This is a genomic window from Reyranella sp. GW821-FHT14A01 (genome assembly GCF_058803965.1).
Map to the genome: position 1 here is coordinate 1 of NZ_JBXAPM010000003.1, position 53,281 is coordinate 53,281.

Genomic DNA, 53,281 nt, shown 5'->3' on the forward strand with positions numbered 1-53,281 from the left:
AAACTCTCAGCGCCAATGGTACTGTGTCTCAAGGCACGGGAGAGTAGGTCGCTGCCGGATCTTCCGAACGCAAGGCACTACAGTCCGATACGACGATTACTGCACGCGCTGGATTTGACGCGGGGTGGAGCAGCCCGGTAGCTCGTCAGGCTCATAACCTGAAGGTCGTAGGTTCAAATCCTGCCCCCGCAACCAAGCTTACAAAAGCCGTTCTCGAAAGAGGACGGCTTTTGTGCGTTCAGGTTAAAGGACTTCCGACGAATCGCCACCAGATACGACAAACTCGCTGGAAACCTTCTCTCCAGCGTCTTCGTCGCCGCTACCTACGCTTACTGGCTCACCTACGCTTACTGGCTCAATTGAGTCCGGATCTCAGGTCGAGTAGTCGCCGGCGGCGAACTTTGACCTGGCGTGCGTGCGGCTGAGCTTGCCGGAGGAGGTACGGGGCAGGCCGGGCTGGCGCTTGATCAGCACCACCTGGCTGTCGACGCCGACGGCCTCCTTCACGGCCTGCTTGATGTCGCCGAGCAGCGCCTCGCGTTCCGCGGGCTCGCTGGGATAGGCCTCGACGATGACGACGATTGCCTCGGCCGCGTCGCCCTCGATCGAGAAGGCGCAGACGTCGCCGCGGCCGACCTGCGGCAGCGCCTCGACGGCCCATTCGATGTCCTGCGGCCAGATGTTGCGGCCGTTCACGATGATCAGGTCCTTGGCGCGGCCGGTGATCACCAGCTCGCCCTTGTGCCAGTAGCCGAGATCGCCGGTGTCGAGCCAGCCGTCGCGGAGCACGCGCGCGCTCTCGTCGTCCTTCTGGAAGTAGCCCGGCATGACGCTGGGGCCCTGCACGAACAGGCGGCCGACGTGGCGCTCGCCCAGCGGCGTGCCATGCTCGTCGCGGATCTCGACACTGTGCCCGCCCATCACCTTGCCGCACACGACGAAGTCGCGCGGCCGGCCCGACTGCGGATCGATGAAGCTGTCGACTTTGACGCCGCCGAACGGCGTGCCGAAGCTCAGGCCGACGCAAACCTCGGCCATGCCGTAACTCGGCATGAACGCGCGCTCGTCGAAGCCCGTCGCCTTGAACGCCTCGGCGAAGCGCTGCAGCACCGGCACCTGGATCATGTCGGCGCCGACGCCGGCCAGGCGCACGCTCGACAGGTCGAGCTCGCCGATTGGCACAGTTTGCGCGCGCCGCGCGAGGAGATCGTAGCCGAAGCTCGGACTGAAGGTGATGGTTGCGCGGCGGCGCGAGATCAGCGACAGCCACTGCATGGGCCGGCGGGCAAAGTCACGCGGCGCCAGCAGGTCGACGCTGCGTTGCGCGCACATCGGCGCCAGGATGAACCCGATCAGGCCCATATCGTGATAGAGCGGCAGCCAGCTCACGCCGGAATCGTCCGCGTCGAGCCGCTGTGCGGCGATCGACCCGTCGATGTTCGCCATCAGCTGGTCCTGGCGGATGTCGACGCCCAGAGGCGCGCGCGTGCTGCCGGAGGAGAACTGGACGTAACAGGCCATGCCGGCGCCGAGCGGCCGCAGTTCGACCTCGGATTCAGGGAGCGCCGTGAAGATCGACATTCCGCCGGCAAAGCGCGCAGTCGTGCCTTCGGCGGCACTCCGGGCGAATTCGGCCAGTTCGTCGGGGGCCAGGACGCCCACGGCCTGCGAGGCGGTGATCTGCTTGCGGAGTTGGAAGATGTAATGCGCCTTGGCGCCGAGGCCGACCGGCACGGGGACGGGCACCGGCACGATGCCGGCATATTGGGCGCCGAAGAAGGCGACGCAGAAGCCCGGCCAGGTGTCTGCGATCAGGACCAGCCGTTCGCCGGGCTCGATGCCGGCGCCGATCAGGCGGCGGGCGAAAGCCTGCGCCTCGAGGCGTAGCTGCCGGTAGGGCAGGCTGGCCAGGAGCTGGCCCCGCGCATCGAAGAAGTTGAAGCCGGTCTCGCCGCGCGCCGCATAGTCCAGCGCTTCGCTCAGGCTGGCGAAGCCGCCGCGGCGGAAGGGCAGGGAGACGTTGTGGGTTGGCGTCGGAACGGCAACCCAGCGATCCGGACTGGATTGCAAGGTCGACGCATAGCGTTGCATCCGGCCGGCTGTACCACTGGCCGGCGTCGCATTCGAAAGAAGCGCAGGCAGGATTCCACGGATCGACGTCATCGGACGATCTCCCAAACGGTTCGCACTAAGCGCGTCACCGCTCGGTTGACCGTCCCGTTGGATCATCCCGTCCATCGGAAGAGCGACGCTATCGCCGGCAGGTCTTCTGGCTCGCGGGTCTCGGCTCCTGCCCGTCTTCCCGGACCGAAATCCAGTGACATATGGGCTCTCGCTCACCGCTTACAGCTGCGGGTACAGCTGCCGATTGGCTCCTAATGAGGGAGCGGCACGGCATTCCCTGTTAGCCCCCGGTTAAGGAGGACCGTCGATATGCACTCGTTAAGCTTGCGCTGGTCGCCGGTCAATTGCTTTGATGGACCAAAGTTTGGGAGGAAGACTGCAAAATGTCGGTAATGCGTGTAGCCGCCGCGGCGGCGCTTGGTGTTGTGTTGGCTTGGCCTGCCGGTGCGCAGGGAATTCCAAAGGTGCAATCCCCAGAGGAGGTAGGGTTTCTATCGACCAGGCTGAAGCGTCTCAGCGATCGCCTCAACGAGGCGTGAAGAACAACGAGCTACCCGGCGCGGTCGTGCTGATCGCCCGTAACGGCAAGATCGTGATGTTCGAGTCCTACGGCTTCCGCGACAAGGACGCCAAGGTCGCGATGACCAACGACACGATCTTCCGCATCGCCTCGATGACCAAGCCGATCGTGACCCTGGCCGCGATGATGCTGATGGAGGAAGGCAAGCTCACGCTCGCCGATCGTGTGTCGACCTATATTCCGGCTTTCGCCGATACCAAGGTCGCCGTTCAGAAGAAGAAAGATGACGGCACTGTCGAGGTGGTGCTGGAACCGCAATACCGGCCGATGACCGTGCACGACCTGATGCGCCATACGTCGGGTCTGACCTACGGCGCGATCGGCGCCAACCCGGTGAAGCAGTCGTATCTCGACATGAAGGTCGCGGATCGCAACCAGACCAATGCCGAGATGGCCGACAAGCTGGGCAAGCTCGCGCTGCTCTACCAGCCGGGCACGACCTGGGAATATTCGATGTCGACCGACGTGCTGGGCCGAGTCGTCGAGGTCGCCTCCGGCATGCCGCTCGACAAGTTCATCGAGGAGCGCATCACCAAGCCGCTCAAGATGGGTGACACCGCCTTCGAGGCCAGCGCCGACAAGAAAGAGCGTGGCGCCCGACCGATGAAGGAGGGGCCGAAGAACGAGATGCCCTCGATCCCCGACATCACCCAGAAGTTCACCTGGCGCTCCGGCGGCGGCGGCATGGTGTCTACCGCGGCCGACTATGCCCGTTTCCTGCAGATGTTCGCCAATGGCGGCCAGCTCGACGGTGTGCGCCTGGTGTCGCGCAAAACCATCGACCTGATGACGGCCGACGCGCTGCCGCCCGACATCAAGATGGGCGCCGACATGTTCCGCTTCGAGGCGCTGGAGCCCAGCGCCAGCATGGGGCTGGGCTTCGGTCTGGGCTTCGCGGTGCGCAACGTGCAGGGCGTCAATCCGCTGCCGGGATCGCCCAACGACTATTTCTGGGGCGGCGCCTACGGCACCTATTTCTGGCACGATCCGCGTGAGCGCCTGTATGTCGTTTTCATGATGCAGTCGCCGCAGGCCCGCCTGCGTTACCGGTTCCTGATGCGTGACCTTGTTTACCAGGCGATGGTGAACTAGCCGCCCTTGACGCTCCGCCGACGGACAACCACGTTGGCGGAGCGCCAACATGAACGGGCGGGAGGCTTGTCATGCAACAGCAGGAACGCGATCTGATCTCGGGTCTGTTCGACCGGCTGAAGCCGTTCGAGGCCCAGCCGCGCGACGGTGAGGCCGAACAGTTCATCTGGGACCGGGCGTCGAAGCAACCCGCTTCAGCCTATCTGCTTGTGCAGACCGTGTTGGTGCAGGAGCAGGCGCTGAAGGCCGCGCAGGAGCGCATCGCCGAACTGGAGGCGAAGGCCGCCGCCGCGCCGCCGCCGGAGGCCGATTTCCTCGGCAGCGCGCCGAAGATCGGCCCGTGGGGTGCGCCGCGCACATCGGTGCCTCAAACATCTGCGGCTCCGGCGCCGGGAGCCTCGATGGTTCCGTCCACGCGCTCGCCCTTGCAGGCCGCCGTCGCGCCGCCGCCGCAGCAGCAGCAGGCGGGAGGTGGCGGCAGCTTCCTGCGGACCGCGATGATGACGGCCGCCGGTGTGGCCGGTGGTGCGCTGCTGTTCGAAGGCATTCGCGGCCTGATGGGCAGCAATCCGGGCCCGTTCGGCCAGAGCCAAGCTGCGTTTGGCGGGACGACGGACTCGACGCCGCCCGAGCTGCTGCCGCCCGATTCGACAGTGCAACAGCAGCAGGCCTTTGCCGACGATCAGGCGGGTGCCGACGATTACGACACCGCGTCGCTCGACGATGACAGCGGCGGGGGAGACGACGACAGCTGGACCTGAGTGCCCGGCTGGCATTCTGTGATTTCGATGAACGGGGGAACGAAGAGATGATCGAGCTTCATACGTGGGGCACGCCGAACGGCCGCAAGATTTCCATCATGCTCGAGGAATGCGGGCTGCCCTACAGCGTGCACAAGATCGACATTTCCAAGGGCGAGCAGCACAAGCCCGAGTTCCTGCGTCTCAGCCCCAACAATCGTATCCCGGCGATCCTCGATCCGGACGGTCCGGGCGGCAAGCCCTACAGCCTCTTCGAGTCGGGCGCGATCCTGATCTACCTGGCCGACAAGACGAAGAAGTTCCTGCCGGCCGACGGCGCCAAGCGTTACGATTCGATCCAGTGGCTGATGTGGCAGATGGGCGGCTTTGGCCCCATGCTCGGCCAGGCCCACCACTTCCTGCGCGCCGCGCCGTCGAAGATCGAGTACGGCATCAAGCGCTATGTCGACGAGGCCAAGCGCCTCTACGGCGTGCTCGACAAGCAACTCGCCGGCAATGCCTTCGTGGCGGGCGAGGACTACACGATCGCCGACATGTCGATCTTCCCGTGGGCGGCGCGTCACGAGTGGCACACCGTGAACCTCGCCGACTTCCCCAACGTGAAGCGCTGGTACGACATCGTGAACGCCCGTCCCGCCGTCACCAAGGGCATGGCCGTTCCGTACCTGAACTAGGATGCCGCGTCGGTTCTGGCTTCGGGCGCTGGGGATGGCATTGCTCTCCCCGGCGCTTTTCGCCTGCGCGCAGCCCGCACCGCCGCAAACGGCTGCGCCTGCTTGTGCAGCGCCGCTCAAGCCGGCTGTCGAAGTGAACCTCTATTTCGGCCGCGGCAAGCCTGCGGGCGGCGAGGTCAGTGACGCGGAGTGGGCGGCCTTCCTGGCCGGGACGGTGACGCCGCAATTTCCCGCAGGCCTCACGGTGATCGACGCGCGCGGCCAGCATCGCGATCCGGCCGGTGTCGTCGGCAGCGAACGCACGAAGCTCGTGGTTATCGTGGTGTTCGATGCACCGGCGCATCAACCGAAAGTCGCCTCGATCGTCGACGCCTATACGAAGCGTTTTGGTCAGCACGAAGTCTTCCGGGTCGAACAGCCGGTCTGCGCCGGCCCCTAGTTCACGATCCGTCGGAAGCACGGTAGATTTGCAGCGGAAACCATTTCCAGGAGCCAGCCCATGAGCAAAGACGTGAAGGCGCGCAAGACGGCCGCGCTTGCCACCCCGACGGATCTCGGCGAGAACGCCACCCGGGACCTGACCGGCGGACTCAATATCCTGCTGGCCGACGTGGCCGCCCTCTACTGGAAGACCAAGAACTTCCACTGGCACATGTCGGGCCCGAACTTCCGCGACTATCACCTGATGCTGGACGAGCAGGCGACCGAGATCGACGGCATGACCGACGTGATCGCGGAGCGCGTGCGCAAGCTCGGCGGCACGACCCTGCGCTCGATCGGCCATATTTCCCGCCTGCAGCGCGTGCTCGACAACGATGCCGACTACGTGACGCCGCTCGACATGCTCGCGGAGCTGCGCGAGGACAACAAGCAGCTCTGCGTCCACATGCGCACGCTCCATGAGCTCTGCGACGAGCACAACGACATCGCCACGGCCAGCCTCATCGAGAACTGGATCGACGAGACCGAGAAGCGCGTCTGGTTCCTGTTCGAGACGACGCGCCGCACGGAAGGCTGAGCAGGAGCTACTGCCGCTCGGCCCAGCCGATCATCTTGCCGATGAAAGCGTCGCAGGCATCCATCTGCGACTTCGCGACGAACTCGTTGGGCTGGTGGGCCTGCGAGATATCGCCCGGGCCGCAGATGACGGTCGGGATGCCGTGGCTGCGGAAGATGCCGGCCTCGGTGCCGTAGGGCACGGCATAGGTGCGGTTGCCGCCGGTCCATTGCAAAGCAAGCTTGGCGGCTTCCTCGTTCTCCTGGGGCATCAGCCCGGGCACGAAGGAACGGCGCTTCAGCTTGATGTCGGCGTCGGGATGCTTGGCCTTCATCTTCGGCAGCAGCAACTCGGCGACATAGGCCTCGGCGCGGCGCTGAACCTCCCAGGGATCATCCCCGGGCAGGGTACGATAGCCCCAGTTCAGCGTGCATTCGCGAGCGAGGATGTTGCCCGCCGTGCCGCCGGTCACGATGCCGACGTTGATCGTGGTGTGGCCGGGCACGGTGTCGATGTCGGTGCGCTTGCGCCCCGAGAGCTCGACCTGCAGCTCGTTCAGCCAGTGGATGAAGTCGCCGGCGAAATGGATCGCACTGACGCCGAGATGCGTCATGGAGGAGTGGGCCTCGACGCCGGTGAAGGTGGCGACGATGCCGCCGCCGGCATTCTGCGCGTTGACCACGCCCATCATGGTGGGCTCGCCCACGATCACGGCCTGCGGGCGGGGCACGTTGCCGACCAGCTTCTCGGCCAGGGAGTGGGCGCCCAGGCAGCCGATCTCCTCGTCGTAGCTGAAGGCGAAGTGCATCGGCACCTTGAGCTTCGCCTTCTGGAGCGCCGGCACATGGGCGAGGCAGGCGGCGATGAAGCCCTTCATGTCGCAGGTACCGCGGCCGTAGAGATTGCCGTCGGCCTTCTCGGTCAGGGTCCAGGGATCGGTGTCCCAGGGCTGGCCGTCGACCGGGACGACGTCGGTATGGCCCGACAGGACGATGCCGCCCTCGGCCTCGGGGCCGATCGAGGCGAACAGGTTGGCCTTGGTGCCTTCCTCGTTGGGGACCAGCGTGCTCCGGACGCCGAACTCGTCCAGGTAGCCCTGGATGTACTTGATCAGGTCGAGGTTGGAGTTGCGCGAGGTGGTGTCGAACGCCACCAGGCGCTGGAGCATGTCGATCGAGGCAGAGGTCATGGCCGTACCGTCGCACGCTTCAGGCCGGGACGCCAAGAGACTGTAAATATTCAAGAAATTGCGGCCTCGTTTGACACTGCCGGGGCCGGCCGCTAGAACCGCCCGGCATCCGTCGTGGTTATGGTCGCCGGGGTCTTAAACGGGCTGCGGAGGGGTGGCCGAGTGGCCGAAGGCGGCGGTTTGCTAAACCGTTAATGGGGGTAAACCCCATTCGTGGGTTCGAATCCCATCCCCTCCGCCATTATCTAATAGCCCAATAAAATGGGCATTTTAGCCGGGTGTTCCACACAGGCTTTCCACACAGGCCATTCGGTATCTATCCACAGGCAGTTAGGTCATCCTGCCAAGATAATGGCTCAGCGCCCCGTATCGACTGCCTCTCCTGAACTATCAATGGACGACTTGAAGCGGGGAATTGCTCGCTTACAGCGCCGTATCATGGAGGTGGAAGCTTTCGATCCAGCTGCGGTCGCGGGCGACAACTTAACGCCGGCCGTGGCCTCGTTAAGTGCCGTTGTGGCTGCATTGCAAGCGTCGATCGAGGACGGCTTGGGGCAAACTTTCGGGCACCATTCAGTGGAATACAAACGCTACGTGCCCGCCGCTCGCTTCGGCCGCGCGTTGCTATACCTCCGTCACAAGCCTTTTTCACTCGTGGTGGGAGAGCTGCGCCAGCAGCGGGAGAAAGCTCTCGCAAACCAGGGCCGCACGATCATTGAGAAGTTTGAGGAGCACTCAGCGGTTGGCTTCGCCGTCGTGCTGCTAACTCCGGATGACATGGGCGGAATAGCAGGGGGGCCTATGCAGCCTCGCGCCAGGCAGAATGTGATCCTTGAGCTGGGCTACTTCATTGGTCGCCTGGGGCGCGGCAAGGTATGTGCGCTCAAGAGCGGGGATATTGAGTTGCCTTCAGACATCTTCGGTGTGGTGTGGACATCGCTAGATGCTGGAGGAGGGTGGAAGATGAGCCTCGCGAGAGAGCTTCAGGCGGCCGGGTTTGAGGTAGATTGGAATAGAGTAATGGGGGGGGGGGAAATTGATGCATTCTTGGAAATGCCCTTATTGCCAGCACCACGCCGTCTTGTCCGATCGAGTTTATCAACGGAATGAAAACACTCTGTTGTCCTCCGGTCTGGGGCGTACCGAGTTTCAAATTCATCATTGGTCGTGCCCAAATCCAGATTGCAGGCAGCTCTGTTTGCGAGGGGAACTATGGCAAGCGAGCTACAACCCCATATCACGCTCAACCGAATACGGAGAGAAGCTTACTGAATGGTCTTTGCTGCCAGCCTCCCGTGCACGGCCGCAGCCAGACTACATTCCCACGCCAATTTATCAGGATTACGAAGAAGCATCGAAGATTTGTAGCTTAAGCCCCAAGGCATCCGCAACGCTAGCGAGGCGCTGTCTTCAGGGCATGATACGGGACTTCTGGGGCATCAAGAAGAACCGGCTTATCGATGAGATTGATGCCCTTAGAGATAAAGTCGACGCGGATACTTGGTCGTCCATCGATGCGGTACGCGCCTTGGGCAATATCGGGGCGCATATGGAGAAGGATATCAATCTAATTGTTGATGTTGACCCAGAAGAAGCGTCGACGTTGCTTGAGCTAATCGAGCAACTGTTTGATGACTGGTATGGAGTAAGGGCGGCGCGCGCAGCTCGTACCAGCAAGATTAAGCGCATCACAGACGAAAAAGCTCAAGCCCGCCAAGGTGGTATTCCGATGCCGGACAAGACTGGATTGTAATCGGATCACCGTTGTTTGGCGCGATCCTGTGGGGGCTGTGCCAGCTTGCGACTTGCCTTGGCGGCCAGGGAGGTTCCGAATGGATAGAGAAATCGAAGGCTTATACAAAGCGCTTGCGCATGCCTACGCCAAGATCGGGGCACTTGAGGCGATAGTTCATGTGCTCGCCGGAATGGAAGCCCAACGAAATCCGCTAATGTTGGCGCTTCTCAAGAAAACGGCGGCGGGCGATGTGCCCAACTTTGTTCCAGATGGTCCAGTAGCGCCGCCCAACGCAACCCCCGACGAGAAAGCCGCCATTGAGGCTCAGCTTGCCGATCTCCGAAAGGCGACCCGACAGGCGACCATGGAACTCGCCAACCAGCTCTCCGGGTTCATCGAGCGGGCGAACCGGAAACCAGGTTGAAGCAAGCGTGCTGGCCCCACAGGAGCAATCCGCCGGGGCCAGCACGGCTCAACTAAGCTGCTCTGAAACGCAGCGAGGCGTCAAACAAACCGCCGATTTCCCCCGCGCTTCGGCAACGTCTGGCGGGGCACGTCGGCCCATCCTGTAACGTCGTCGAACACCACCGTTGATCCTGCGGGAGCTGGGTCGCCTCTCTCGCGCTGCCTCGCCATGATCTTGGCGGCCATACGCAAGGCTAGCACTTGGATAGCCTTACGCGGACCTAGCGGCTTCTTCGGTCTCGCCTTCGCCGCCTTCGGCTTCCTAGTCATCGTCTCGCCGTTTGCGGATCAGCTCGCCTGAGGCGTACCGCGCTTCGTCCTGCAGCCGCTTTAGGTCGGCCGGGCTGATGCCCTTCGGGATCGGCGCGAGCTTCACGGTGAGGCGCATTGCCGAGGATGCATAGAGCGGGGTCACGATCACGCCTAGGGTGCCCGTGGGCAGCTCAAACACGGTCGACGCCTTGACCATGTACGTCCCTAGCCTATGGCGCCTGCCGTGGCACTCAATGTCCAGCATGCTCGGCTCCGGGTCGCCGGAAGGGTCGAACCACTGGCCGGCGATGGCGATGAACTGGCGTCGGCCAGGATCGGCGGGGAGGCGAAGGCGGCGGCTTGTGGCGTCTATGGTGGCGTGCTGCGTCGCTGGGGCGTCTGTTGGGACGACCTGGGGAGCGGCGCTGTTCATCGCGTCGCCCACTGTCCGGCCTCGTCGCCGCCTCGCTTGCCGCCAAACTCTTCGGCCGCACGTTCGGCGCGGTCGCGCTGCATCGAGCGGAGGTAGTCGATTACATCGCGGGCGCCGTACTCGCGCTGCGTGACGTGGTAGGGCGTGTCTACGGTGAAGTTTCGGAGCGGGAATGCCTTGTCCAGTTCGTCGATCAGATCGTCGGCCTTCTCAGGTAGCTTTTGCATTGATCCTCCAAATGGAAAGCGCCCCCAAGCCGGGGAGCCTGAGGGCGCTGTAGGGTGACGTTAGGGGGTGACTAGCGGTCGCCGGGCTTCTTGTTCCGAAGCGAGTATTTGCCGTATGCGTCGACGGCAGCGCCGCCGATGCCGAGACCAAGGTCGATCATGCTGGGGCCACGGACGGTGGGCATATTGGACCGGGACCGGAACTGAGCGTCGGCCTGCTTACGCTCCTCGCGGAGCTGCTGTACCGACATGTCAAGGTTCTTCACCGTCGCACTGTCAATGCGCCCCTGCTCCGTGTAGTAGCCTCGGGCGACGCTCTCCACGCTGTTGCCCTGTACGCCAGCCTCGGCCGCGCCAGTGTCAGCCGTAGCGCGCGCCTTAACGGCACGCACTGAGTTGTCGAAGAGGGCTTGCGAGGCCGCATCCGTCTCCTGCTGTTCGCGGAGCTGGAGCTGATTGAAGGTGTTGTTGCGGGCTACTTCGGCGTTGTAGCGCTCTTGTGCCTGATACTGGGCGGCAGCATTGGCGTCGGCCACCTTACCCGCGTAGCTCGATACGGACTGAGCGGCGCCGATGGTGAAGCTACCGATCGCCAGCGCGGTTGCAGGGTCTACGCACATCCTAGGCGACCACCGTAGCCTCAGGAGCGGCCGGGGAGTTGGCCGGGTCGCTCTTGTGGGTGATCAGGAGCGCTCCGTTGGAGGTGCGGCGCGCGGCGGAGATTTCACCTGCGGCGACACGGGCGAGGGCCGCCTCCAAGTCCGGGTCATTGCCGGGGCTAGGGGTCGGCGAGGGGGAGGAAATGACGCGCTCGGCGCGGCTCTCGTCCAGCTTTGCGGCGAGCCTGTCTTTCAGATTGTTCATTGGGTGTTCTCAGAGTGAAGGGGAGAGGAGGAAGGCGCGCTAGGCGCCTCCCTGAAATAGGTTGTGAAGGGGATGCCACTCGCGGTCGGCGCGTCGCCCATCTCGACGAAGCCCAAGAACTTCAGCCAGTCGGCATAGATCGTGTTTCGCGGATCGTTCATGGCAACCAGCTCTGCGTATTGCCGCTGCCAATGGTCGACCAATCGCACCGAAAGGCGCAGCAAGTCGGCAATGGTGGCCTCACTGTGGAAGGCATCGGCGGATGCGGCCCACCACGGGAAGGCCCGCTCGGGCCTAAGTGGCAACGTAGTGAGGCCGAAGAGCGCAACCGGCTTATCGTCGAGGCACGCGAGGTGACACTCCCCGCGATCCTTAGCGAGCTTGAGGGCATCCGCAGTGGCGACGGTAGGGAAGGCTGCGGACAGGGCATCTAGGTCCGGCTGGCGAAGCCTTCCCGCAAGGTCGGCGACGTCATCGTCAGTCGCCGGCCGGGTTGTGATTGAGGACATCAGGCGCCCTTTAGACGGCCGGGAGAGTGTCGGCAGCGACGACCGAAATCACTTCGGTTCCCATCGTGACGTTGCGGATCGTGCGCTTGACGTTGCCGTCCCCGACCGGGCGGCGCGTCTCGCACCACTGATAGCCGCCTTCGGAGTAGAGGATTTGGATACCCGCCGGTTCAATGACGTTGTTCTGCGCGTCCGTGAGCGGGGCGAGGTTTGTAACTTGCATATTGGTTCTTCCTTCCGGGGATGGGTTAGGCGTCACCGCCGCGCTTGGTGGCGGCGTACTTCAGGGCAAGGGCCTTCAGCGGGCGGGCGTCGGATGCCAGGACCAGGGCGCGCACGGCGTTGCGGGCATCGGCCGGATGGTGCTGGCTCGCCCAAGCGTAAAGCGCATCCGCCTCGTGGGCCGGGACACCCTGCGTACTGACCGCAAGGTCTGCCTGACGCCTGTAGCCCTCATAGGCGTTCATAGAGAGCCCTTCGGCTGCCTCTGCGTCGATACCGATGGCGCGGGCAGCGCCGTGGACCTGCTTGAGGCTGATGCTGCCTGACTGGAGGTAGTCGTCCAGAAAGTCGTTCGTGATCTTCGCGGGCACGATGGCGTTCAGGCGGTCGACGGTGGCTTGATGTCCCTGATCCGGCTCATCGCCCGTCTTCCGCTTCTCTTCGATCTCGGCTGAAGCCTGCTGCTGTTCCTGTTGCAACTCCTCGCGCTGGGCTTTCTCGGCCATCTGCCGTTCCACCGTCGAGATTGCTTCGTACCCGCCCCCGGCAGCCGGCCGGATCAGGCCCATAGCGACGGCTTGGGATGCCTCGATCTCCAGGACCTTGGCGCCGCTCTTGTAGATCAGTAGGTCGTTGTCGGTGGCAGCGGCGGCGGCCTTTGCTGAGCCGAACTTGGTACGGAACTCGGGAGCGGCCGGCGGGGAGAACTCAGCCTGTGCCGGCTTGTCGAATGTGGCCCCGCCTTGCTCGGCGCGGGCGACCATCTGGTCGACGTAGTCCGGGCTTGCTCCAGGCGGGAGCGCAGAGGAGGGAATGCCGTGATTGTTGCTCATGGGGTGGTGTTGCCTTTCTTGGGTTGATTAGGGGATGGTCGGAGGGATGCGGAGCGGCGCTTGCATGTCGGCCGCCCGCTTCCTTGCGTCGTCTTCGGCGGCCTTGAGTGCCACTACAGTGGCGACCACCATGTCCCCGTAGTTCTCCAACATCTGCCTGCCGGTCGCGTGCAGGACGCGGGCACCTGGGGTGCCAGTGTTGGGAGCCAGCCCGAAGACGGCGCGGGCTATGGCGAACTCGAATGCTCGCTGGTCCGGGAAGAGGCGGGGGTTGTTCCGCTCGATGACGACCACGGCGACAACTCGGGCCAGGATCATCAAGGGCGTGACGTTGTGGGCTGCCAATCGTGCCCACTCGGAGCGAGCCCCCCCGGAGAGGGTATGGCCGTTGGCCGCCCGCTGGGCAGCGTCGTCTAAGTGGTGCTGTAGTTCTAGCGTGGCGCGGGACAGTCCCGGATGGTCCGCGTTGGCGGCCAGTAGGGCCTCTATCCTGCGTGACCACCCGGCTACGTCCTCTCCCGAGCGGGACAAGGGGCGAGCGGTGGGGTGCCCGTACTGGGCGAGACGGCGTCTGTGCTTGTGACAGAACCGACCGAAGCGGGTGCGATTGGCATGGCAGTCCCGCACATCACAGGGTTTGTGCTGGTTCATGTGGTCTTTGGGGGTACTGGAGGGGATGCGCTGGCGCGCACGGTCGACCACCCCCGGTAAGGAGCCTGTAGGTGTCCTACGGAGGGGTCGGGTAAGTGGTAAGGAAGGGCAACTCTACAGTCACTCCTTCGACCACCCCCGGCGGCCTGAGGTGTCCGCGAGGTTGACCCCTCGGGGTCGCGCTGTTGGGCTCAGGTGCCGGGGGCGGCGTTATGCACGGTGTCCCTATAGTAGTAGGGAGTACGTGCCTAAGTTTGGGGCTCGTCCGGGAACGCTCTATGGAAGGAGCGACTGGACAGGAACCAAGGAACATGGTCTGAGACGGCGCCCAGAGCGTCCGTAAATGTCTGCTTGTGGATGTCTCGGAGCCCTGCGTCGGCCTTGAGTTGGCGTGTCGAAACCCGGTCGACGGACTGGGGGAGACCCTTCAGGTACTCGACGATCCGGGCAGTCGTGGAGGCGGTAACTCCAGGCTGTCGGCCTTCAGGGTCGACTAGGTGCCTTGCTTCCCACTGTGCCCAGCGGACGCCGGGCATTACGGAGCTGAGTAGGGGCTGGATGCCGTTGTCGCGATGGATGATCCATCCTTTCATCGGCTTGGCCTGCCCGTCGTGCATTACCCTACAGCTACCACGGCTGAGAGCCTGATAGATCCCATGGGCAACCTCACTCCGCGCCAGCTCCTTAACGGTGGTGGTCGAGACTTCCTCCCGGAGGTTGTCCGATTGACCGATATAAGAGGCTGCAAGGTCGAGTGAGGAGCGCTGTAGGACGCCACAGAGGATCACGTTGCTACAGTGAGCCCAGCGGTTGAGGCTGGTCTCCTGTCCCCACGTCGCAACGTTGATCCTCGGGAGCCGCACGGGCTTACCGTCGACCACGGCGGGGACCGTGGCGCCTGTGTCTATCCCGGCCGCAGTCAGGCCGCGAAGCATGGCGGACTTGTAGTTGATCCCTTCCCCATGGCGATCCTTGAAGACGAAGATTAGGGCAGCCTCCTCAGGTGGAAGCACCTTCACGACGTCGACAACTTCCCGCACGGCCTTCCGCTCGGTCATCGCTGAGAAGTCGCGTTGCATCGTCTCCCTGCCACCTCCTGAAAAGAGCTGGTGCAAGGTGACATCGTTGTAGCTCTTGAGCTGCGACAGTCGTTTCCCAATCCGCTTGATCGGGTCGAGATACTTCTCCGCGTCGTGAATGGTGGTGTCGGCCTGCACGAGGCGGCGGATAGGATAGCTGGCGTCGAGAATGATGATGTTCTGTATCTCTCGCGGCACGGCCACCTGATACCAGACGGCACCATGCTCTCCGGTCGGTAACGCCCGCAGCTCTTCCCTAGAGAACTCCAGGAGATCGGCCACGGGTGTCATTACCGTTTGCCTGGGAAGCTTGGCGCGGAGCGCGGTTAGGGCCGTATCGTCCAGCTCTGGTAACGTGAGCGTGACGGGTTTGTGGTCGTTGCTCCGGGAGAGGGCGCCTTCGATTTGATCGCGAGCGCTCTTGAGCCAATCAACAAGCCGCGTACCGTCGTCTTCGGTGCCGCGCCAGATGCCTTCTAGGTATCCGATGGCGCCATTGAGTTCCCGGACGCTGACGCCATGGGCATCGCTCGCCAGCAAGCTTTCATCCCAAATCATTAGGTCCCGGCGTTTCCGCCGGTAGCTCATGAACAGGTCGTGCCCTTCGGCCATCCGCACTCGGTTGTGGGCCACAAGCATTATCTGCCGGTCGTCATTGGCTGCGGTCGGTGGGAGCGCGTAGGAGTTCCCGTTGGGGACATAGAGGAGCCCGATACGATCCTCGCTGACGCCTCGCGCCATCATCGCAAGCTTCAGTTCTACCAGGGCCTCAATCTTGCTGGCGGAAGCCGCGACCGATATGTGATCGAGCCCGAGCCGCACCAGGGAGGAACACCACGCCACAACGGCCGATGTCTTCCCCATGCCGGTGGGCAGTGAGAAGGCCCAGCGTCCAGGGCGCTTACCTTGGGCGCTCTCAGTGAAGAGACCACAGAGGGCGTATAGAGCTGCCTTGTGGTCGTCGCTGAGTACGTTGCCGTTGTCCGCCAAGGTCTGACACAGACTATCGAAGGCTTCCTTCGTGAGCGCTTGATGGGAGACGCCGTTGACCGGCACGGCATAGCCCGCGCGTTCAAGATCATGCTTGAGCCGGCGCCGCTGCTGGCGGTTCTGAGTGAGCATGGGGTCTCCGTGGTGTGAGGATGTTTAGTCGGCTGTCCCAGCTTCAGTGTGGGTTGCCGTCTTCATCAAAGGGAAGGCCCCGCAGCGCTTCCAGGCCCCGCTTCAAATCCGGCCTCGATACAGCGTTGATGCCGTTGTCGGCCAAGAACTTCCTCGCTACCTCCAACATGCTGGCACGGGCCGGCTTGTCACCCTGTAGGGTCTCCAGCAGGCGTAGCGCTATGGCGTCCCAAAGTTTCTTCAGGGCCGCTTGCTGTTCCTCAGGCGCGAGAGGGACGTAGACGTCGGTGTTGTCGGCCATTACTCCGCGCTCCTACTGGGGATGGTCAATCCGAGGTCGATGCTTCGCGAGATCGCTTCCTGCCAGTTCAGCAGCCGGCCGGACTGGTCCACCAGGGCGCCCGGAGGAGCGGCGTCGACAAGGCGGGCGTGTTCCGCGAGAGCTTGCCTCTCCGCACTCACGTCAGAGGGATACGGCTCGGAGCGGTCATCCATCCGGGCAGCGTCGATGATGCCGGACATATGCTCTGTGTAGAGGTCGACCGCCCGGCGAACGAGTTGGGAGTAGGACGGTGCGCGGGACGGATCGCCAACGAAGATGGTCGCGGTGCGCTGGAGCCAAGCGAGTTGGCTATCAGCCCTCCGGTCGAACGCCACACGGCGCGACTGGAACGGGGTCTTAGTCATAGGTTGTTCCTGTTAGGAAGGTTGGGAAAAAGAGGGCAGCGACCGTATCGGCAGTGGCGCCGAACGGGGCCGGAGGGGTCTGCCCAAACGCAAGAACGTGACGCGAGAGAAAAAATCAGGCGCGCAAGGCGGGCCAGGAGCCACCAGCCGACGAAAGGCAACCAGCGGCGCTCTACCGGCCACACCTCGCGCGCCAGCACGTCCCGGCGTGAGCCGAGCCGGGGCATACGAACGAATTTGAAAAGCTTTATGGGGTACGCGTGATAGCACTCTGGTGAGTGTTTTTCCTACGGCCTTGAAAACACGAGAGTTTTCCCGGTATTTCGAAGCACTACGCGACCGCTTTGGGGCGCTGATACCGGCCAGGGACGGGCCGCGCTATGCGTCTCTCCCGCCACCGCGACGGCGGGCGCTTGAGCTTTGAGCCGCTCAGCCGCTGTTCCACTACGACCGACACTTCAACTGACTTGTCGAGAAGACGGATACGCACTTGGTCAGTGCGGATCGGCAGGACCGGCTCGCCATCACAAGTCACGTCCCACCGCCGTAGAGCGTAGTTCTTCCCAAGGGCACGAACCTCAAGGATTGGCCTTTTGCGTCGGATGCGGGCCGGTAGCGCTGGGCATCCGCTAACTACAATTCGGAAGCGCACGCCACTTACTGTATCGAAGCACGCGATGGGGTTGTTCTTGTTGAGCAAGACGGGGGCGGCACGTGCGAGGGTCTTTCCGTAAACTAGGTAGCTGCGTTCGGCTGTCGCCTCGCTATCCGCGCTAGCTGACGGTCGTTCTTGCCCGGTACGAGAGGCGGGCATTATCAGCGGCGCCCCCGCCTTGGATGAGCGGCCCGCGTCGAAGCCTTTTCGGATGTCTTTGAGCGTTGCCATAGCGGCCCCCTAGCTAGGAACTGACCGATACGCTTACAAGCCGTGTCCTAACCCGCGCCACCGTCACCGGATGCCATGCGCCTCCGCGTGGGGCCTCAATCTCCCTGCGGTTCAACTCCTCAGCCAGGGCGCGGAGCGACAGGCGGCCGGTAGGATCGATATCCTCGAATGCGTCTCGGAATGCCGCAGCTCGCCCGTTGGCGTTCGCTGTGAGCCGGGCTACAGCCGCAGAATTGCCCTTGGCGGCCCTTCGGAGCGCTGCGGCCCCGTTAGGGTTGCCCAGTCGCCGGCCTTCCTTGGCGAGGCGCTTACGGGCCACGGCAAGGGCCTCTCGCGTGCGCTGGCCGATTAATTCCCTTTCGCGCTGGGCGATGACCGCCATGATCCCGACCACCGTCTCGTCGGCCGTGGGTAGATCGGCAGCGACGAATCGGACGCCGCTGTCGCGGAGCTGGAGGAGAAAAGCGGCGTTACGGGAGAGGCGGTCTAGCTTGGCGATCAGGAGCCGGGCGCCGCTTGCCTTAGCCCGCCGGATCGCGCGCTGCAGCTCCGGCCTGTCGTTCCGCTTGCCGCTCTCCACCTCCACGAACTCAGCCAAGAGCCGGCCCCCTGTACTCGCTAGGTAACTCCGCAGGGCCTCACGCTGGGCATCGAGACCCAAGCCAGAACGGCCCTGCCGCGCTGTACTTACCCTCACGTAGCCTATGAACTTGTCTGCTCGCATCCTCGCCTCCCGCTTCGTTACAAATCGCCTTATCCACGTCAGGCAAGATGTAACGGGGCGGCTAGATGGGCGGGAGTGAGTCAGATTGACTCAGGTCGCCATGCGGCCGACAGGCTGTGTAATCATGTGCCGCCACAACTAGGGAGAGGGCACATGCGTAAGGCATTGATCATCGCTTTGGGGATCGCTGGATGCGCCCCGCACGACGCCATCATCAAGACGACGGACGGCCTAAAGGGCCAGCCCATCCAGGCTGCGGTAGCCAAGTTCGGCCGCCCAACAAGTCAGCGCGTGATCGTGGATGAAACCGCGTACATCTGGACCACGGGCTATGAGCCGGGAACGGCGCCATGCACCCTTCGCATCTTCACGAAGGACGGCAAGATCACGGGCAGCGACATTGAGGGTAGCCCTCGCGCCTGCCGGCAGTATGCGGACTGACAAACGAGAAGAGCCCCGGAGATCGCTCCAGGGCTCTTCAATCCTCTTACTCTCGACGCCGCTCCTAGAGCCGGCTGACGACAAGCTCATAGTTCTTGATCCAGAGCCAGAGGTTGGACGCGTCCGACTGGTACTCAAAGAGCGGCTTCCCTTTCCCGGACGGTGCTTCCCGGTAGAAGTGAAACTCGTACTTGCCGATCTTTCCCGCTGCAATCGTCATGATGGTCGCTCCCCGTGGGCTGATCCCACTCGCCCCGCGCGAGTGATGGACGGGAAGATGAGTCGTGCATGCCGGGAGCGCAACGAAGGTTGCTGCATAGCGCAGATTCAAAATGACATTGTTGTTTGGGAGAGGCTCCGCAACAGGAGAGGTTCGCAAGCGTGACCTATCGGCGGGCAGCGACGTGACACTGTGGCACCACCTCGGGCCATCGCTGGCAGCACGCAAGGCGCGGTGGGCGTGGCAAAGCCGACCGAGACGCCCCTAGGGGTGGCACGGGGGGAACGCGGCGGCGGCTATGGGCGCTTACCACTTTGGAATTTCCTAAGAAATATTCGACGCCCACGTTGGGCCGCAGCAATGAGCTAACAAGGGCTTACCTGTTACAGCGCGCCCGCGCCGGCCTTCCGGAAGCTGCTAACAAGTTTATTGTTCGCGCTTAGGCTGACACGCTCCGCCAGTAAGCTGCGCAACGCCGCCGCGTCAGAACTCGAACCGGACAGGGCACGTAGCCGATGGAATACCAAGGGCAACAAGTAAGATTTGCCTGAGAGGTAGCGCCGCGATTCGAGGCCCATTTTACCGATCCGTTGTTGAATTAGGATCACCTGTTGGCGAAGAGCCCGCTTGCCAATCGCTCCTTCGAGCTTCCTCGAAAAGTCCTTGACGCGCGCGGCGGTCTTGACGGGACATAGCTCGGCAGACTTACGAATCTGCTTACAGAGCTTTTCTACGGGAAATCCACTCGTCTGGAGCCCGATGCGATTGTCTTCGGCAACCGCGTACAGGATGAACAATGGAAGTAGCTCCGCGATAATATGCGTCATCCAATTATGAATATCGAGACGTTGCTCCACATCCGAGGCAGACAAAGAATCATTCAAGTCCTGGGCAACCGACTTCACCGCAGCCAAGTCGACCAGAAGGTTTTCGACACAATAGGCATCTAGACGATGCAGTCCCCGGAGTCGCGGAGCTGGCTTGCCAAGCAATAAATCGAAATCTCCATCGATAATAAAGAGCTGTCTCTTCCCTTTGGGCCACTCCGCTTTGCCGCAGGCATCCAGTACGGCCGCCCGGCCACCAAGAGGAATTACCATCCTGACTTTGGCTCGGTCACCAAGTGCTCTCGCCGCTAGGACCGTGTAGACGCCGAGGTAGCGGCGGTCTTCTACATAAACGTCGACATCGTTGAAGCGCTTCATCAGCAACGATACGGCCGCAACGGCGCGGCGAGGATATTCTAGCATTTCTAAAGTTCCACGCAGTCGGTCACGCGATCCAAGATGATCGTTGGAGAATGAGTGGCGAGGACTACTTGTAGGTTTGGGTCGGTCTTAAGAATGGCGCCAGCAAATTTCTGCTGCCACGACAGATGGAGCGATAGTTCTGGCTCGTCGATGATCAACACCCCAGCCGCTTTTGCTGCGGGATTTAGAGCCAAGTGTGTCAGCAGCACTACGATTTGCTGCTCGCCGGAAGATAGGGCGCTAACTGGCCTTTCGTCGTTGTTCTCAAGCTTGACGCGGAGCCCTTGGGAATCGACGAGAATTCCTTTGGCAGTCTCTTCCAGAAAGTCGTTTACAGCAGTGCGATAGGCGTCGATCGAAGCATACGCCTCTCGGCGCTGAGAGATGAATTTGTCGATGGCTGCGATCGTAGTGAGAATCCTATCGTACTGCCATTTGTTGAACATCCATTCATTAACCGCTTTTCGTTGGGAGAGTTTTAGATCAGACCTTTTCATCACCGTCTGGACTGAGCCGACAGTCGGCAAATGCTCAAAGATATCGTTAAGCCGCTTGAAGTATGAGTCGACGGCTTTGGTGATCTCGGCGCCTCCGCTCTTCAACGCCGAAAGCGTTGTGTGAATTCCCTCACGCCGCGCAGCGATTGCCTTTCTCTGCTTTTTAGAAGGGAACTTGGAGGCCCAATTCCCCGGACTGGAATCGATAAACTGGAAGGCGGCACCTATGAATTTCTGTCGTAGTTCGTCTGCCGCTTGGTTTTCCGCCTGCAGAGCGTTTTGGAGCTGCCAGATGGCGAGAGCTTCCGCTTGACTAAGGCTCTCCATCATTGAGGCGCTAAACACCCTTCGCGGGGATCGATTTGGTCCTCTGAACGAGCGCTGATATGGTGTCCATGTATCGGAGAGACGATCAAGATCAGCTCGACGTTCTAGCCCTAGATACATCGGCGTTGCTAACGCGGCGAGCCGTTGGACCACGGGGTGGCTAGCATGCTTGACACTCAGCTCCTCGAAATATTTGGCCTCAAACTCGCCAGAGCGAAAAGAGGGCTCACCGGCGGGAAGAACGAATGGGAGGATGGTTAAGGGTTCGGAAACATCGGAGACAGTTAACGTCGTCGCCTTATCCTTAACGTTCGATGAAATGGTAATCCGATCGGAATTAACCTGAACGGTCAACATCATCGATTCGTGAGCTGTCGATGCGAGGATCGCCAGCCGAGGGTCGATCAAGGCGTGGACGGACCTAACAACTGTTGTTTTTCCCGAGCCATTGAGTCCGACAAGAAAGGTCAGCCGCTTGTTAAAGCTTACATTGAAATCTAGATACCCGTTTACCTTGCGGCCTTGGAAAGAGATAAGCTGCATTTTTTCTTGCGATGCCGTTTAGAGCATCGCCTTCCCCCGGAACTTAACAATCCAGACATAAGAGACCAAGGGGATGGCATTATCAACTCCCGGTAGGGCCGGCATCTTGGATTACTGAGATTGCGGGTATCGCAAGTTCGCCAACGCCGTCCGCTTCACTTCAAGCGATGCACCCCCGCTATAGAGGCCGTAGGTAATGTTCGGCTTCTCATGCCCGATGATGTCTGCGGTGATCCCCTCGGGAACCAAGGCATTCTCAAGCTGCGTCGATACGCACTTACGGATGGAGTGGAAGACATGGGCAGGCCCAAAGCCGGCTGCCGTCTTCAAGCGCCCAAAGCGCTTCCCGACAGCGTTGGAGCGGTCGCCGTACTTGTTGGGGGTGAGGTCGGCCAACACGTAGCCGGTGGTTCGCTTGGCTATCAGACGGCGGAGCGTCGGCAACAGCTTCTCATGGATGGGCACCTCACGGACGCCGGCCTCGGTCTTGGAGTCCACTACGTTGAACGACTTCCCCTTGAGGTCGACGTGTTCCACCTTGAGGCTGCACATTTCCTCAATGCGCGCCCCGGTCCACATATCGAGAGTGATTAGGTCGGCCAGTTCGGGGTCGGACGCCGCGTTCGCTCGCTTCACTAGGTCGACCACCTGGGCAGGGGTGAAGGGCTTCCAGCTTGTACCGCGCTTCGCGGTGGGGGGCATCGTGAGGCCAGAGAAGGGGGTGCCGGTGACGAGCGACAGGGATTGCAGATGTTTCCAGTAGCCCCGAATAGACGAGAGGATGCGGCCGACAGTCTTGGCGGACAGCCCGTCCTTTTTGACGATGCCCGTTACCCACCCCTGGGCGGCCTTGGCGTCGATTTCCTGGGCGTAGGGCAGGGCCTTGGCTAGGTCGAGGATCGTCGACCGCTTCATTGCCTTGGTCTTCTCGATGTCCTCAATGCCCGCTAGCCACTCCTCAAGATGCTCTGCAGTCGGCGTTAGGGTGCCTAGGGCCGCCCCGGCGAAGCGCTCGGCCGCCTGTACGTCCGCCTGTGTCTTGGCCCGATAGCGGCGATCGTCGGCGAGCCCGGCGACGTGGTCGATTAGCAGCTCGCGCTCTTCTTCGGTCTGGGCGTGCTGGATCATTTCGCGGAAAAGGGCGGCCTCAGCGTCGTTGCCACCATGAGCGGCCTTGAGGGCGTTCTTTATCCGCCTGTCCCAATCGTGGAGCCATAGGAGGTCCGCTAGGCGCTTCGCCTGGGCATGATCGCCTGTTTGCAGAGAGCGTGTTAGGCGGCGGCCTAGGAGGTGCTGGGCCTTCTTCGGCACGTCGTGCAGTGCCCACCAAGTGTCGTGCCGTTTGACGAGGTACATGGAGCCTTCCACACAGGTCTTCCACACAGCTATGAGTCAATCGGCTCCTTATTTCAACGGCATTCGATGCTGTAGGTAGGTCGGGCGGAGCTTCCCATCCCCTCCGCCATTATCTGCCCAAGCAAATAGTCTCCGGTCCTCGTTGAGGACGCTGAAGGGTGTGGGCGCCCAAGGTGTCGGGACACAGACCTCATCGCAACGAACGGCAGAAATCGCTGACGATCTGAGGCATCCAGGACTAAAAGAAAGTCAAAGTTGTAAGGATGAGGAGCCTTCTATGCCCGACGCCGCGGCTCTCCCGATTCTCGACCACGAACTGGCCGATGACGAGCTTCAGTGGGTGAAGTCTGTTTACGCGGATTTCAGCAAGGCCCGCGCCGCGGCCGGCCCCGAATTCAATCCGAAGGACGCCTTGCGTGCCATCCTGGCCCGCGAGGAATATCACTTGTCCGCTGCGCCGGATCTGACCGGACCCGGCCCGTGGCGTCTGGGCCAGAATCGGCACGGCCGCGGTGTCGCGGCGGTGTTCCTGCCGAAAGTCGAGCTTCACACACATATCGCCACCCGCACCGATCAGTTCCCCATGTATGTCGTGGGCGAGGCGGAAGGCTTTTCCATCGACGAAAATGGCAAGCCGGTGGTGACGCCGGTGGCCGGCGGTAGCCATTTTCACAACGCGCCCGGGGCGCCGCATGCCTTCATGCCGAAAGTAGGCATGCCAAAACCGGACAACTGGGAAATCGCCTTTATCGCGATCACACCGCGCAACCTGAAGGAAGACACGCACCGCGTCTCAGATGAGGTGCGCGCGCTGTACAAGCAGGTTGCTGGTCAGGACGCCCCCTTGGGCGTTTAACGCTGCAGAACTGGTGGACTTCAGATCGCTGCGATCGGGGTTGGCTTCCTCGCCATTGTTTCGTATCGCTGAAGCCGCACGCGATCATTCCGGGGAAAAGCCATGACGACCGAGACCGGCCTGAAAATCATCGACACGACCATCGGCACGGGCGCGAGCCCCAGGACCGGCCAGACCTGTGTCATGCACTACACGGGATGGCTCTTCGAAGAAGGCGTCAAAGGCAAGAAGTTCGATTCCTCCGTTGATCACGGCTCGCCTTTCGAATTTCCCATCGGCATGCAGCACGTCATCGGCGGGTGGGACGAGGGCGTTGCAACCATGAAGGTCGGCGGCAAGCGGACGCTGATCATTCCACCGCAACTTGGCTATGGAGCGCGCGGCGCCGGCGGTGTCATTCCGCCCAACGCCACGCTGATTTTCGACGTCGAGCTGCTGGCGATCAAGTAAGTATCGTCTTCGTGTCGAGCCGGCTTGTCTGGCTCATAGTACCGTCATACCGCCGTCCACGAACAGCAGGGCGCCGGTGACGTAAGAGGCGTCGTCCGAAGCCAAGAACAGGATTGCGGCGGCGACCTCTTCGGGCTTGCCCGGGCGCTTCAGCATCGTGCCTTGCGCGGCCCTGGCGTTGTACTGATCGACGGTTTCGCCCGCCGCTTCGAGACGGCGCTGATGAAACGGTGTGAAGATCGGGCCTGGGCCGACAGCGTTCACCCGAATGCCTTCCGCCGAGTGGTCGGCGGCGAGCGCCCGCGTCAGGCCCGCAATCGCGGCCTTGGTGGTGTCGTACTGCAGGTTGCCGCCGCCGGCGATGACGGAGCGGACGGAGGCTACGTTGACGATGGCGCCGCCCTTGTTGTGACGCATGAGCGGAACCGCCGCCTTGGCGCAGAAGGCGTAGCTCATCAGGTTGACGTTGAGGATTTCGTTCCAGCTGGCCGCGCTCGCTTGGTCGATCTTCTCGTATTTGCGGATGCCGGCATTGTTGACGAGGATGTCAATGCGCCCGAACTTCTGCGCTGTGCCATTGACGAAGGCAAGGCACGCAGCCTCGGTACCGACGTCGGCTTGAGTGAAGGCGACCTTGCCCCCGGAGGCCTCGAGCTCAACCGCCACGCGCTGGCCACGCTCGCCATCGCGATCACAGAATGCCACGCTGGCACCCTCGGCGACGAAACGCCTGACCGTTGCCTCGCCAATTCCAGATGCCCCGCCCGTCACCGCAGCAACCTTGCCATCGAGCCTTCCCATACCGGCCACCCTTTCATTGCGCTAACCAAATGCGCGTCCACGATACGTCGTATCCATTCGAGGGGCACCGCTTGGTTGATCCGACGCTGCCGAGCCCGTCGCTGGGCGATGCGCTTCAGGAATACAGGCTCCCCGGGGAGAGCTGGAGCAGCCTATTGACCGGAAAACTGAGGTCTGTAGGGATTGGCTGAACAGAAAGCCCGATCGACCGAAACCGAGGAAACCTCAATGACCCAGAAGGCAGCGGCCGCGACCAAGAAGCCGGTCCGTCCCGATCTCGACGCCGAACTGAACAACCTTGCCATGTCGAAGGAGGCGCAGCCCCTGTTCGACGCCGTGAAGGCGCATATCGACGAGAATGTCGCGCCGATCACCGAGGAGTTCTTCCGCCTGGGCGAGGGCCGCAAGGATCGCTGGAGCTGGGCGCCGGGCCAGCTCGAGCTGCTCGAGGGCGCCAAGAACAAGGCCAAGGCCTCGGGCCTGTGGAATTTCTTCCTGCCGCATTCGGAGATCGGCCGCGGCCTCACCAATCTGGACTATGCCTACATCGCCGCCGAGCTGGGCAAGTACCAGCTCGCCTCCGAATCGCTGAACTGCTCGGCGCCGGACACCGGCAACATGGAAGTGCTGGAGAAGGTCGGCACGCCCGAGCAGAAGGAGAAGTGGCTGAAGCCGCTGCTCAACGGCGAAATCCGCTCGGCCTACGCCATGACCGAGCCGGGCGTCGCTTCGTCGGACGCCAAGAACATCGCCACGCGCGCCGAGCTGGTCGGCGACGAGTGGGTGCTGAACGGCGAGAAGTACTACATCTCCGGCGCCGGCGACCCGCGCTGCAAGATCATGATCGTCATGTGCAAGACCAGCCCTGACGCTTCGCCGCAGTTCCAGCAATCGCAGATCCTGGTGCCGATCGGCACGCCGGGCCTTGAGATCGTCGGACCGATGACCGTGTTCGGCCATGACCATGCGCCGCGCGGCCACATGCATCTCAAGTTCAACAACTGTCGCGTCCCGGCCTCGAACATGCTGCTGGGCGAGGGCCGTGGCTTCGAGATCAGCCAGGTCCGCCTTGGACCGGGCCGCATCCACCACTGCATGCGCTCGATCGGCGCCGCCGAGAAGGCGCTCGACCTGATGGTCAAGCGTGGTTCGACCCGGACCGCGTTCGGCAAGCAGCTGATCGCCCTCGGCAAGAACCTCGAGCTGGTGAGTCGTGCCCGCATCGAGATCGAGGCGATGCGCCTCATGGTGCTGAAGGCTGCCAAGGCGATGGATGTGCTCGGTCATCGCGAGGCCCGCGTCTGGATCAGCATGGTCAAGGCGATGGTGCCGGAGAAGGCCTGCTTGATCATCGACCAGGCGATGCAGATCCACGGCGCCACCGGCATCTCGCAGTGGTCGCCGCTGTCGGAAATGTACATGAACCAGCGCCACCTGCGCTTCGCGGACGGCCCGGACGAGGTCCATCACATGGTGGTCGGCCGCGCCGAGATCAGCCGCCACTAGGAGAGCGAACCGGGCCCGGCCTTGACAGGCCGGGCCTGGCGTAATTTTGTTGCTGGGCGTTACAAACGGGAAGAGTGGATGAAGGCGATGAGGACATCCCTGCAGGCGGTCGTGGTGCTTCTTCCGGTGCTGCTGGGAGGCTGCGAGGCGGCGAGTTCCATGGCCAACGCCGGCCTGTCCGATCCCAAGTTGATGAAGAGCATCAACGATGCCTACGAAGCCCGCGACAATTGCCTGATCGCGAACGTCCATCTGGCCGATGCTTTCAGCAACAGTACCCGATCGCTCGCCGCAAACGTGGCGGCGTCCTGCCAGACCCAGACCGATGTGCTCAATACCCTCAGCAATCCCCATGGCGATCCGCGGATCACCGCGGCGATCCAGAAGGATTCGAGCTTCCGGGCAATGGGCTACGTGCTGAAGTCCCGCGGTCAGACCTGACGGGCGGCGTCAGGCCCGCCGCCACATCGGCGGGCGCTTCCGCACCGGGTCGAGCAGCGACCAGTCGCCCTGGTCGACGACATGGCCCTTGGGAAAGGGCGAGCGCGGCTCCTGGCCGAGCGAACGCATCACACGGTCGTCGCGGTAGTAGCAGAGCAGTACCACTCGATTGAGGGCAAAGAGGGGAGCGCCGCCTTCCTCCTTGAAGCGCGCGGCGACCTCGGCGCGGCGTTCCGGCGTGAGATCGGCGAACGCACCGCCGGACAGGCCGGCCAGTTGCGCAAGGGCCGTCCGCGTATCCGCCGTGTCGCGCTCCAGGTTCTTCACGATATCGCCGAAGATCAGATCGTCGTCGGCACCGGGCACGCCGTAGGCGGCGCTCGAGGGGATCATCAGGCCGGCCAGCGCGCGCAGGTCGCGGGTCTCGGCGTCGCTCAGGGTGTCGTAGGTCATGTGCGTCGGCCTCAGTCGAAGAGGGTGGCGTCGGCGAGACGCCGCTTGATGTTGTCGGCGATGTAGAGCGCCAGCGCCTGGATGGTCGAGGTCGGGTTCACGCCACCGGACGTGACCCAGATGCTGCCGTCCACGATGAACATATTCTTCACGTCGTGGCTGCGGCCCCATTCGTTGACCACGGACCGGTCGGGATCGGTGCCCATGCGGGCCGTGCCCATCAGGTGCCAGCCGGCATTGAGCATCGGTGCATCGCTTCCGACATTCTTCGCGCCGGCCGCTTCGAGGATGTCCTTCGAGCGTGCGACGCCGTGGGCGATCATCTTCTTCGTGTTGTCGCTCAGCGTGTAGTCGATCTTCGGCGCGGGAATGCCGTTGCTGTCCTTCAGCACCGGATCGAGCGTCACCCTGTTGTGCTCCTCGGGCAGGTCCTCGCAGATCGCCGAGAGGCCGAGCTTGCGGTTGAAGATGGTGCGGTAGACGTCGTGATGCGCCTCGCCCCAGGGCAGGAAGCCGCGCGCGGTGTTGGCGATCGCGTCGACGATCGTGCCCGCGCCGCGATGGAGCTGCAGCGTGTAGCCGCGCACGAAGCCGCGTTCCCGGTCGGTCTCGTAGAATTCCTGGCTCCACAGCGAGAGCTGCGCGCCGGTGTTTCCATCGATCGGCTCGTCGACATAGCCGTAGGTATGGGCAAACGGATGGAACATCAGGTTCTTGCCCACCAGCCCACTCGAATTGGCGATGCCGTTGGGGAACTTGGCCGACACCGAATTGAGCATCAGGCGCGGCGTGCCGATGCCGTTGCAGGCCACGATCACCATCTCGGCCGGCTGGAAGTGCTCCTTTCCCTCTGCGTCGTAGTAGATGGCGCCGGTCGCCAGACCGTCGGGGCCGACCGTGATCTCGCGGACGCGTGCGCGCGTGCGCAGTTCGGCGCCGGCGCGGATCGCGTGCGGCCAGTAGGTGACGTCGGTGCTGGCCTTGGCGCCCTGGGCGCAGCCCGGCGTGCAATGGCCGAGATTGATGCAGGGTGCGCGGCCGTCATACTCGGTCGTGGCGATGGCTGAGTCCGACGGCCACCAGTGCCAGCCGAGCTTGTTCATCGCCTGGCCGAAGCACTTGCCGGTCTTGCCGAGCGGCAGGGGCGGCATCGGCAGCGCATGGTGCGGATAAGCGGGATCGCCCTCGAGGCCCGCGACGCCCGTCATGCGGTCGTTCTCGGCGAAGAATGGCTCCAGCGTCTGGTAGTCGACCGGCCAGTCGTCGGCCACGCCGTCCAGCGTCTTCACCCGGAAGTCCGACGGATGCAGGCGCGGATAGTGCGCCGTGTACATGATGGTGCTGCCACCGACGCCGTTGAAGTTCACGACCTGGATCGGCGAGGTGCCGTTGTTGATCGGGTAGTCGGTCTCGCGCGCCCGACGGTTGGGGTTGATGGCGAAGTCGCTGAACAGCCGCGCCTCCCAGTCCCGGCCGTTGGTCGGATAGTCGGTCGGCTTCACCCAGTCGCCCTGTTCGAGGCAGAGGATGCGCATCTTCGTGTCGGCGAGGCTCCAGGCCACCGCCGCGCCGGAAGCGCCGGAGCCGATGATCAGGACGTCGACCTTGTCGTGCATGGCGTTCTTCCGTTAGCGGGCGAGATGCTGGCTGATGGCATGGGCGGCGAGGGCATGGCCGCGGGCATTCCAGTGGCCGTCGTTGGCGAAGTGGTAGGAGAGCGGATCACCTTGTGCCTCCAGGACCGGCTGCAGGTCCAGCACGTCGATGCCACGCCGCTGCAGGGCGACGACGAAGGCCGTGTGGACCCGATCCTCGACGGCACGGGCGTTGCCGACCCAGAGGGCGCGCGACGGGATGAGCACGACGAGCGTGCGGTAGCGCTCCGCGATGTTCCGGAGCCGATTGGCGGAGGCTTCGATGATCGCCGGGTCGTACTCGTTCTTCGCGATGCCCTCGAGGTTCGGCACGATCAGGCCGGCCTTCACCGCGATGTCCCGCAGCCATGGCGTCTGCTGAATCGCCGTGACGGCGAGGAGATAGAGGGCCGAATGGCTCGACAGCCATTCCTTCAGTTCGGGCGCACCGTCCGGCGGCGGGCCTTCCCTTGTGTATCTGTAGAGGCGGAGATCGTTCTCCATGCAGACAGCGACGACGACGCGGCCGGCCCTGGAACCGAGTGTCTTGGCGTAGGCGAGGAGGGCGGCGTAGCCTTCGATATCGGTGGGCGTCGAAAGATTAAAGGTCCGACGGCCGGTGAGGATCTGGAGCTGGTCGGAGAAGCGGTCCTGGGCCTCGACGCCCCAGCCCCAGGTGAAGGAATCGCCCACCACGAGGATGTCGTCCGAGCCCGCCGTAGCCACATCGTTGGTGTCGCGCAGCCCGTGCGAATTGATGCGGACGGAGACGTCGTAATCGCCGGTATTCTTGACTTGGCGGGCTTCGGTGCCGGGCTTGCCGAGAAGCAAAGATCCCACCGGATAGGTGAATTCGAAGCGGCCGGAGGGATCGAAGGCGGGGAAGAGCTGGCGGGTCAGGCCTTCGGCGAGGCCGAGAGCGACGACGACGCCCACCAGGACGGCAAGGACAATTGACAGGACACCACGGCGTTTCCGGTCGGTTTCGACTCGTGGCATCTGGGGGCTGGCTTCGACGCTCATGTTCAAGCAAGACTGGTGTCAGATTATCAGCAAGGAAAGAGACTTCCCATGCCGGATACCAGCCTGGCGCGGCAAGTGGCCGCGAAGACCGAGCATTTCGACGTCCTCATCGTCGGCGCCGGCATTTCCGGCATCGGCGGCGCCTATCACCTGACCAAGCAGTCGCCCGACCGCAGCTTCGTGATCCTGGAGACGCAGGAGAGCTTCGGCGGCACCTGGCTCACCCACAAATATCCCGGCATCCGCTCCGACAGCGACCTCCACACGTTCGGCTATCGCTTCAAGCCGTGGAAGGGCAAGCCGATCGCCACCTCCCACGAGATCAAGGCCTACATGGGCGAGGTCATCGAGGAGAACGATCTGGCGCGGCACATCCGTTACCGCCACCGCATCGAGTCTGCTTCCTGGTCGAGCCAGGACAATCTCTGGACGATCGAGGCCGTGCGGACCGACACGGGCGAGGCGGTCCGCTTCACCGCCAGCTTCCTGTGGATGTGCCAGGGCTACTACCGCCATTCGGTCGGCTACACGCCGGAATGGAAGGACACGGAGAGCTTCAAGGGCCAGATCGTCCATCCTCAGAACTGGCCGGAGAACCTCGACTACACGGGCAAGAAAGTCGTCGTGATCGGCTCCGGTGCCACGGCGGCAACGGTCATCCCGGCGATGGCCGACAAGGCCGGCCATGTGACGATGCTGCAGCGGACGCCGACCTATTTCATTCCCGGCCGCAACGCCATCGAGCTCGCCGAGACGCTGCGCCAGCTCGAGGTCGACGAGGAATGGATCCACGAGATCGTGCGCCGCAAGATCCTGCACGACCAGTCGGTGTTCACCCGGCGCGCCTTCGAGGAATCCGACAAGGTGCGCGCCGAGTTGCTGGCCGGCGTCCGTGCCCATGTCGGACCGGATTTCCCGATGGAGCCGCATTTCACGCCGAGCTACCGGCCGTGGCAGCAGCGCATCGCGTTCGTGCCCGACGGCGACCTGTTCAAGGCCATTCGTGCCGGCAAGGCCTCGGTCGAGACGGACGAGATCGACCGGTTCGTGCCGGAAGGCATCAAGCTCAAGTCGGGCAGGGTGCTGGAGGCCGACATCATCGTGACGGCGACCGGCTTCGACCTGTCGGTGATGGGCGACATCGCCTTTGCCGTGGACGGCAAGCCGGTCGACTTCGCCGACACCGTGACCTATCGCGGCATGATGTTCACCGGCGTGCCCAACATGGCCTGGGTGTTCGGCTATTTCCGGGCGAGCTGGACCTTGCGTTCGGACCTCGTGGCCGATTTCGTCTGCCGCCTGCTGGACCACATGGAGAAGCGCCAGGCCCACAAGGTCGAGGTCGCCTTGCGGCCCGAGGACAAGGACATGGCGCTTTTGCCCTGGATCGATCCGGAGAACTTCAATCCGGGCTACCTGATGCGCGGCATGCATCTGCTGCCCAAGCGCGGCGACAAGCCGGAATGGCAGCACACGCAGGATTATTGGGGCGAAAAGAACGTGTTTCCGGCCATCGATCTGGAGGATAAGGCGTTCGTCTACGGCTGATTCGTCGGCCGGCTCGAGGCTTGGGGGAGCGGGGGATGGAGCGAGGCAACACGCGCCGGGTCATTGCGGCCGGCGCTATTGGTAACGTGTTGGAATGGTACGACTTTGCGATCTACGGCTACTTCGCCGCCGCGATCGGACGGGCCTTCTTTCCCAGCGAAGATCCCGTCGCGCAGGTGCTGGCGGCGTTCGGCATCTTCGCCGTGGGCTTCCTGATGCGCCCCGTGGGCGGGGCGGTGATCGGGGCGATCGGCGACAGGCTCGGTCGTCGTGCGGCGCTCACCTTCTCGGTGGCGGCGATGGCCGTTCCGACCTTCCTGGTCGGCGTGCTGCCCGACTACCAGACGCTCGGCATCGCCGCGCCGATCCTGCTCACGCTTCTCCGCATGGTGCAGGGCCTGTCGGTCGGCGGCGAATATACGACCTCGATCATCTTCATCATCGAGCAGTCGCCGCCCAACCGGCGTGCCTTCGTGGGCGCCCTGGGCTGCTGCGGCGCCGTCGGCGGCATCCTGCTGGGCTCGGCGACCGGCGCGCTGCTGGCCTCGGTGATGTCGGAACAGGCGCTGGAAAGCTGGGGCTGGCGCCTGCCGTTCCTGCTCGGGCTGCTGGTCGGCCTGGCCGGCGTCATCCTGCGCCGTCATGTCCAAGAAGCGCCGCGCAAGCCCTCGGCCAAGTCGCCGCTGCTCGACACGATCCGCAACCATGGGCCGCTGCTCGGCAAGCTCGCCGCGCTCTCGGTGTTCAACTCGGTCGGCTTCTACCTGATGTTCGTCTACATCGTGAGCTGGCTGCAGTTCGCCGACAACATCGCACCGGCCACGGCGCTGGCGATCAATTCGACCAGCATGGCCGTGATGCTGCCGGTCATGCTCCTGATGGGCTGGCTGTCCGATCTCTACGGAAGGCGCCCCATGATGCTGGGCGCGGCGGCCCTGGGATTCGTCGGCGCGCTGCCGTTCTTCTGGCTGATGCACCAGGGCCAGCCCGAGCTCGTCCTGCTGGGCCAGTTCGGCTTCGTATTGTCGGTCGGCGCCTTCATCGGCGGCCAGCCGGCCCTGATGGTCGAGGCCGTGCCGGCGGAGATCCGCTGCACCGCCATCGCGCTGGGCTACAACATGACCCTGGGTGTCATCGGCGGCCTCAGCCCGTTGGTGGCCACCTGGCTCGTCGACCGGACGGAGAACGACTACACCCCGGCCTTCATGATCATGATCGCCGCCGCGGTCTCGTTCGCGGCCATCCTCAAGTTCGACGAGACCTACCGGCTGAAGCTGCAGACCGCTTAACAGCTTTCCTCCCTCGTCATACGGGGGAGGTGGCCCGAAGGGCCGGAGGGGGAAGGCTACAGACCCCGACCTTGCCCCAAATTCTTCGCGTTGCTTTCCCCCTCCCGGCCTCCCCGTAAGACGGGGGGAGGTGGAAGAATTGGGCGGCGAACTTCTACTGCAGCTTGATGCCGGCCTCGGCGATCAGCTTGCCGAGCAGGTCGCGCTGGCCGGTGAGCCAGGTCTTGAACTCGGCCGGCGTGCTGGCGACCAGATCGGCGCCGGTCGGATCGAGCCGTTCCTTCACCTTCGGATCCTTGATCGCCTCGGCCACCACGGCCTGCATGCGATCGACCAGGGCCGGCGGCGTGCCGGTGACGGCGAACAGGCCGTTCCAGTCGTTGAGGTCGAAGCCCGGATAGCCGCTCTCGGCGAGGGTCGGCACATCGGGGAAGGCGACCGAGCGCTTGAGGCTGGTGACCGCCAGCACGCGCGCGCGGCCGGCCGCGACAGGCGGGCGGATCGAGTTGGTGGTGATGATCACCGAATCGACGGCGCCGGCGCCGATGTCGCGCGCAGCGTCGGCGCCGCCGCGATAGGGCACGTGGATCAGCTTGATGCCGGCGCGGCGCTGCAGTTCCTCGCCCGCCATGTGGGCCATGCCGGCCGCCGGCGGCGTGCCGTAGCTGATCGTGCCGGGCTTGGCCTTCGCCGCTTCGATGTATTCCTGGATGGTCTTCGGCGGGAAGTCCTGCTTCACGGCGACGACCTGCGGGAAGCTGGCGAGCTGGCTGACCGGCAGCCAGGTCTGCAGGTAGTCGAAGGGCAGGTCCTTCATCAGGAAGGGATTGGTGATCTGGTTGGCGGCGTCGACCAGGAAGGTCTGGCCGTCACGTGGCGCCTGCAGCACGGCGTTGGCGGCGACGACGGCGTTGCCGCCGGTGCGGTTGTCGATGATCACCTGCTGGCCGATGATCTCGGCGACGCGCACGCCGATGTTGCGCGCCACCGTGTCGGCGGCGCCGCCGGCTGCGAAGGCCACGACCCATTTGACCGGACCCTTGGGCCAGTCGCCCTGGGCAAAGCCCTCGCGCGCGATGAAGGGAGCGGCAAGCGCCGCTCCCAGGAGAGTTCTACGGGCAATCCGGCTCATTTCTTGGGCTCCAGCAGTTCAGGCACCACCCAGAGCGCGGGTTCGCCGCGGGCAACCCTCTGGATGTTGTCGAAGCCGTTGCGCAGGCGGGTGATGTTGCTCTCGAAGGTCGGACCGGCGAGGTGCGCGGTCAGGATGACGTTGTCGAGCTTCAGGAGAGGATTGTCCGGCGGGGTCGGCTCCTCGTCGAACACGTCGAGGCCGGCGCCGAACAGGTTGCCGGCCGAGAGGGCGGCGGTCATCGCCTTCTCGTCGATCACCGGGCCGCGCGAGGTATTCACGATAATCGCCGATTTCTTCATGGCGGCCAGCTCGTCCTGGCCGATCATGTGGCGGGTCGAGTCGTTCAGCGGCACGTGCAGCGAGATGATGTCCGAGTGCTTCAGGATCTCGGGCAGCAGGCGGAAGCGGACGCCCAGCGCGTCTTCCTCTTCCTCCTTCAGGCGGGCGATGTCGTAGTAGTGGACGATCATGCCGAAGGCGAGCGCCAGCTTGGCGACCTTCTTGCCGATCGTGCCGAGGCCGACGATGCCCAGCACGCGGTTGCGCACCTCGTGGACGGTCGGCGGCGAGTTGCCGTGCCAGCGGCCGGCGGTGACGTTGTTGTGCTGGGTGATCAGCCGGCGCGAGACCGACAGCATCAGCAGCATCGCGTGCTCGGAGACGGCGACCGAGTTGGCGCCGCCATTGGCGCACAGCGGCACGCCGCTCTTGCGGGCGGCCTCGAGGTCGGCGCGGTCGTAGCCGGCGCTCAGCATCTGGATGAGCTTGAGGTTCGGCGCATCCTTGAAGAGCTGCGGCGTCACATATTGCTGGATGAAGCCCATGAAATAGTGGGCGCCGGGCAGGGCGGCCTTCTGCTCCGGCGAATTATGCAGTGCCTTGATGATCTCGTAGCCCTTGGGGGCGAGGTCGTCGACCATCGACAACGTGTCCTTGGGCCCGACGACGAGTACGCGTTCAACCATAACCATTCTCCTCAGACGACTTTCTCTAGTTTCTGCAACGAGCGCAGGTGTTTCGGCACCGGGGTGCCAGGGAAGGTGCTCGGCCAGTTGGTGTAACTCACCTCGCCGACATAGATGTCGCCGCGCGAGTCGACCGCCAGCCCGTGCGGCGACAGGAAACGGCCGGTCTGCTCGCCGGGACCGTCCTGCCCGCCGAGGCGGGCCAGCGTCTTGCCTTTGCTGTCGACGATCGACAGGCGGGGACCGAGATTGGTGTGCTTGCTGTTCACCGGCATACCGGGACCGAGCTCGCCGATGATGAAGGTCGGGTTCTTCGCCCCACCGCAGCAGTAGAGGGCGCAAGGCCGGTGCATGTTGTTCCACTGGGCTTCGTACTTGCCGTTGCCGTCGAACACCTGGACGCGGTGGTTCTCGCGGTCGGCGACATAGACCCAGCCATCCTCGTCGGTGGCGATGTTGTGGGCGATGTTGAACTCACCGGGATCGGTCCCGGTCGTGCCCCAGCACATCAGGTGCTTGCCGTCGGGCGAGTATTTGTGGACGCGTGAATTGCCGTAGCCGTCCGAGACGTAGATCTCGCCCTTGGGCGATAGCGCCGTATGGGTGCAGCGGTTGAACGGCTTGCCGCTCAGGAAGGGCGCGGGCTGGTTTGGCACGCCGATCGTCATCAGCACCTTGCCGTCGGTGGTGATCTTGCGGACCGTATGGTCGCCGTCATCCGTGCAGTAGAGATTGTCGTCGCTGTCGATATGGATGCCGTGGGCGCGACCAAACAGGCCTTCGCCCCAGGAGCGCAGGAAGTTGCCGTCCTTGTCGAACACCATCATCGGATGTTCGCCGCGGTTGAAGACGTAGACGCGGTCCTTGCCGTCGACGGCGACGGCCGCGACGTCGCGGAACTCCCAACCGTCGGGCAGCTTCGCCCAGTTCTCGACCACGCGATAGCGGTGCTCGCCGCTACCCAGAACGACAGACATAGGCTTGCTCCTCAGTGAGCGGCGAGGACGGCTTCCGAGATCTTTTCGGCCGTCATAAGGGTGGGGAAATTGGTGTTGGCGCAGGGCACCACGGGGAAGATCGAGGCGTCGACGACCCGCAGGCCCTGCACGCCGCGGACCCGGCCCTGCGTGTCGACGACGGCCATCGGATCGTCGTCGCGGCCCATGCGGCAGGTACAGGAGGCGTGCCACACGCCGATCGCCGCCTTGCGCACGAAGGCTTCGAGCGCATCGTCGTCGTTCATCACCTGGTCGAAGGTGAAGCCTTCGACGACGTAGTTGTCTATCATGTAGCGTCGCAGCGCCGCCGGCCCGTCGAGCAGCGTCGCCACGAAGCGGGTCAGCCACTTGTTCTTGGCATTGACCACGCCGATCTGGCGCACCCGGTCGCTGTAGGCGGCCGGGAAGGGCGCGTCGCTCACCTGGCGCAGCGCATCGGTCATCTGCACCGCGGCCATCAGCTTGAAGCCGCTCATCAGCCGGTCGAGGTCGCGCTTGTCGGACAGCAGGTTGAACTCGACGAGGGGCTCGCTGCGCCAGTCGCGCGAGGTGAGCTTCACCTGGCCGGTCTCGGAATAGGTCTTGTTGATGAAGGTGAGCAGCGAGGCGATCTGCTCGCCGACCGCATGCCAGGCCGACTTGCTGACCACGGCCACGAACATGTCGCCCTTCGGCACGCCCGGCAGGTTCGACGAGTAGCGCAGGCCGACATGGATGTGGCGCCGGGTGTGCTCGCGCAGGCGCGCGCTGCGCTTGATGAAGGAGGACAGTGCGATAGAGGGATGGTCCATCAGCCGCTGGCCAACACCGGGCAGGGCCGAGACGACGGGGATGCCCAGTTCGGCGAGCTGGCCCACGGGGCCTATGCCGGCGCGCATCAGGTGCGCAGGTGAATGGATGGCGCCGCTCGACAGGATGACCTCACGGGCGTGGAATTCCTGCTCCTTGCCGGCGACGCGGGCCGTGACGCCGACGCAGCGCGTGCCCTCGAACAGCAGGGACATGACCTGGGTGTCGGTCGAGATGTTGAGGTTGGCGCGCTTGCGGGTCTCGGCGTCGAGATAGCCCATGGCCGCCGAGACGCGCCGCTCCTCGGCATTGGAATGGGTGACCGGGAAATAGCCGTCGACGAACTCGCCGTTCTGGTCGGGCAGGTACTTGAAGCCCTTGGCCTCGAAGGCCTTGCCTACGGCCTGGGCGTGGCCCGCCCACTTCTCGCGCGGGATGCGGCGCACGGGGATGCGGCCATCCTTGCCGTGAAACGGGCCGTCGAAATCGAGGTCGCGCTCGACTTTCTTGAAATAGGGCAGGACGTCGTTCCAGCCCCAGCCGGCGGCGCCGCGGCTTTCCCATTCGGCGTAGTCGGTGGGCGCGCCGCGGTTGGCCATCTGGCCGTTGATCGAGGAGCCGCCGCCCAGGACGCGCGCCTGCTCGTACTTGCGCAGCGGCGGGCGGTTCTCCTGCGGATTATTGTGGCTGACGACCTGGGTATGGACCTTGAGGTCGGTCCAGTGGAAACGGGGATCGAAATAGGCCGTGCCGGAATAGCTGTCGGCGATTTCCTTCGGCTCCTGGCCGGGCGGCGTGTCCGGACCGGCCTCGCACAGGAGCACCTTGTTGGCACTCCGGGCGGACAGCCGATTGGCCATGACCGAGCCTGCCGACCCGCCGCCGACGATTATGTAGTCGTACACTTGGCGTTTCCCCGTTTATTGCGCCCACGCTAGCACGGATAGGGCCGGTTGTGGCGGTCCGCTTGCCGGAGGGGGAGAAGCCTGCAATCGTCGACAAAAGCCAGATCGGGAGGTTTCGTATGCCGGACGTTACAGCCGCAAATACCGATATCGCCACGCCTGAGCTCATGAAGGCGATCTCCGCCGCCTTCAACAGCCGCGACGTCGACCGCATCGTTTCCCATTTCACAGACGACGCCACTTTCTGGCTGGCCCGCGGGCCTGAGCCGGTGGGCCGCACGCTCAAGGGCAAGGAGACGATCCGCAGGACGCTCGCCGAGCGCTTCAAGGTGATCCCCGACATGCGCTGGGACCACAAGGAGTACATCTACGCCGGCAACCGGGCGATCTCGGTCTGGACCGTGAAGGGCAAGGGCGCCGACGGCGAGGATCTGAACTACCAGGGCTGCGACATCTACACGTTCCGCGGCGGAAAAATCTCCGCCAAGGACACCTACTGGAAGATCGTCGAGAACAAGGATCGCCTGTGATGGCCTACGATACAGTCATTCGGGGCGGCACGGTCGTCGACGGCTCCGGCGCCCCGCGCTTCACGGCCGATATCGGCATCAAGGACGGCAGGATTGCCGAGATCGGGCGCATCACCGCGCCCGCATCGAAGACCATCGACGCCCATGGGCTGATCGTCTCGCCGGGCTTCATTGACGGCCATACGCACATGGATGCGCAGGTCGCCTGGGATCCGCTGGGAAGCTGCTCCTGCTGGCATGGCGTCACGTCGGTCGTGATGAGCAATTGCGGCTTCGCACTCGCTCCTTGCAAACCCGAGGATCGCGATCTCTACGCGCGTTGCCTCTCCGCAGTGGAAGATATCCCGACCGAGGCGATGGCGGCTGGCATCGACTGGACCTGGGAGACCTTCCCGGAATATCTCCAGACCGTCGAGCGCCTACCCAAGGCCATCAACTACGGCATGTATATCGGCCATTCGGCGCTGCGGATGTACGCCATGGGCAAGCGGGCCTTCACCGAGAAGGCGACCGAGGACGAGATAGTCCGCATGGCCGATCTCGTGAAGGAAGCGCTGAAGGCCGGCGCCATGGGCTTCTCCAGTTCGCGCGCCTCCACGCACGTGACGCCGGACAATACTCCGGTCGCCAGCCGCATCGCCGAGTGGGAGGAGATCGACCGCATCGTGGCGGCGATGGCCGAACTCGATGCCGGCATCTTCCAGGTCGGTCCCGACATTGCGAGCGGCGCGGCGCACCGCGCTTTCCTCGCGCGCCTTCGCGAGGTGGCGCTCACCTACAGGCGTCCAATCATGTTCGGTGTGCTGGCGACCAAGCAGGGCGATGATCCGACGGGCTGGGCCTACCAGACACGCTACATCGACGAGACCGTGGCGGCCGGTGGACGGATGTTCGGCCAGGGCACGACGCGGTCGATCAATGCGATCTTCTCGCTGAAATCCTATCTGCCGTTCGACGTGCTGCCGGCGTGGCGCAAGGTCCGCGACCTGCCGATGGACGAGCAGAAGCGGCGGCTGGCCGATCCCGAGGTGCGGCGCGAACTGGTGGCGGCCGAAGAGCGGATGAAACCGCGCGACAACGTCTTCCAGGGCGGAGGGGCGGCGACCACCGATCCCCGCAAGCCGGACTATGCCAACCTGTACGCTCTGAACGGTGTCGACTGGGACGATCCCACGGTCGAACAGCTCGCCAAGGCGTGTGGCAAGCATCCGGTCGAAGTCATGATCGACCTGTCGCTGGCCAACGAGAACCAGGTCTATGTCCAGCCGCTGGTCAACGAGACGCCGGACGACGTGCTCGGCATCCTGAAGCATCCGCGCACTCTGGCGACCTTCTCCGACTCCGGTGCCCACGTCGCGCAGGAGATGGGCTCGTCGCTGCAGACGCATCTTCTCAGCTACTGGGTGCGCAAGCGCGGTGCCTTCACACTCGAAGAGGCGGTGAAGAAGATCACGCACGACAATGCCGTCGCCTGGGAAATGAAGGGCCGCGGCCTGGTGCGCCCGGGCTACCAGGCCGACTTGGTCCTGTTCGAGGAGAACGGCATCCGGCCCTGCCTGCCGACGGTCGAGCGCGACCTTCCCGGCGGCGCGCGCCGCCTAGTCCAGAAGGCCGAGGGCATCAAGGCGACCCTGGTGAACGGCGCCGTCGCCTTCCAGGACGGCGAGGCGACCGGCGCCCTGACGGGCACGGTCCTGAAGGGACGGCTGGCCTCTTGAAGGCGATAGCCGTCCTTGTCGTGCTGGTGATGGCGACCCCTGTCGCCGCCCAGACCAAGCCACCGGCGCCGCTTGCGGGCAGCGCCGGCGTGAAGCAGCAGTTGCAGTCGTTGCACTACAAGGACGTGCACGGCCTGCGTCGCGGCCCGGATGGACAATGGACCGGCAAGGCGACGCGCAACGGCGTGGAGAAGCAGGTGACCGTTTCTCCGAATGGCGGCGTCACCGGCCGCTAGGCGAGTTCCTTCCGGACGATCGCGGCGCCCTCGGCAAGGGACTTCAGTTTCCCGAACGCGGTCTCGCGCGGCAGGTACTTCATGCCGCAATCGGGAGCCGGCAGGAGCTTGTCCGGCCCGATATGCTTCAGGCCGGCGCGGATGCGGTCGGCGACCTTCTGCGGCGTCTCGATCTCGGGATCACTGAGGTCGATCACGCCCAGCATCACCTTCTTGGGCGCGAGGTCCTTCAGGACGCCGAGGTCGAGCTTGGGCTGGGCGGATTCGATGGAGATCTGCTGGGCGATCGTGTCGGAAAGCTGCGGCAGGAACGAATAGCCGGTGGGCTTCAGGCCGCTCACGACGGCGGCATAGCCGAAGCAGAGATGGATGACGGTCGGCACCGTGATGCCCTGCAGGGCGCGGTTGATCACCTTCACGGCGTAGCGCTTGGCCTCGTCGGGATTGTTGCGCAGCCAGGGTTCGTCGAGCTGGATCACGTCGGCGCCGGCCTTGACGAGCTCGTGCGCCTCCTCGTTCACGGCGGCGGCATAGTCCATGCACATCGCCTCGGCGTCCTTGTAGAACTCGTCCTTCACCTGCTGGCCCATGGTGAAAGGACCGGGCAGGGTGATCTTGGCCAGCCGGTCGGTATTGGCGCGCAGGAACTGCATGTCGCGCAGTTCGACCGGCCCGGTGCGCCGGATCTTGCCCACGATCCGCGGCACCGGCGTGCGGCTGCCGCTGCGGTTCACGATCTCGGCCGGGTTCTCGTCGTCGATCCCTTCGAGCGCCGTCGCGAAGCGGTTGGAATAGCTCTCGCGGCGCATCTCGCCGTCGGTGACGACGTCGATGCCGGCGCGCTCCATGTCGCGGATGGCCAGCAGGGTGGCGTCATCCTGCGCCTGCTCCAGATACGGCTCGGAGACACGCCACAGCTCCTTCACGCGGGTGCGCGGCACGCCCTTGCTGAGCATTTGCCGGTCCACCAGCCAGTCCGGCTGGGGGTAGGAACCGACGACGGTGGTCTGCAGGAGCGCTTCGGCCATTGTGAAAATCCGTTTCTCTCGAACCATTGATTGCGCTGCAGTCTGCGACCCGATTAAGTCCCTGTCCATGTTCAGACGCTTCGTGTTGCTGCTGGTCCTGGCCGTCGTCGGATCCTGCAGCGGAGACCTGCCCAGCAGTGCGGTGAGCGACAGCCAGGCCGAGCGCGATTTCGGACTCCTGCGATCGTCCACCTCCATCGTGGCCCTGATGAAGGACCGCGACATCCGGCCGCCCGATCTCGCCGCGCCCGATCCGCTGCAGCAGCTCCAGCGCGAGCTCGCCAAGAGCGACCCGGCCGGCGCCTTTGCCGGGATCACCTACGACCTGACGCGCGGCAACAGCCTGCTCGTCGACTGGCTGGTGCAGACGCCCAACCGCTGGGGCCGCCGGGCCGACGATCTCACCTGGTTCGCCATGGACTGCAAGGACTGCGAGCCCGACATCTCGCTGCCGGCCTGCAGCACCGATGCCGACTGCAAGGGCGGGACCTGCACCGCGATCTGGCCGCGCACGCCCGGCCTGCGAACCACCACTCGGAAAGTCTGTCTTGGCCATTCGGATGCACTGCCGCTCCGGATCCACGACTTGATCGCCAGTGCCCGACGGAGCGTCGACATCGTCGAGTTGCAGCCCGCGCCGACCGGACGGTTCACCACCGCACTGAAGGCGGCCATTGCCGAGCTGGCCTTCAGTCGCCGTCAGATAGAGGTGCGCGTGCTGATCGGGCAGTTTCCGCCCAAGGGCGTCGATGCGGCGGCGTTCCTCAAGGAGCTGGTCGAGACTGCGCGAAACATTCCGGGCTCGCGCGTGACCGTCAGTGTTTCGGCGATGCGGACCTGCACCGTCCTCGAATCGTGCAACAGCTTCTCGTGGAACCACGGCAAGTTCATCGTCGTGGATGGAAGCGAAGCCATCGTCGGCGGCCACAATCTCTGGACCGAGGACTATCTCACCGATAACCCCGTGCACGACCTCTCCATGCAGGTGAAGGGACCGGCGGCGGCGAGCGCTTCGCGCTTTGCCGATCGGCTGTGGAGCTATGTTTGCAGTAATCTCAACTACAAGGATTCGATCTCGCTGGTCACTTATACACCCGGCCAAAGCGAGCTGGGGCAGCGTTGCCCGGCCGCGCTGGCAACGCGTCGCACGGCGGGCGGCACGGGCGGCGTAGAAATCATGGGCATCGGCCGGCTGGGCGCCGGCATCACCGAAGACTTTGCCAACCAGAGCGAGCTGGCGCGAGACCTGATGTTCGCCGCCGCCCGCAGGACCATCCGCGTCTCGCAGCAGGACCTGGGCTTTCGGCTGGGGCGGTCCGACACGCTGTTCCCGGAAAGCGCGCTCGACGAGATGGTCGACCTGATGGAGCGCGACGGCGACGTCTATGTCGTGCTGTCGAATCCCGGCTCGATCGGCAATGGCGGCAGCCCGTACTACAACGACGTGCCGCTGCGGGCGCTGGCCAAGCGTATCAAGGACAATGTGCAGAAGCGCATCGACACGGCCGATCCAAGGTCGCGCTATGCCATCCGCAAAGGCCCCGACCCGGTGAATGCGATGCTGTGCAGCCGCTTCCACCTGGCGCCGTTCCGTTTCGGACCGGACGATTCCTGGCCGGGCAACAAGACCATCGCAAACCATTCCAAGCTCTGGATGGTCGACGACCGGGTCTTCTACATCGGCTCCGATAACATGTACCCGGTGAACCTGCAGGAGTTCGGTTACATCGTCGACGACCGCAAGGCCGTCGATACGCTGATCGAGTCCTACTGGAACCCGCTCTGGCAATGGTCGAAACGCGTCGCGGTATCGGGGGAAGGCGTCGAGAAGTGCATCTTCCGCGAGATAATTAAGTAGGCGAAGTCAGGCACCCGTCAGGTCGGGCGCCCATGCTCGACGCATGACAAACCATATCAAATTGCTGATTGCCGGCATGTTCCTGTCGCTGCCGGCAGCAGCCTGGGCGGCCACGGACGACGCGACTTACTGCAAGGCGCTGGCCGTGACGTACGAGACCCTTGTATCGAACCGCGGCGGCGGGCGCGGGCCCATCGTGAGCGGGGTCGAGACTTCCGTGGCCCTGGACCAGTGCAAGAACGGCAATCCCGCCGGCATTCCCGTGCTCGAGCAGAAGCTGCGCGACAGCAAGATCGACCTGCCGTCGCGCAACTGAGGTCGGCTCCTACGCCGCGACGGGATCGATCGGTGTCACGATCCCTTCGGCCGCCTCGATCACCTCGCCGGCGTCCAGGGTGAGGTCCTCGCGGTTGCGCATCGCCATGATCTGGACACCGGTGCGCAGCTTGCCGTGGCTGCCGACCGGCACCGCGAGTCCGGGCAGGCCGAACAGAGGCGCGATCAGGGCGGAGCGCATCGAGTCCAGCACGCCGCGCTGGCCGTCCGGCGTGATGTCGGCCACCTGCTTGGGCGGCAGGTCGCAGAGCGTCGGGAAGATGACCAGCGGCCATTGCTGCATGAAGGTCATCCACTTGAACAGCATCGCCTCGCGCTCCGTCAGGGCCGAGACGTAGGTCGCGAGATCGACCGGCTTGTGGATCGAGAGCCAGGCCTGCATGGCGGCGATGCCGTCGGGATCGCCCATCTTCTGCATGACCGGCCACAGGCCGCCGAACACGTCGGTGACGCAGATCTGGTGCCACAGCTCGACGCAGCGCTCGATGTCGGGCGGCAGCACTTCCTCGACGACGTAGCCCGCGCCCTTGAGATGCTTGCCGGCGAGCCGCACGGCCGCGACCTGGGCGGGATGGCTCTTGCCGCCCGGCACCTCGGGCACGATCGCGACCTTGATCGGCCGCGCCGGCGGGTTGCCCCGCATCGGCACGTCGTTCCAGCGCCAGTCGCGCCGGTCGCCCCGCGCCATCACTTCGAGGGCGAGACGGGCGTCGCGCACCGTGCGGGTATGCGGGCCCTGCGTCGCCATCAGGATGGCGCCGATGGGGCGGCCCGAGGCGACGCCGGTCGGATTGAAGGAGGGGACGCGGGCGAAGCCGGTGCGCAGGCCGACCACGCCGTTGCAATAGGCGGGGATGCGCACCGAGCCGCCGATATCGTTGCCGTGGGCGATGGCGCCGATGCCGGTCGCCGTTGCGGCGCCCGCGCCGCCGCTCGACCCGCCCGGCGTCACGCTGGGATCGCGCGGATTGAGCGTGCGGCCGTGCAGGGCATTGTCGGAGAAGATGCGCATCGAGAAGGCGGGCGCATTGGTGCGGCCCACGATGATCGCGCCGGCATGCTTCAGGTTGGCGACGACGGGGCTGTCCTCCTGCGCGATCAGGTCCTTCAGCGGAATGACGCCGTTGTCGGTCGGCAGGCCGGCTTGGTCGACGTTGATCTTGGTCGTGACCGGCACGCCGTGCAGCGGCGGCAGGGCATGGCCACGCGCGCGGGCGGCGTCGGCCGTCTCGGCCTCGGCGCGGGCTTCGCTTTCCAGCACGCGCACCACGGCGTTGATGGCGGGATTGACCTTGTGCAGCCGGCCGAGGACGGAATCGACCGCCTCCCGCGCCGATGCCTGTCCGGTCCGGATCAATCGCGCCAGGTCGGTCGCGTCGTACTGCCAAAGCTCCATGCTACCCCTCGATCAACTCGTTTTCAGTTCCGTGGCGAAGAAGATCATGTTGCCGTCGATATCTGCAATGCCGAAGTCACGCAGCCCGTAATCCTGGTCCTTTGGCGCGTTGAGGATCTTCGCGCCTCGACGCACGAGATCGGCATGCACGGCGTCGACATCGTCGACATAGATGCTCACGGCAGCGTGGCCGGGAGGACGCGGCGCCTGCGCGGCGGCGATCAGGTGCAGGGAGACTTCGCCAGAGCACAGGCCGACATAGAAGGTCGGCGTGCCGTATTCGAAGGCGACGTCGAAACCGACGCAGTCACGGTAGTAGGCGAGGCTCGCCTTGGCGTCCTTGACGGTGAAGATCGTGGTGCTGCCGCGCATCATTTCGGTGGCCCCTTGGTCACGTGTTTCTGGAAGGCCAGCAGGGCGCTGGAGGGAAGCCTGTCGCGGCGGCGGACGAAGACAGTCTGTACCCGCGCCTCCGTGGCCGGCAAGCGATGCGCCCGGATCTGCCCGCCGCGCCATGCGGGGCCAATCAGGGCGCGCGGCATCAGCGTGATGCCGAGCCCGGCCGCGACGGCGCCCAGGATCGCTTCCAAGGTGCCGAACTCCAGCCGGCGCAGGCCCACGACACCGCGCCGCGCCAGCACCTCCTCCAGCCGTTGCCGGTAGGAACAGCCGGCTCGCAGGATGACGAGGCGCAGGTCGGGCCGTTGCAACACCGCCGCCAGGGATGACTCGGTGGGGGCACTGAGCAGGGCCAGTTCCTCGCTGAAGGCCGCCACCGCAACGAGCTGCGGATGCACGACCGGTCCACAGACGAAGGCGCCCTCCAGCTCGCGATCCAGCACGCGTTCGACCATTTCCGCCGTCGTGCCGGTGCGCAGGACGAAGTCGACACCGGGATGCGCCTGTACATAGGAGGCGAGAAGGGGAGAGAGCCGCAGCGCCGCCGTTGTCTCCAGCGAGCCGACGGTGAGGGTGCCGCGCGGTGCGCCGTCGTCCCGGGCGGCGCGGCCGGCCTCGTCGAGCAGCGCGTCGACGCGGGTGGCGTAGGGCATCAGCCGCTCGCCGGCCGGCGTCAGGCGGGCACCGGCCCGGCTGCGCTCGAACAGCGAGACGCCCAGCGCCTCCTCGAGCCGCCGCACGCGCTGCGTGACGTTCGATTGGACGGTGTTGAGCTCGCGCGCGGCGCGACCCATGCCGCCCAGGCGCGCGACGGCCTCGAAAGTGGCCAGATCCTTGGCATCCATGGCATCAGATTATCTGATGAGAGCGATCTGTTTAAATCGCTATTTGAGATACCTGCAGATGCCTAGACTGCGGACGCAACAAGGAGAACAGCCATGAAATGGCAGGACCGCCGCCTTCTCGACCTCTTCGGCATCGAGCATCCCATCCTCCAGGCGCCGATGGCCGGCGTGACCTCGCCGCAGATGGCGATCGCAACCTCGGAAGCGGGGGCGCTGGGATCCATCGCCGGCGCGATGCTGACCCTGGATGGCCTGCGGCAGGAATTCCAGATGGTGAAGCAGGGGACGGCCCGGCCGTTCAACGTGAACTTCTTCGTGCACAAGCCGCCGACCGTCGATGCAGCGCGCGACACTGCGTGGCGCAAGAAGCTCGCCGGCTACTATGAAGAACTGGGCGTGGCGCCCGGCACAAAGGGGCCGTCGCGCGCCGCCTTCGACGCCGCCGGCTGTGACCTCGTGCTGGAGTTCATGCCCAAGGTCGCGAGCTTCCATTTCGGCCTGCCCGACAAGACGCTGATGCAGCGCCTCAAGACGGCAGGCATCCTGGTCATCGCCTCGGCGACGACGGCCGAGGAGGCGCGCTGGCTGGAAGGCGAGGGCGTCGATGCCGTCATCGCGCAGGGCGCCGAGGCCGGTGGCCATCGCGGCATGTTCCTGGTGGACGACATTTCGCGCCAGGCAGGGACGATGGCACTGGTTCCCCAGGTCGTGGATGCGGTGAAGGTACCGGTGATCGCCGCCGGCGGCATCGGCGACGGCCGCGGCATCGCTGCCGCACTGGCTCTTGGGGCTGCGGGTGCTCAGATCGGCACCGCGTTCATGCTGGCGCCGGAAGCGCGGACGGGCGCGCTGCACCGCGCCGCGCTCAAGAAGGCCAACGACAACAGCACCACGCTCACCAACGTGTTCACCGGTCGCCCGGCGCGCGGCATCGTGAACCGCATCGTGCGCGAGGTCGGGCCGATGAGCCCCGACGCTCCGGCCTTTCCGCTGACTGCGGAGGCGACTCAGCCGCTCCGTGGTCCCGCCGAGGCCAAGGGTTCGACGGACTTCACGCCGCTGTGGAGCGGACAGGCGCCGACCCTGGCGCGCGAGATGCCGGCCGGCGAACTGGTGAAGGCGATGGTGCGCGAAACCGAGAGCGTTCTCAGTCGCGTACGCGGATGACGGTGTCGAGAAGCTGATCGACGAAGCCGCGCGTGATCGGCGCGTGGCCCATCAGCAGCCGATAGAAGAGGGGACCGAACACGAGGTCGAGCGTGACCTCCATGTCCTCGGGCGGCGCGATCGCCTTGTCGGCGATGCAGCGTTCCAGCAGCGCGCGCGTGGCATCGCGGTTGCGGGCGATGAATTCGTTGCGGAACGCCTTCGCAAGCTCGGTCTCGGACTGGGCCGCCGCGACCATGGCGGCAACGCTGCGGCCGGCGGGGGCCGCGAAGGCGTCGGCCAGCGCATGAAGCTGGGCACGCAGGGCTGCGAGGGCCGTTCTCGGTGACCTCGCGGCGTCGGCCGCGCCCGTCGTCTCCAGGAAGGCAGCCATCGCCACGGCAGGCGCGTTCGGCCAATAGCGATAGATCGTCGGGCGGCTGACGCCGGCCTTTTGCGAGATGGCTTCGATGGTGACGGCGGTCAGGCCGCCGCGTTCGAGCAGCGCGCGAGCCGCAACGAGGATCGCGGCGCGGGTCCGTGGATCGCGCGGTCGGCCGCGCACCGGTGAGGCAGAGGAGGCTTGACGGGGCATCTATTAACGTTACGATACGTAACGTAATATAACACAGGTGATGCCATGACCGCAAAGACCGCGACTTCGGGTCAGACCGTGCAGGCCCACATGACGGTGCACGACGCCAAGGCGGCGATCGATTTCTACGTGAAGGCGTTTGGCGCCGTGGAACTGTTCCGGCTGGTCGAGCCGGCGGGCCGCGTCGGCCATGCCGAGATCAGGATCTGCGATACGGTCCTGATGATGAACGACGAGTACCCCGATTTCGGCGCCCGCAGTCCCGGCTCGATCGGCGGCTCGCCCGTGGCGTTCCGGATCCAGGTTCCCGACGCCGACAAGGCCGTCCAGCGCGCCTTGGACACGGGCGCCACCTTGGTACGGCCCGTTCAGGACCAGTTCTATGGCGACCGAACCGGTATGGTGGCCTGTCCGTTCGGCTACCGGTGGTCCCTCGCCGCCGTGAAAGAAGTGCTGAGCCCGGACGAACTGCAGAAGCGCTGGACGAAGATGCTCGAGGGCGGGGAGGTCTAGACCGCCACGCTCTCCTCGATCCAGGCGGCGTAGGCCGGAGCGACGTGCATCATCGGGAAGGCGTGGATCGCCGGCACCTCGTAGGGATGCAGGTCGAGGATCGCGCGCTCGACGGCGGAATAGTGTTCGTCGAGCGTCTTGAGCAGCACGCGGTATTCCTTGCCGGTCTCGATCGCGCCTTTCCAGGAATAGACGCTCTCGATGCGCGAGATCTGGGCGCAGGCGACGAGCTTCGCCTCGACCAGTGCGCGCGCGAGCGAACGGGCGTCCTTCCTGTTGGCGACGGTCGTGACGACGGCAATGGCGGTCATGTCTCGCGTTCCCCGGTCCGTTCGACCGGCATCACGGTGATGCGGCGCAGGGCGGCGCCGGCGATGACGGTCAGAACCGTCTCGATACCGATGCGCGCGCCGCTCAGCAATCGCACCAGATCGTCGGCGCCCGTGACCGGCTGTCCGTCGAGCGCGATCACGATGTTGCCGGTCTCCAGGCCGGCCTTGGCGGCGGGGCCACTCGCCTCGACCGCGTCGAGCGCGACGCCGCGCGCCTGGGCGAGGCCCAGTGCCAGAGCGAGCCGGCGCGGCAGCACGACCGTCTGGCCGGAGACGCCGATGAAGGCGCGCGGCACGCGCCCGTGACGCACGATCTCGCTCACGACATGGCTGGCGGTGTTGCTGGCCACGGCGAAGCAGATGCCCTGGGCGCCTGCGATCACGGCGGTGTTGATGCCGATCACCTCGCCGCGCGAGGAGACCAGCGGGCCGCCGGAATTGCCGGGATTGAGCGCAGCGTCGGTCTGGATGACGTCGTCGATCAGCCGGCCGGTCTGGGCACGCAGCGAGCGGCCGAGGGCCGAGACGACGCCGGCCGTCACCGTGGATTCGAAGCCCAGCGGGTTGCCGATCGCCACCACGAGCTGGCCGCGCTTCAGCTCCTTGGAATTGCCCAGCCGCGCGGCCGGCAACGAGACGTCGTCGATGATGCGCAGCAGGGCGAGGTCGGTGTGCGGGTCATTGCCCATGACCCGCGCCTTCACGGTGCGCGCATCGGCCAGCGCCAGGCGCACGGACGAGGCGCCCTGAACAACATGGCTATTGGTCAGCACCAGCCCGTCCGGCGAGATCACGACGCCCGAGCCGGTGCCGCCGCGGCGGCGGGACTCGGGATCGGCCGGCGTCTCGACCCGGACGACGGAGGGGCCGACGAGGTCGACGACATCGACGACGGCCCGCGAATAGGCGTCGAACAGGGGCGCTTCATCGGTGGTGGTTTCGAGCGGGATACCAGGTATCTCCGCGTCGCGGCGCTCGTCATCGACGAGCAGGGGATCGAAGTCGAACATGCCCGCTATATGGGGAGCGGACCGGATTTCTAGAACAGGGAGAAATACTCCCGCTGCTCCCAGTCGCTGACCTCGAGCTCGAACCGGTCGATCTCAGCTTGCTTGAGGCGGAGGTAGTAGTCGACGAAGAAGTCGCCCAGCCCGGCGCGCAGGGCCTTGCTGTCCTTCAGGGCCGCCAGCGCCTCGCCGAGCGACCGCGGGAGCAGCGGCGCCTTGGCCTCGTAGGGCGTGTCGGCCGACGGTCCGGGGTCGAGCTTCCGCTCCAGCCCGTCGAGGCCGCAGACGATCTGGCTCGCCATGTAGAGGTAGGGATTGGCGGCCGGCTCGCCGATGCGGTTTTCCAGGTGCGTCGCGGGATCGCCGGGGCCGCCCAGCACGCGCACCATGACGCCGCGATTGTCGCGGCCCCAGATGGCGCGGTCGGGCGCCAGCGAGAAGGGGCGGTAGCGCTTGTAGCCGTTGAGCGTCGGCGTGCTGAAGGCGGCCGCGGCGCGGGCGTGCTCGAGCAGGCCGGCCATGTAATGGCGGCCGGCCGCCGATAGCGGCTCGCTGGCATCGACGAAGGCGTTGGCGTGGCTCTTCCGGTCGGTCAGCGACTGGTGCAGGTGCCAGCCGCTCGACATCACGTTGGCGAGCTTGGGCCGGCACATGAACGAGGCGTGGAAGCCGTTCCGTTGGGCGATCTGCTTGGTGGCGCTGCGGAACAGCACCATCGTGTCGGCGGGATCGAGGCAGGTGCCGGTGCGGAAGGTGAACTCGACCTGGCTCGGTCCGTATTCGACTTCCAGCGAGCGCAGCGGCAGGCCGAGATCGACGAGGTTGGTGCGCAGGATCTCCAGGATCGGATCCATTTCGTCGTAGCGCTGCTCGGTCAGGTACTGATAGCCCTGGTTCAGCAGCGACACCTCGGGCGGCTCGCCCGGCTGGCCGGCATCGCCGGTGCCGAGCTTGGCCTTCTCGAGCTTGAACAGATGGAATTCGACTTCGAGGCCGGCGCAGAAATCGTAACCGCGATCGGCCAGCGCCCCGAGCGTCCTGCGCAGCACCTGGCGCGTGCAGAGCGGCATCGGCCGGCCGTCGGCGAAGTAGATGTCGCACAGCATCCAGCCGGAATGTGGCGCCCAGGGGAGGGCCCGGAAGGTCGCGGGATCGGGCAGCATGACCACGTCCGCGGCACCTTCGAGTTCCTTCATGCCGAAGCCGCCGCCAGGCTGCCAGACGGGGAACACAGTGCGGTGCGACGTGTCCTTCAGCAGCATCGTAGTCGTGAAGCCGACGCCGTTCTTCAGGGCCGCGTCCACTTCGGAGGCGACCAGTGTCTTGCCGCGCAGGATGCCGTGCTGGTCGGCGAAGGCCAGTCGCACGACGGACATTTCGCCCGCCTTCATGCGCCGCTCGGCCTCGCGCGTCGCGGCCTTGCGGTCCTCGGTCCAGAGGCCCGCGCGCTCGACCAGCGTCATCGGCTACGCGACCAGCGGCGGGATGGTGTCGGCCGCCCAACTGGAAGAGCGGCGGCGGCGAACGTCGACATCCTTCCAATAGGCTTCCCAGCCCTCGGTCGGACCCATCCCGTCGATCGCGACAGGACCGCGGATCGCGGCGGCGCGCTGGCGGTCGAGCCACATGATCGGACGCTGGCCGTTGTCGACCTGGCCGATGGCGGACAGCAGCATGCGGCGGTAGGCGACGATCGCCTTGTCGGTCGTGCCGAGATGCTCGCGCGTGCGGTCCTGGATGCGGCCCTGGCTCTCGACGGCCCACTGGTCGTGGACGTTGATGTCGAAGCCCATGCCGGTGAAGGTCTGGTTCTTCTGTTCCGTGACGTTGTAGCCATAGTCGTTATGTCGGCCGATCAACGGGCGGTAGTCGGGAAGCTGGTAGAGCTTCAGCCGCTGCTCGCGCATTGCGGCATGGTCGACCGGCTTACCGAAGCTGGTGAAGATCGCGTACCAGTAGCAGCTCGTATCGTCGATCGGCACATGCCACTGCGTGATCGTCATCTCCGCGCTCATCGGAATCACGAAGGCGTAGGGGAAGACAAGGTTGGTCACGCGCACATGCGTGTGCTGCTCGTTCAGTTTGCGCAGCGCGAAGAGGCGCAGGCCGTAGTCGGTGGCTTCGACGTCGAGCTTCGGCCGCGGGAAGTCGCGCAGCAGGCGCGTCATCGGGATTTCGGAATCGGCGGAGGCGGAGCGGAACTGCTTGCCGTAGGCAGCACCTGTATCCTCGTCCTCGTAGAAGCGGTGCAGGTAGGAGGCGTGCGCGGGATCGATGCCGACCTCCAGCGCCTGCAGCCAGTTGCACTCGATCAGGCCCTTGAAGGCGAAGGCATGCGTGCCGGGCGCCAGGAAGCAGTCAAAGTCGGGGAAAGCAGGCGCCTCTCCCTCGCCGAGATAGGAGAAAACGATGCCGTTCTTCACGACGACCGGATAGGAGCGCTGGCGCACCCTCTGGCAGAGCACGCTGCCTTCCGGCTCGGCCGGAGTCTCCAGGCACTTGCCGTCGACATCGAACAGCCAGCCATGGAACAGGCAGCGCAGGCCGCCGTCTTCGAGGCGACCGAAGGCGAGGTCGGCGCCACGATGCGGGCAGTCGCGGTCGAGCAGACCGTGTCGGCCACGCTCGTCGCGGAACAGCACGAAATCCTGTCCCAGCACGCGCACCGGCTTGGCCGGCCGCTCGGCGGGCAGTTCGTCGGCGAGGGCCACGGGATGCCAGTAGTGGCGCATCAGCGCGCCGCACTTGGTGCCCGGACCGACGCGGGTCATCAGCTCGTTCTGCTCGGGACTCATCATGCGCAAAGTCTCGCGCAAATGCCCTTATCTGTCACGCGGACAGCAGCGCGCGGCAGTCGAGATCGTCGGCGGCGAGATGAATCCGCTCGAGATGGTTCCACCAGATCACGGGGGGAATCCCGGCGGACTGCATCCAGATCGGCCGGGTGGTCGCCCAGAGGACGGACAATCGATAATCGTCCTGCAGCGAGGACCGGTCGTAACCCGTCACGCCGCGGTCGATCAGCTCGGCATGGTAGCAGTCGAGCAGACGGCGCTCCGCCCGCTGGCGCAGGTCGGGATACCAGTGCATCGCCATCATGTAGGCGAGGTCCTCCGCGCCGACGGTGGATCGCCAGGAATCCCAGTCGAACAGCCTCGCAGTGTCCGATGAGCTACGAGGCAGGAAGCAGTTCCAGGTATGAGAGTCGCCCTGTACGAGTGTCACGTTGCGACGGGTGCGGTAGCGCTGGAGCAGACGGGGCGCCTGGTCGAACAGCCGATCATAGAAAGCGCGCCGCTCCGCTGACAGGCGGTCACCCAGCAGGTCGGCGAACTTCGCGTAAGCCCTGGTGAGGTTTTTCAGCCAGTCCTCGACAGCCTTCGGTGTCACGCCTAGGCGAGGGTCGTCCCACCAGGCAGCCTGGAAACGCGCATGGACGCGAACGATCGCCTCGCTCTGCTCGATGGTCGGCGGCAGCGGCCATTGTGTGGCAATCATGTGCGAGTCGGTCAGGTCTTCGAGCAGCAGATGCCACGCGCCGGTTGCCATATCATGATGCGCCTCGAAGCAGCGGAGCAGCAGGCCCGCGGGTGTTGCCGGGGCGACGTCGGTATAGAAGGCGACTTCCTTGCGGCCGCTTTCCCAACCGGCGCCAGGACGGTTCGGCAGGTCCGTCTTGAAAATGATCGACCCTGGCGCGTCGGTGGCTTCCCCTTCATAGGTGAGGCGCAGCCGCTGAACCAGGGACAGCAGGGTGGGGAATGGCTTGTCGATTTCGACGGCAGAGACGCGGCCGCCGCCCAGAACGC

General features: G+C 64.6%; 57 protein-coding genes, 2 tRNA genes, 1 pseudogene and 1 riboswitch (1 of these 61 cut by a window edge). Of the genes and pseudogenes, 24 read left to right on the plus strand and 36 right to left on the minus strand.

Translation table 11 applies throughout. The annotated features are described in order from the left end of the window. The first annotated feature begins 118 nt into the window (after positions 1 to 118). Positions 119 to 195: transfer RNA gene (locus AC1ROX_RS06660), tRNA-Met, on the plus strand. A 177-nt stretch (positions 196 to 372) separates the two neighbouring features. Here the strand turns inward: AC1ROX_RS06660 and AC1ROX_RS06665 are convergent. After that, positions 373 to 2,163, minus strand: a complete 1,791-nt coding sequence (locus tag AC1ROX_RS06665) for a fatty acyl-AMP ligase (protein WP_493123677.1) — start codon at positions 2,161 to 2,163, stop codon at positions 373 to 375. 79 nt (positions 2,164 to 2,242) lie between these two features. After that, positions 2,243 to 2,445, minus strand: a riboswitch (cobalamin riboswitch). A 214-nt stretch (positions 2,446 to 2,659) separates the two neighbouring features. On the opposite strand from AC1ROX_RS06665, the gene AC1ROX_RS06670 reads away from it, so the two are divergent. The 5 genes from AC1ROX_RS06670 (at position 2,660) to AC1ROX_RS06690 (ending at position 6,249) form a co-directional block, all read left to right on the plus strand. Then, positions 2,660 to 3,796, plus strand: coding sequence for a serine hydrolase domain-containing protein (locus tag AC1ROX_RS06670; protein WP_493123679.1), 1,137 nt, complete (start codon positions 2,660 to 2,662; stop codon positions 3,794 to 3,796). A 71-nt stretch (positions 3,797 to 3,867) separates the two neighbouring features. Then, complete coding sequence (locus tag AC1ROX_RS06675; protein WP_493123681.1) at positions 3,868 to 4,557, plus strand: DUF2076 domain-containing protein; 690 nt, start codon at positions 3,868 to 3,870, stop codon at positions 4,555 to 4,557. A gap of 47 nt (positions 4,558 to 4,604) precedes the next feature. Then, positions 4,605 to 5,231 (plus strand): glutathione S-transferase family protein, encoded by a 627-nt coding sequence (locus AC1ROX_RS06680; protein WP_493123683.1) that lies wholly within the window; start codon positions 4,605 to 4,607, stop codon positions 5,229 to 5,231. Between the two features lie 34 nt (positions 5,232 to 5,265). Continuing rightward, entirely contained in the window at positions 5,266 to 5,670 is a 405-nt protein-coding gene (locus tag AC1ROX_RS06685) for a DUF3574 domain-containing protein (protein WP_493123685.1), read from the plus strand. Between the two features lie 60 nt (positions 5,671 to 5,730). Beyond that, positions 5,731 to 6,249, plus strand: a complete 519-nt coding sequence (locus AC1ROX_RS06690; protein WP_493123687.1) for a Dps family protein — start codon at positions 5,731 to 5,733, stop codon at positions 6,247 to 6,249. 7 nt (positions 6,250 to 6,256) lie between these two features. Here the strand turns inward: AC1ROX_RS06690 and argE are convergent, their stop codons facing one another. Further along, the gene (gene argE / locus AC1ROX_RS06695) at positions 6,257 to 7,417 is read right to left on the minus strand and encodes an acetylornithine deacetylase (RefSeq protein ID WP_493123689.1); all 1,161 of its coding nucleotides are present in this window, start codon (positions 7,415 to 7,417) and stop codon (positions 6,257 to 6,259) included. A gap of 148 nt (positions 7,418 to 7,565) precedes the next feature. On the opposite strand from argE, the gene AC1ROX_RS06700 reads away from it, so the two are divergent. The 4 genes from AC1ROX_RS06700 to AC1ROX_RS06715 all read left to right on the plus strand — a co-directional run bounded on the left by AC1ROX_RS06700 (position 7,566) and on the right by AC1ROX_RS06715 (position 9,576). Then, a tRNA-Ser gene (locus tag AC1ROX_RS06700) sits at positions 7,566 to 7,658 on the plus strand. A 152-nt stretch (positions 7,659 to 7,810) separates the two neighbouring features. Further along, positions 7,811 to 8,527 carry a TIR domain-containing protein gene (locus tag AC1ROX_RS06705; protein ID WP_493123691.1) on the plus strand — a complete coding sequence of 239 codons (717 nt, stop codon included), beginning with the start codon at positions 7,811 to 7,813 and terminating at the stop codon, positions 8,525 to 8,527. Then, a complete protein-coding gene (locus AC1ROX_RS06710; protein ID WP_493123695.1) occupies positions 8,457 to 9,170 on the plus strand; it encodes a DUF4145 domain-containing protein in 714 nt (237 codons plus the stop codon). The genes AC1ROX_RS06705 and AC1ROX_RS06710 overlap by 71 nt, the downstream gene beginning before the upstream one ends. A gap of 79 nt (positions 9,171 to 9,249) precedes the next feature. Beyond that, a complete protein-coding gene (locus AC1ROX_RS06715) occupies positions 9,250 to 9,576 on the plus strand; it encodes a hypothetical protein (RefSeq protein ID WP_493123697.1) in 327 nt (108 codons plus the stop codon). A 303-nt stretch (positions 9,577 to 9,879) separates the two neighbouring features. Here AC1ROX_RS06715 and AC1ROX_RS06720 read toward each other — a convergent pair whose 3' ends face one another. The 12 genes from AC1ROX_RS06720 to AC1ROX_RS06775 form a co-directional block, all read right to left on the minus strand. Beyond that, positions 9,880 to 10,314: a hypothetical protein gene (locus tag AC1ROX_RS06720; RefSeq protein WP_493123699.1), complete on the minus strand. Its 435-nt coding sequence runs from the start codon at positions 10,312 to 10,314 to the stop codon at positions 9,880 to 9,882. Next, positions 10,299 to 10,529, minus strand: coding sequence for a hypothetical protein (locus AC1ROX_RS06725; protein ID WP_493123701.1), 231 nt, complete (start codon positions 10,527 to 10,529; stop codon positions 10,299 to 10,301). The genes AC1ROX_RS06720 and AC1ROX_RS06725 overlap by 16 nt, the downstream gene beginning before the upstream one ends. Positions 10,530 to 10,600: 71 nt before the next feature. After that, positions 10,601 to 11,149, minus strand: coding sequence for a virion core protein, T7 gp14 family (locus AC1ROX_RS06730; protein ID WP_493123703.1), 549 nt, complete (start codon positions 11,147 to 11,149; stop codon positions 10,601 to 10,603). A 1-nt stretch (position 11,150) separates the two neighbouring features. Beyond that, entirely contained in the window at positions 11,151 to 11,393 is a 243-nt protein-coding gene (locus AC1ROX_RS06735; protein WP_493123705.1) for a hypothetical protein, read from the minus strand. After that, the gene (locus AC1ROX_RS06740; RefSeq protein WP_493123707.1) at positions 11,390 to 11,902 is read right to left on the minus strand and encodes a hypothetical protein; all 513 of its coding nucleotides are present in this window, start codon (positions 11,900 to 11,902) and stop codon (positions 11,390 to 11,392) included. Before AC1ROX_RS06740 ends, AC1ROX_RS06735 begins: the two co-directional genes overlap by 4 nt. Positions 11,903 to 11,912: 10 nt before the next feature. Further along, on the minus strand, positions 11,913 to 12,125 hold the full coding sequence (locus AC1ROX_RS06745) for a hypothetical protein (protein ID WP_493123709.1): 213 nt from the start codon (positions 12,123 to 12,125) through the stop codon (positions 11,913 to 11,915). Positions 12,126 to 12,150: 25 nt separating this feature from the next. Continuing rightward, positions 12,151 to 12,957 (minus strand): hypothetical protein, encoded by an 807-nt coding sequence (locus AC1ROX_RS06750; protein ID WP_493123711.1) that lies wholly within the window; start codon positions 12,955 to 12,957, stop codon positions 12,151 to 12,153. Between the two features lie 27 nt (positions 12,958 to 12,984). Next, on the minus strand, positions 12,985 to 13,302 hold the full coding sequence (locus AC1ROX_RS06755; protein WP_493123713.1) for a hypothetical protein: 318 nt from the start codon (positions 13,300 to 13,302) through the stop codon (positions 12,985 to 12,987). A 554-nt stretch (positions 13,303 to 13,856) separates the two neighbouring features. Beyond that, on the minus strand, positions 13,857 to 15,809 hold the full coding sequence (locus AC1ROX_RS06760; protein ID WP_493123715.1) for a hypothetical protein: 1,953 nt from the start codon (positions 15,807 to 15,809) through the stop codon (positions 13,857 to 13,859). Between the two features lie 43 nt (positions 15,810 to 15,852). Beyond that, entirely contained in the window at positions 15,853 to 16,110 is a 258-nt protein-coding gene (locus AC1ROX_RS06765) for a hypothetical protein (protein ID WP_493123717.1), read from the minus strand. After that, complete coding sequence (locus tag AC1ROX_RS06770; RefSeq protein ID WP_493123719.1) at positions 16,110 to 16,496, minus strand: hypothetical protein; 387 nt, start codon at positions 16,494 to 16,496, stop codon at positions 16,110 to 16,112. Before AC1ROX_RS06770 ends, AC1ROX_RS06765 begins: the two co-directional genes overlap by 1 nt. 899 nt (positions 16,497 to 17,395) lie before the next feature. Beyond that, positions 17,396 to 18,106: a recombinase family protein gene (locus tag AC1ROX_RS06775; RefSeq protein WP_493123721.1), complete on the minus strand. Its 711-nt coding sequence runs from the start codon at positions 18,104 to 18,106 to the stop codon at positions 17,396 to 17,398. Positions 18,107 to 18,259: 153 nt separating this feature from the next. Between AC1ROX_RS06775 and AC1ROX_RS06780 the strand changes: the two genes are divergently transcribed. After that, the gene (locus tag AC1ROX_RS06780; RefSeq protein WP_493123723.1) at positions 18,260 to 18,547 is read left to right on the plus strand and encodes a hypothetical protein; all 288 of its coding nucleotides are present in this window, start codon (positions 18,260 to 18,262) and stop codon (positions 18,545 to 18,547) included. Between the two features lie 64 nt (positions 18,548 to 18,611). Here AC1ROX_RS06780 and AC1ROX_RS06785 read toward each other — a convergent pair whose 3' ends face one another. The 4 genes from AC1ROX_RS06785 to AC1ROX_RS06800 all read right to left on the minus strand — a co-directional run bounded on the left by AC1ROX_RS06785 (position 18,612) and on the right by AC1ROX_RS06800 (position 22,740). Beyond that, positions 18,612 to 18,767, minus strand: coding sequence for a hypothetical protein (locus AC1ROX_RS06785; RefSeq protein WP_493123725.1), 156 nt, complete (start codon positions 18,765 to 18,767; stop codon positions 18,612 to 18,614). A gap of 383 nt (positions 18,768 to 19,150) precedes the next feature. After that, positions 19,151 to 19,972, minus strand: a complete 822-nt coding sequence (locus AC1ROX_RS06790) for a DUF4435 domain-containing protein (protein ID WP_493123727.1) — start codon at positions 19,970 to 19,972, stop codon at positions 19,151 to 19,153. A 47-nt stretch (positions 19,973 to 20,019) separates the two neighbouring features. Further along, complete coding sequence (locus tag AC1ROX_RS06795; RefSeq protein WP_493123729.1) at positions 20,020 to 21,384, minus strand: AAA family ATPase; 1,365 nt, start codon at positions 21,382 to 21,384, stop codon at positions 20,020 to 20,022. A 111-nt stretch (positions 21,385 to 21,495) separates the two neighbouring features. Continuing rightward, a complete protein-coding gene (locus AC1ROX_RS06800; protein ID WP_493123731.1) occupies positions 21,496 to 22,740 on the minus strand; it encodes a tyrosine-type recombinase/integrase in 1,245 nt (414 codons plus the stop codon). Positions 22,741 to 23,017: 277 nt separating this feature from the next. Here AC1ROX_RS06800 and AC1ROX_RS06805 point away from each other — a divergent pair, with 277 nt between their 5' ends. Next, positions 23,018 to 23,596, plus strand: a complete 579-nt coding sequence (locus AC1ROX_RS06805) for a hypothetical protein (protein ID WP_493123734.1) — start codon at positions 23,018 to 23,020, stop codon at positions 23,594 to 23,596. A 93-nt stretch (positions 23,597 to 23,689) separates the two neighbouring features. Continuing rightward, positions 23,690 to 24,046: pseudogene (locus AC1ROX_RS06810) on the plus strand (FKBP-type peptidyl-prolyl cis-trans isomerase); the annotation flags it as partial. Positions 24,047 to 24,079: 33 nt separating this feature from the next. On the opposite strand, the gene AC1ROX_RS06815 reads toward AC1ROX_RS06810, so the two are convergent. Further along, positions 24,080 to 24,847 (minus strand): SDR family NAD(P)-dependent oxidoreductase, encoded by a 768-nt coding sequence (locus AC1ROX_RS06815; RefSeq protein ID WP_493123736.1) that lies wholly within the window; start codon positions 24,845 to 24,847, stop codon positions 24,080 to 24,082. A 228-nt stretch (positions 24,848 to 25,075) separates the two neighbouring features. Here AC1ROX_RS06815 and AC1ROX_RS06820 point away from each other — a divergent pair, with 228 nt between their 5' ends. Further along, positions 25,076 to 26,353, plus strand: a complete 1,278-nt coding sequence (locus AC1ROX_RS06820; protein WP_493123738.1) for an acyl-CoA dehydrogenase family protein — start codon at positions 25,076 to 25,078, stop codon at positions 26,351 to 26,353. Between the two features lie 87 nt (positions 26,354 to 26,440). Next, complete coding sequence (locus tag AC1ROX_RS06825; protein ID WP_493123740.1) at positions 26,441 to 26,794, plus strand: hypothetical protein; 354 nt, start codon at positions 26,441 to 26,443, stop codon at positions 26,792 to 26,794. Between the two features lie 9 nt (positions 26,795 to 26,803). On the opposite strand, the gene AC1ROX_RS06830 is transcribed toward AC1ROX_RS06825, so the two are convergent. The 3 genes from AC1ROX_RS06830 to AC1ROX_RS06840 are packed head-to-tail and all read right to left on the minus strand — an operon-like array spanning position 26,804 to position 29,880. Continuing rightward, entirely contained in the window at positions 26,804 to 27,247 is a 444-nt protein-coding gene (locus tag AC1ROX_RS06830) for a hypothetical protein (RefSeq protein ID WP_493123742.1), read from the minus strand. Between the two features lie 11 nt (positions 27,248 to 27,258). Further along, on the minus strand, positions 27,259 to 28,863 hold the full coding sequence (locus tag AC1ROX_RS06835; protein WP_493123744.1) for a GMC family oxidoreductase: 1,605 nt from the start codon (positions 28,861 to 28,863) through the stop codon (positions 27,259 to 27,261). 12 nt (positions 28,864 to 28,875) lie between these two features. Next, positions 28,876 to 29,880, minus strand: coding sequence for an alginate O-acetyltransferase AlgX-related protein (locus tag AC1ROX_RS06840; RefSeq protein ID WP_493123746.1), 1,005 nt, complete (start codon positions 29,878 to 29,880; stop codon positions 28,876 to 28,878). Between the two features lie 72 nt (positions 29,881 to 29,952). Between AC1ROX_RS06840 and AC1ROX_RS06845 the strand changes: the two genes are divergently transcribed. After that, on the plus strand, positions 29,953 to 31,452 hold the full coding sequence (locus AC1ROX_RS06845) for a flavin-containing monooxygenase (RefSeq protein ID WP_493123748.1): 1,500 nt from the start codon (positions 29,953 to 29,955) through the stop codon (positions 31,450 to 31,452). 35 nt (positions 31,453 to 31,487) lie between these two features. Continuing rightward, a complete protein-coding gene (locus tag AC1ROX_RS06850) occupies positions 31,488 to 32,741 on the plus strand; it encodes an MFS transporter (RefSeq protein WP_493123750.1) in 1,254 nt (417 codons plus the stop codon). Positions 32,742 to 32,895: 154 nt separating this feature from the next. Here the strand turns inward: AC1ROX_RS06850 and AC1ROX_RS06855 are convergent, their stop codons facing one another. From AC1ROX_RS06855 to AC1ROX_RS06870, 4 genes are read right to left on the minus strand one after another with little or no spacing between them, the layout of a single operon-like run. Continuing rightward, the gene (locus tag AC1ROX_RS06855; protein ID WP_493123752.1) at positions 32,896 to 33,873 is read right to left on the minus strand and encodes a Bug family tripartite tricarboxylate transporter substrate binding protein; all 978 of its coding nucleotides are present in this window, start codon (positions 33,871 to 33,873) and stop codon (positions 32,896 to 32,898) included. After that, on the minus strand, positions 33,870 to 34,841 hold the full coding sequence (locus AC1ROX_RS06860) for an NAD(P)-dependent oxidoreductase (protein WP_493123754.1): 972 nt from the start codon (positions 34,839 to 34,841) through the stop codon (positions 33,870 to 33,872). The genes AC1ROX_RS06855 and AC1ROX_RS06860 overlap by 4 nt, the downstream gene beginning before the upstream one ends. A gap of 11 nt (positions 34,842 to 34,852) precedes the next feature. Next, positions 34,853 to 35,818, minus strand: coding sequence for a peptidyl-alpha-hydroxyglycine alpha-amidating lyase family protein (locus AC1ROX_RS06865; RefSeq protein WP_493123756.1), 966 nt, complete (start codon positions 35,816 to 35,818; stop codon positions 34,853 to 34,855). An 11-nt stretch (positions 35,819 to 35,829) separates the two neighbouring features. Beyond that, positions 35,830 to 37,533 (minus strand): GMC family oxidoreductase, encoded by a 1,704-nt coding sequence (locus AC1ROX_RS06870; RefSeq protein ID WP_493123758.1) that lies wholly within the window; start codon positions 37,531 to 37,533, stop codon positions 35,830 to 35,832. 119 nt (positions 37,534 to 37,652) lie between these two features. Between AC1ROX_RS06870 and AC1ROX_RS06875 the strand changes: the two genes are divergently transcribed. The 3 genes from AC1ROX_RS06875 to AC1ROX_RS06885 are packed head-to-tail and all read left to right on the plus strand — an operon-like array spanning position 37,653 to position 40,017. Next, positions 37,653 to 38,063, plus strand: coding sequence for a nuclear transport factor 2 family protein (locus AC1ROX_RS06875; RefSeq protein WP_493123760.1), 411 nt, complete (start codon positions 37,653 to 37,655; stop codon positions 38,061 to 38,063). After that, entirely contained in the window at positions 38,063 to 39,781 is a 1,719-nt protein-coding gene (locus AC1ROX_RS06880; protein WP_493123762.1) for an N-acyl-D-amino-acid deacylase family protein, read from the plus strand. Before AC1ROX_RS06875 ends, AC1ROX_RS06880 begins: the two co-directional genes overlap by 1 nt. Then, entirely contained in the window at positions 39,778 to 40,017 is a 240-nt protein-coding gene (locus AC1ROX_RS06885) for a hypothetical protein (RefSeq protein ID WP_493123764.1), read from the plus strand. Before AC1ROX_RS06880 ends, AC1ROX_RS06885 begins: the two co-directional genes overlap by 4 nt. Here AC1ROX_RS06885 and AC1ROX_RS06890 read toward each other — a convergent pair. Then, positions 40,014 to 41,045 carry a 5-methyltetrahydropteroyltriglutamate--homocysteine methyltransferase gene (locus AC1ROX_RS06890; protein WP_493123766.1) on the minus strand — a complete coding sequence of 344 codons (1,032 nt, stop codon included), beginning with the start codon at positions 41,043 to 41,045 and terminating at the stop codon, positions 40,014 to 40,016. The two genes, AC1ROX_RS06885 and AC1ROX_RS06890, sit on opposite strands and share 4 nt — an antisense overlap. Positions 41,046 to 41,112: 67 nt before the next feature. On the opposite strand from AC1ROX_RS06890, the gene AC1ROX_RS06895 reads away from it, so the two are divergent. Both AC1ROX_RS06895 and AC1ROX_RS06900 read left to right on the plus strand, forming a co-directional pair. Beyond that, positions 41,113 to 42,903 carry a phospholipase D-like domain-containing protein gene (locus AC1ROX_RS06895; protein ID WP_493123768.1) on the plus strand — a complete coding sequence of 597 codons (1,791 nt, stop codon included), beginning with the start codon at positions 41,113 to 41,115 and terminating at the stop codon, positions 42,901 to 42,903. A 43-nt stretch (positions 42,904 to 42,946) separates the two neighbouring features. After that, positions 42,947 to 43,219, plus strand: coding sequence for a hypothetical protein (locus tag AC1ROX_RS06900; protein WP_493123770.1), 273 nt, complete (start codon positions 42,947 to 42,949; stop codon positions 43,217 to 43,219). Between the two features lie 9 nt (positions 43,220 to 43,228). Here the strand turns inward: AC1ROX_RS06900 and AC1ROX_RS06905 are convergent, their stop codons facing one another. Genes AC1ROX_RS06905 through AC1ROX_RS06915 form a run of 3 tightly spaced genes read right to left on the minus strand, consistent with a single transcriptional unit; the run spans position 43,229 to position 45,879 of the window. Next, the gene (locus tag AC1ROX_RS06905; RefSeq protein WP_493123772.1) at positions 43,229 to 44,635 is read right to left on the minus strand and encodes an amidase; all 1,407 of its coding nucleotides are present in this window, start codon (positions 44,633 to 44,635) and stop codon (positions 43,229 to 43,231) included. Between the two features lie 12 nt (positions 44,636 to 44,647). Then, positions 44,648 to 45,010, minus strand: coding sequence for a VOC family protein (locus AC1ROX_RS06910; protein WP_493123774.1), 363 nt, complete (start codon positions 45,008 to 45,010; stop codon positions 44,648 to 44,650). Further along, positions 45,007 to 45,879: a LysR substrate-binding domain-containing protein gene (locus AC1ROX_RS06915; RefSeq protein ID WP_493123776.1), complete on the minus strand. Its 873-nt coding sequence runs from the start codon at positions 45,877 to 45,879 to the stop codon at positions 45,007 to 45,009. The genes AC1ROX_RS06910 and AC1ROX_RS06915 overlap by 4 nt, the downstream gene beginning before the upstream one ends. 93 nt (positions 45,880 to 45,972) lie before the next feature. Here AC1ROX_RS06915 and AC1ROX_RS06920 point away from each other — a divergent pair, with 93 nt between their 5' ends. Next, positions 45,973 to 47,046: an NAD(P)H-dependent flavin oxidoreductase gene (locus AC1ROX_RS06920; protein ID WP_493123779.1), complete on the plus strand. Its 1,074-nt coding sequence runs from the start codon at positions 45,973 to 45,975 to the stop codon at positions 47,044 to 47,046. Here the strand turns inward: AC1ROX_RS06920 and AC1ROX_RS06925 are convergent. Then, entirely contained in the window at positions 47,027 to 47,620 is a 594-nt protein-coding gene (locus tag AC1ROX_RS06925) for a TetR/AcrR family transcriptional regulator (RefSeq protein ID WP_493123781.1), read from the minus strand. The two genes, AC1ROX_RS06920 and AC1ROX_RS06925, sit on opposite strands and share 20 nt — an antisense overlap. 45 nt (positions 47,621 to 47,665) lie before the next feature. Between AC1ROX_RS06925 and AC1ROX_RS06930 the strand changes: the two genes are divergently transcribed. Continuing rightward, complete coding sequence (locus AC1ROX_RS06930; protein WP_493123783.1) at positions 47,666 to 48,133, plus strand: VOC family protein; 468 nt, start codon at positions 47,666 to 47,668, stop codon at positions 48,131 to 48,133. Here AC1ROX_RS06930 and cutA read toward each other — a convergent pair. The 5 genes in view from cutA to AC1ROX_RS06955 are tightly spaced (at most 31 nt apart) and all read right to left on the minus strand, a layout consistent with a single transcriptional unit that may run on beyond the window. Further along, positions 48,130 to 48,444: a divalent-cation tolerance protein CutA gene (cutA, locus tag AC1ROX_RS06935; RefSeq protein ID WP_493123785.1), complete on the minus strand. Its 315-nt coding sequence runs from the start codon at positions 48,442 to 48,444 to the stop codon at positions 48,130 to 48,132. The two genes, AC1ROX_RS06930 and cutA, sit on opposite strands and share 4 nt — an antisense overlap. After that, complete coding sequence (locus AC1ROX_RS06940; RefSeq protein WP_493123787.1) at positions 48,441 to 49,475, minus strand: S1C family serine protease; 1,035 nt, start codon at positions 49,473 to 49,475, stop codon at positions 48,441 to 48,443. The genes cutA and AC1ROX_RS06940 overlap by 4 nt, the downstream gene beginning before the upstream one ends. Positions 49,476 to 49,504: 29 nt before the next feature. After that, on the minus strand, positions 49,505 to 50,935 hold the full coding sequence (locus AC1ROX_RS06945) for a glutamine synthetase family protein (RefSeq protein WP_493123789.1): 1,431 nt from the start codon (positions 50,933 to 50,935) through the stop codon (positions 49,505 to 49,507). Positions 50,936 to 50,938: 3 nt separating this feature from the next. Continuing rightward, the gene (locus tag AC1ROX_RS06950; RefSeq protein WP_493123791.1) at positions 50,939 to 52,270 is read right to left on the minus strand and encodes an aromatic ring-hydroxylating dioxygenase subunit alpha; all 1,332 of its coding nucleotides are present in this window, start codon (positions 52,268 to 52,270) and stop codon (positions 50,939 to 50,941) included. Between the two features lie 31 nt (positions 52,271 to 52,301). Further along, a protein-coding gene (locus tag AC1ROX_RS06955) for a protein kinase family protein (RefSeq protein WP_493123793.1) crosses the window boundary here: on the minus strand, positions 52,302 to 53,281 show its 3' portion. It continues 52 nt past the right edge of the window; 980 of the gene's 1,032 nt are visible here — the last part of the coding sequence; its start codon lies off the right edge, out of view — the gene reads right to left on this strand; the stop codon is at positions 52,302 to 52,304.

What these genes read in the sequence shown, in the direction of transcription:
- AC1ROX_RS06665 (WP_493123677.1), bottom strand. Translation starts at nt 2,163, where the DNA reads ATGACGTCGATCCGTGGAATCCTGCCTGCGCTTCTTTCGAATGCGACG.
- AC1ROX_RS06675 (WP_493123681.1), top strand. Translation starts at nt 3,868, where the DNA reads ATGCAACAGCAGGAACGCGATCTGATCTCGGGTCTGTTCGACCGGCTG.
- AC1ROX_RS06680 (WP_493123683.1), top strand. Translation starts at nt 4,605, where the DNA reads ATGATCGAGCTTCATACGTGGGGCACGCCGAACGGCCGCAAGATTTCC.
- AC1ROX_RS06685 (WP_493123685.1), top strand. Translation starts at nt 5,266, where the DNA reads ATGGCATTGCTCTCCCCGGCGCTTTTCGCCTGCGCGCAGCCCGCACCG.
- AC1ROX_RS06690 (WP_493123687.1), top strand. Translation starts at nt 5,731, where the DNA reads ATGAGCAAAGACGTGAAGGCGCGCAAGACGGCCGCGCTTGCCACCCCG.
- argE (WP_493123689.1), bottom strand. Translation starts at nt 7,417, where the DNA reads ATGACCTCTGCCTCGATCGACATGCTCCAGCGCCTGGTGGCGTTCGAC.
- AC1ROX_RS06705 (WP_493123691.1), top strand. Translation starts at nt 7,811, where the DNA reads ATGGACGACTTGAAGCGGGGAATTGCTCGCTTACAGCGCCGTATCATG.
- AC1ROX_RS06710 (WP_493123695.1), top strand. Translation starts at nt 8,457, where the DNA reads ATGCATTCTTGGAAATGCCCTTATTGCCAGCACCACGCCGTCTTGTCC.
- AC1ROX_RS06715 (WP_493123697.1), top strand. Translation starts at nt 9,250, where the DNA reads ATGGATAGAGAAATCGAAGGCTTATACAAAGCGCTTGCGCATGCCTAC.
- AC1ROX_RS06725 (WP_493123701.1), bottom strand. Translation starts at nt 10,529, where the DNA reads ATGCAAAAGCTACCTGAGAAGGCCGACGATCTGATCGACGAACTGGAC.
- AC1ROX_RS06730 (WP_493123703.1), bottom strand. Translation starts at nt 11,149, where the DNA reads ATGTGCGTAGACCCTGCAACCGCGCTGGCGATCGGTAGCTTCACCATC.
- AC1ROX_RS06735 (WP_493123705.1), bottom strand. Translation starts at nt 11,393, where the DNA reads ATGAACAATCTGAAAGACAGGCTCGCCGCAAAGCTGGACGAGAGCCGC.
- AC1ROX_RS06740 (WP_493123707.1), bottom strand. Translation starts at nt 11,902, where the DNA reads ATGTCCTCAATCACAACCCGGCCGGCGACTGACGATGACGTCGCCGAC.
- AC1ROX_RS06745 (WP_493123709.1), bottom strand. Translation starts at nt 12,125, where the DNA reads ATGCAAGTTACAAACCTCGCCCCGCTCACGGACGCGCAGAACAACGTC.
- AC1ROX_RS06750 (WP_493123711.1), bottom strand. Translation starts at nt 12,957, where the DNA reads ATGAGCAACAATCACGGCATTCCCTCCTCTGCGCTCCCGCCTGGAGCA.
- AC1ROX_RS06760 (WP_493123715.1), bottom strand. Translation starts at nt 15,809, where the DNA reads ATGCTCACTCAGAACCGCCAGCAGCGGCGCCGGCTCAAGCATGATCTT.
- AC1ROX_RS06765 (WP_493123717.1), bottom strand. Translation starts at nt 16,110, where the DNA reads ATGGCCGACAACACCGACGTCTACGTCCCTCTCGCGCCTGAGGAACAG.
- AC1ROX_RS06770 (WP_493123719.1), bottom strand. Translation starts at nt 16,496, where the DNA reads ATGACTAAGACCCCGTTCCAGTCGCGCCGTGTGGCGTTCGACCGGAGG.
- AC1ROX_RS06775 (WP_493123721.1), bottom strand. Translation starts at nt 18,106, where the DNA reads ATGCGAGCAGACAAGTTCATAGGCTACGTGAGGGTAAGTACAGCGCGG.
- AC1ROX_RS06780 (WP_493123723.1), top strand. Translation starts at nt 18,260, where the DNA reads ATGCGTAAGGCATTGATCATCGCTTTGGGGATCGCTGGATGCGCCCCG.
- AC1ROX_RS06785 (WP_493123725.1), bottom strand. Translation starts at nt 18,767, where the DNA reads ATGACGATTGCAGCGGGAAAGATCGGCAAGTACGAGTTTCACTTCTAC.
- AC1ROX_RS06790 (WP_493123727.1), bottom strand. Translation starts at nt 19,972, where the DNA reads ATGAAGCGCTTCAACGATGTCGACGTTTATGTAGAAGACCGCCGCTAC.
- AC1ROX_RS06795 (WP_493123729.1), bottom strand. Translation starts at nt 21,384, where the DNA reads ATGCAGCTTATCTCTTTCCAAGGCCGCAAGGTAAACGGGTATCTAGAT.
- AC1ROX_RS06800 (WP_493123731.1), bottom strand. Translation starts at nt 22,740, where the DNA reads ATGTACCTCGTCAAACGGCACGACACTTGGTGGGCACTGCACGACGTG.
- AC1ROX_RS06805 (WP_493123734.1), top strand. Translation starts at nt 23,018, where the DNA reads ATGCCCGACGCCGCGGCTCTCCCGATTCTCGACCACGAACTGGCCGAT.
- AC1ROX_RS06815 (WP_493123736.1), bottom strand. Translation starts at nt 24,847, where the DNA reads ATGGGAAGGCTCGATGGCAAGGTTGCTGCGGTGACGGGCGGGGCATCT.
- AC1ROX_RS06820 (WP_493123738.1), top strand. Translation starts at nt 25,076, where the DNA reads ATGACCCAGAAGGCAGCGGCCGCGACCAAGAAGCCGGTCCGTCCCGAT.
- AC1ROX_RS06825 (WP_493123740.1), top strand. Translation starts at nt 26,441, where the DNA reads ATGAGGACATCCCTGCAGGCGGTCGTGGTGCTTCTTCCGGTGCTGCTG.
- AC1ROX_RS06830 (WP_493123742.1), bottom strand. Translation starts at nt 27,247, where the DNA reads ATGACCTACGACACCCTGAGCGACGCCGAGACCCGCGACCTGCGCGCG.
- AC1ROX_RS06835 (WP_493123744.1), bottom strand. Translation starts at nt 28,863, where the DNA reads ATGCACGACAAGGTCGACGTCCTGATCATCGGCTCCGGCGCTTCCGGC.
- AC1ROX_RS06840 (WP_493123746.1), bottom strand. Translation starts at nt 29,880, where the DNA reads ATGCCACGAGTCGAAACCGACCGGAAACGCCGTGGTGTCCTGTCAATT.
- AC1ROX_RS06845 (WP_493123748.1), top strand. Translation starts at nt 29,953, where the DNA reads ATGCCGGATACCAGCCTGGCGCGGCAAGTGGCCGCGAAGACCGAGCAT.
- AC1ROX_RS06850 (WP_493123750.1), top strand. Translation starts at nt 31,488, where the DNA reads ATGGAGCGAGGCAACACGCGCCGGGTCATTGCGGCCGGCGCTATTGGT.
- AC1ROX_RS06855 (WP_493123752.1), bottom strand. Translation starts at nt 33,873, where the DNA reads ATGAGCCGGATTGCCCGTAGAACTCTCCTGGGAGCGGCGCTTGCCGCT.
- AC1ROX_RS06860 (WP_493123754.1), bottom strand. Translation starts at nt 34,841, where the DNA reads ATGGTTGAACGCGTACTCGTCGTCGGGCCCAAGGACACGTTGTCGATG.
- AC1ROX_RS06865 (WP_493123756.1), bottom strand. Translation starts at nt 35,818, where the DNA reads ATGTCTGTCGTTCTGGGTAGCGGCGAGCACCGCTATCGCGTGGTCGAG.
- AC1ROX_RS06875 (WP_493123760.1), top strand. Translation starts at nt 37,653, where the DNA reads ATGCCGGACGTTACAGCCGCAAATACCGATATCGCCACGCCTGAGCTC.
- AC1ROX_RS06880 (WP_493123762.1), top strand. Translation starts at nt 38,063, where the DNA reads ATGGCCTACGATACAGTCATTCGGGGCGGCACGGTCGTCGACGGCTCC.
- AC1ROX_RS06890 (WP_493123766.1), bottom strand. Translation starts at nt 41,045, where the DNA reads ATGGCCGAAGCGCTCCTGCAGACCACCGTCGTCGGTTCCTACCCCCAG.
- AC1ROX_RS06895 (WP_493123768.1), top strand. Translation starts at nt 41,113, where the DNA reads ATGTTCAGACGCTTCGTGTTGCTGCTGGTCCTGGCCGTCGTCGGATCC.
- AC1ROX_RS06900 (WP_493123770.1), top strand. Translation starts at nt 42,947, where the DNA reads ATGACAAACCATATCAAATTGCTGATTGCCGGCATGTTCCTGTCGCTG.
- AC1ROX_RS06905 (WP_493123772.1), bottom strand. Translation starts at nt 44,635, where the DNA reads ATGGAGCTTTGGCAGTACGACGCGACCGACCTGGCGCGATTGATCCGG.
- AC1ROX_RS06910 (WP_493123774.1), bottom strand. Translation starts at nt 45,010, where the DNA reads ATGATGCGCGGCAGCACCACGATCTTCACCGTCAAGGACGCCAAGGCG.
- AC1ROX_RS06915 (WP_493123776.1), bottom strand. Translation starts at nt 45,879, where the DNA reads ATGGATGCCAAGGATCTGGCCACTTTCGAGGCCGTCGCGCGCCTGGGC.
- AC1ROX_RS06920 (WP_493123779.1), top strand. Translation starts at nt 45,973, where the DNA reads ATGAAATGGCAGGACCGCCGCCTTCTCGACCTCTTCGGCATCGAGCAT.
- AC1ROX_RS06925 (WP_493123781.1), bottom strand. Translation starts at nt 47,620, where the DNA reads ATGCCCCGTCAAGCCTCCTCTGCCTCACCGGTGCGCGGCCGACCGCGC.
- AC1ROX_RS06930 (WP_493123783.1), top strand. Translation starts at nt 47,666, where the DNA reads ATGACCGCAAAGACCGCGACTTCGGGTCAGACCGTGCAGGCCCACATG.
- cutA (WP_493123785.1), bottom strand. Translation starts at nt 48,444, where the DNA reads ATGACCGCCATTGCCGTCGTCACGACCGTCGCCAACAGGAAGGACGCC.
- AC1ROX_RS06940 (WP_493123787.1), bottom strand. Translation starts at nt 49,475, where the DNA reads ATGTTCGACTTCGATCCCCTGCTCGTCGATGACGAGCGCCGCGACGCG.
- AC1ROX_RS06945 (WP_493123789.1), bottom strand. Translation starts at nt 50,935, where the DNA reads ATGACGCTGGTCGAGCGCGCGGGCCTCTGGACCGAGGACCGCAAGGCC.
- AC1ROX_RS06950 (WP_493123791.1), bottom strand. Translation starts at nt 52,270, where the DNA reads ATGATGAGTCCCGAGCAGAACGAGCTGATGACCCGCGTCGGTCCGGGC.